Raw genomic sequence first — 57,671 nt, forward strand, 5'->3', positions numbered from 1 at the left:
AAACTGTTCTAAGGCCTTTTTCTTGAGGCCGTCGTAATCAAATTGATCATTCTTGCTCATAAAAAGAAACTTGTGTTAAAGGTCAGGAAATTATTTTAACCTTTGACACAGTTCATTTTACAGTCTCTTGCTCCAGGCCAGGTTACTGCACACAGCGGCAATAACAGCGATCATTCGGGTTATACCCTGATCGTTCATCCAGATTTTTTGTTATCCTATCAACTGGCAGGAAAGATCAAACAATATGGCTTCTTTTCTTATTCGGCTAGCAAAGCCCTACATCTTTCCCACAAGGAAAAGGAAACCATTGTTGCTATTTTTAAGTTAATTGATGACAAGCTACAAGGCAGGATAAATGATTTCAGCCAGGACGTGCTCATTTCACAACCGGAGTCGTTACTGAAGCAGTCCTTTAGTTGTGCATCTCTAATTATTTTTCCAATTCCAGATGCAATATTAAAGTTCCAATAAGGTCACAAGCAATACACAGCTAACATGACTACTATATATGCTGGGAACTGAGAAGCGTATATTTAATTGTCTAATTAGAAAGTTATCGCTACCAACCACCTAAGACTCTCAATAGATATCCCTGAGCAGATCGTCTGCTTGCCTCGTAAAATAATGAATAAGTTTTTTGGCTTTTGTCGTATCATCGAGTATCTGGATGTTGAGAGGCATGTCCTCAAACAGATCAAAATAGACCCACCAGGCGAATTACGAATCCGTCCTTGATGCCCAATTTTTTAGCCAGTGGTGTTGCTGAGTATCCTGCTGTATTCATAGGTATATCAAAAATAGCCAATCGTTATGAACATACATTTAATTACGGTAATGGTTCAAGAGTATCAAAGTTCAAGATATCAAAGACCGAAGCGATCATGAAAGTAACGATCGAAAGCGTTATTTTATCTGATCTGTTCATCGACCAATTTTCTCAGTTCGGCATATTTTTCCTGCCGACCGTCAGTTTTCAGATAAAAGGCCATCAAGAATGCACAGTATCCCTTGCTGTTGTCAACTCAGGGGTAACTGCCAAAAAGCCCCGGACTGCTGACCACACCATTGCCCATGATCCACGCCCCATAACCATACCCTACACCTGTGACTTCCGCGGGCGTATAGGCTACTTTGACATCAGGAGTGATTCTGTTTACTTGCATCTGGTCTATACTTTTTTCCGATAAAATCCTTTTCCCATGGAAGATGCCCTTGTTTAAAATCATGGTTAAAAAGAGGATATAATCTTCGGGGGTGCTGCTGGCCCCGCCTGCGGGTAAGGCTACTGCTTTATATCCAAAATCCGTGTTTTTCATTCCCAGCGGTCTGGCGATGCGCTCGGCAAACAACGTCTCAAAACGCTTGGCGGTGATCTTTTCGAGTACTGCACCGGCGATTTGCAGACCGGTATTGCTATAACGAAAGACTGTTCCCGGAAGTCCCTCTGTGGGATAGGCGCCGATTTGTTTGATCACCTCATCCATATTATTGGCTTGCCGCTTCTCTTTCAGGTCATCTTTTAAATCCGGGGACAGGATTCCTGTCATATGGGACAGGCAATCTCCGATCGTAATGCCGCCTTTCCCGTTTTTTGAAAGTACGGGAAGGAATTTCCCGACCGTATCGTTTAGCCGTATTTTGCCTTCATCTACAAAAGTCATCACCAGCGCTGCACTTAGCCATTTGCTGCAACTGGCTATGGGTTGTTTTGTCGTTTCGGTATAATCGCCTAAATCCGGTTCAGCTCCCTTCCTTTTAGCCATCAGTCTGACCAATGCCTGCTGTCTGCCATTCATTTCATTGACCGCATGGCTATAAATCACCTTCCCATCTTTATAGACCACCAGGATCAGTCTGCCTCCCATTTCACTGGCATGGGCGTCAAGCCAATGATCTACCTGGGAAAATGGTTGTTGAGCATAGGCGGCGCCAAATGGCAACAGAACCATCAGCAGGAAAACTATCTTTTTCATCGTTTTGTTCTTAAACGGTTATTTGCAATAGGCTATTCTTGGATTATATAGCACACTGCTGCATTTAAATTCATATTTATCCTGGCTGTATTTTGGGGCGGGATTATCTGTGACTTCGAGCGGTGCCATAAACTGCCCGTTATATCCAGGCATGGTAACCTGCTCGATTGAACCATTTCCGAGTGCCACATTTTTTCCCGCTGCGCTGTTGTTGAAGCTATAATCAATCAGCGCATCCAGCAAACGGTAAACCCCATAATAGTCATATGCATCGTAGGCGCTACGGGTGTTGGGCAGCATATGGTCCGTAGCATATTTATAGCCGGCCACCGTTGATGGTTTCATGTAATAGTAGTCCTTTTCAGCATTGGAAATATTGATGTTCTTAAAGATATCTATGGCCATTCGATGATCGTTATAAACATCTTCATCATAGACCTGGGTGATCATCTTCGTATTGGCTGGAAAGCTGGCGAGTTGGGCGGGGGTGATCTGGTAACTATACCAGGGCGCCATCGTAAACAGGAAGCGCCCGTCCTGCCCCCAGCCTTTCTCGGTGAAAGCTTTATAGGACAGACCGATCGAAGCGCCCCCACCGAAGGAATGCCCCATAAAGCCTACTTTCCTGGTATCGATAATGTCTGGGTAATCAGCAGCGGCCTTAGTGAAACCGGTCCACAAGGTTAGATAACGATGGTCTATGCTACTGTCATTGGTGGCATAAGGAACGAATACAACCACATAACCTTTTTTGGCAATGAATTCGAACAGGCCCCTGTTATATTCTTTGCTTTCGCCGCCATAGGGATGCGAATAGAAGATGGTTGGTCGGGGTGAGGTAATGCCTGATGGATAAAATACAGTGACTTTGGTGCCTGGATATTCGGTGTTAGAGAAATCGATCTCTGATACTGCGTAAGTACCATCGGAACCATATCCTGAGGAGGGACGGGAAATCGGTCCTGCCAGGTCATCATCGGCCGATTCTGCCGGGGACACAACTGTATTTTTAGAACAGCCGCCTGAGAAGATGAAGGCCAGTATGCATAAGCTGAATAATATCGTTTTCATTTTTCTTTTTTTTGATGCATTAAATCCGATTTCCGGAAAACAAGCTGGTATTTACCGTTCCTTCCTTTTTTCTTTCAGCTGTGCCTTCATCTCATCCTGGAAAGCCTGGTATTGTTTGAACTGCTCGGTGGTGAAAATCTTTTTAAGCTCGGCTTCCTTTTCTTTTTGCGATGACTTGATCTGTTTGAACTTAGAAAACTTACTGTCGCCACTTTTAATGACCGGTTCATTTTTTAGGGCATATTTCAGGTTGATAGCTTCAACCTGGTTTAGCTGTACGGAGTCCAGGTTCAGCTTACTTTTCATCATTTCTGTCTGGAGCTTTGCCCTTTCCTGTGGCGTCTTATCCTGCATTGCGGAACCATGCTGCGCTATAACCAGCTGACCGGACAGTATAAATAACAAGGTCAGTGCTACGGCTATGCCCTTTGTAGTGTTGCTACTTTTCATATTTGTTGAATTTGCTTTTATTGATGATTTAATGTTTCTGCTTTTAGATGGACATATAAATGCCAGCCTCTGGTCAGCGCGCTATGCGGCAGTGTGAATAGGGAAAACCAGCAAAAAAATACGCAAGCTAAACTGGTAAGTGGCAAACAGGTGTTGTCCGTTTTTCATTTTCTGATCTTTTGTTTGTATTGGCCTCATGGATTGATACAAAATTGGTCAAAAATAAGATTTCAGCCCCTGACAAACCCGGTGAAATGGAAAAAACAGGGGGTGAATTGACCTAGCTGTTCATCCATTTTTTAAATTCAACAGACTTAGCTTTACTGATAATAATATGCTCGTCCGGCTGTGGTTTTACTTTGACCAGTAAACGCCCGTTGAAATAAAACTCTGCCTCGATTACAGCGTTACGATTGAGTATAAACTGGCGACTTACCCTCAGAAATAATCTTGGGTCCAGTTGTTGTTCCAACTGCTCCATGGTTGACTCTACAATATATTGCTTGTCATCGGTGGTGCGGAGATAAACCATTTCATTTACTGTATAGAACCAGGCAATTTTAGCTGTTTCCAATGGGATCAGTTTATCCCGGTAATGCACCAGGAAGGATTTTTTATAGGATTTGGTCAGGTTGCCAAGTTGTGCCAATAGCTCGACCAGCGCCGGTCCGTCAGGCCTTTGAGCAGCTCCAGTCCAGTTCTTATATTTGTCTAATGCGCTTTTGATCTCATCGGGGTCAAATGGTTTGAGGATATAGTCGATACCGTTGTTCTTGAAGGCCGTAATCGCGTAATCATTGAAGGCAGTCACGAAAACAACAGGACGGGATATCATTGTCTGCTTGAAAATATCAAACGAAAGGCCATCTGCCAGACGGATATCCATAAAGATCAGGTCATAGAAGTCAGAATGGTCATTGAACCATGTGACCGCATCGGACACGGCCCCCAACGTTTTAACAACAGTGATGTGCTGGTCTGCTTCATTTAAGATATGGATCAGACTGCGGGCGGTAGCTGCTTCATCCTCCACGACCACTATACGGATATTTTTCATTGTTTTAAAGGGAGTTTTACGATAAAGTATGTATCAGACCGGCTGATCTCAATTTCCTGGTGCATCATGATCCTGAAACGTTCATTCAGGTTGGCAAGGCCCATTCCATTGCTCGCTTCCGGTGTTGGTATTTCCCAAAGGCTGTTACTGAAAATAAGTTGATTGTCCTTTGCCTCAATCGCTACCTGCAATGGTCTTTCAGTTGTCGCTGCATTATGTTTGACTGCATTTTCAAGCAGGGGCTGCAACGATAGATGGGGTATTTTAACCGGCAGGTATATATCGGCAATATTGATGGTGAGCTCAAATGCATCCTCCAGCCGCATGGAAATAAGTTTGGCAAATGATCTGAGCATCGTCAGTTCATCGGCAAGGGGGACCAGATCCGTATGAGACCCTACCAATGCATACCGAAAAACAGCAGACATGTCACGGATGTATTTTTGGGCCTGCTTAGGATTCTCACTGACTACCGCTGAAAGGCTGCTCAGGGAATTGAACAGGAAATGCGGGTTCATCTGCTCTTTTAATAATTGCAGCTCCGAGGCCAGATAGGCATTTTTCAATTGCTGATTTTCGGCTGTCATGCTCCTGGAATTACGCATCAGCAATATGATCTTTATGATGATGGCCGTCAGTATAGCACTAAATGACAATCGGAAAAGTGCTCCCGGGAATATTAGTCTTGGCAGTTGAAGGCTGGGGAAAAACAAACGGTGTAATACCGTACTTGTTATTAATAAAACACAAAAAGCAAGGAAATTAAAGGTAACATAGGAGTAATACCTCCTTCTTTCTCTGTAAGATGACAGCCCTTTCCCTTTGCGCAGGTTAATATTAAAAAGAAGGGCGCAAAAAATCAGGTTAAATGTAAACTGGAATAAAAGCTCAAAGGGATTGAAATGCCAGTAACGGGCCATCACTCCATTTTCACGCAAAGCTAAAAGTTTTGGTGAATTTACCATCAGGGAGATCAGCAGGGAACTGTAACCGCAAATGCGGTGCTCATTTTTATCCATCATTAAACTTACTCAAAATTTGATATTCCCGGGAGAGTTCATCCGTCAACTCAATAAATCAGGAGGTGAGATGGAATATTTCAACAGTCAGTTTGACGGCATCTTAAAGTTAAAAGGGGGCTATACTAATTCAACTTTCTACTCTCATTGACAACATATGAGTTGATTGATTCATTAACTTCGGTAAGTTCTTGTCTTGATTGATGGAAACTTTACCATAATAAAAGAACCAAAATATTTGGAAGAAGCAAAACGGATGATTGCTCACTTTAAAGGTGAGCAGCTTGATGAGAACTATTTTGAAATATTGGGATATGATTTTGTTGAATTAAAAGAGGAGTTTTAAGCTCTCACTATGACTGTTATTTTTATACTTATTCATTTTAATAGAAACAGTAATAGTTGCTGCGAAGGCGGGAAGTATTTGGAATGGTTGGTACAATAAATTTACCTGAAAACAGTACTATTAATAGACGGAATTTTTGGCAAATTTAATTTTAAACCGACTGAGATTATTGATTATAGACCATTTGTAATAAGATAAACATGGAATACTAAGCTACAGGATCTGGATTGTCCTCTCAAAAGAGAGTATCACGCCCCAACACGACTCGAACCTTGCTAAGGTTGATAATGAGAATAATATATAAAAGTAATAAAAACAAAAAAGCTCCAAGTCCTTAAACTTGAAGCTTCTAATTTATTGGTGACCCTGTAGGGACTCGAACCCTAGACCCGCTGATTAAGAGTCAGCTGCTCTACCAACTGAGCTACAGAGTCAGTAATGGGTTGCAAATTTAACATCTTACTCCATATTTGACAAAACTTCTTTAACTTAAATAAAAAAACAGGGCATTTTGCCCAAAAAGGAGCGTTAAAGAAATGGAAACAGCATACATTGTAGCCGGATACAGAACCGCCGTAGGTAAGGCCAAACGTGGCGGCTTCCGCTTCTACCGGCCTGACGATCTGGCCGTAGACGTTATAACCGGCCTGTTGAAAAGCGTCCCGCAGCTTGACCCAAAGCGGGTAGACGATCTCATAGTAGGTAATGCCGTACCGGAAGCCGAACAAGGCTTACAGATAGGCAGAATGATCTCGGTGAGGGCACTCGGTATCGAAGTACCAGGCGTGACGGTAAACCGTTACTGTGCCTCCGGACTGGAAACCATTGCCATCGCCACAGCCAAGATACAATCAGGCATGGCTCATTGTATTATAGCCGGGGGAACAGAGAGCATGAGCCTCGTTCCCGTAGCAGGCTGGAAAACAGTACCTAATTACAAAGTAGCCAGCACCACTCCCGAATATTACCTGGGAATGGGGCTCACAGCAGAAGCAGTAGCCAAGGAATATAATATCTCCCGCGAAGACCAGGACGCCTTTGCGCTCAGATCTCACCAGAGAGCCCTGAATGCCATAGAGAACGGGTACTTTAAGAGCGGTATCCTGCCTATCAATGTGGAAGAAGTATATGTGGATGAAAAGGGCAGGAAGCAAACACGCAATTTCACAGTAGACACTGACGAAGGCCCACGTGCTGATACCTCTGCAGAGGCGCTGGCAAAACTGAAGCCTGTTTTTGCTGCCGGCGGCAGTGTTACGGCAGGCAACTCTTCGCAAACCTCAGATGGTGCTGCATTCGTAATAGTAATGAGCGAAACGATGGTGAAAGAGCTGAACTTACAACCCATTGGCCGGTTGGTAGCCTGCGCATCTGCCGGGGTACATCCGCGTATTATGGGTATTGGCCCTGTTGCCGCTATACCCAAGGCATTACAGCAGGTTGGTAAATCCCTGCAGGATATCAGCCTGGTAGAGCTGAATGAAGCCTTTGCCTCACAATCTGTTGCGGTGATCCGTGAACTGGGCATTGATCCCGAGATAGTCAATATCAACGGTGGCGCTATAGCTCTGGGGCACCCGCTGGGTTGCACCGGTGCAAAACTGACCGTACAGATACTGAATGACCTAAAGCGCCTGGATAAGAAATACGGCATTGTGACTGCCTGCGTTGGCGGCGGACAAGGAATTGCCGGTATAATAGAACGTATTTGATCATATGCCGATATAAGCAAAGAGGCTGACTAAAAACATGATAGTCAGCCATTTTTGTGTCAATATGCCCCGTCACCAATAAAATAATCTTATTGAATTAAACTTTTTATTAATTTGGGAGCGAATTTGGATACCTGTGTATTAGCCTATATCAGCAAAAACATTCCCTATTAAATATACAACCATATCATAGTTCTATGGATCGCAGACAATTCCTTACGCTTCCCTCCAGGCGCCAGCAAACAGTGAAAGCGGATGCCAGCATCGCTACCGGCCGCACGGATTCAGGCCTTGCTCCCTATACAGGAGAGTTTGGTACAGCGCAGGTAGTTCACCTGTTGAAACGTACCATGTTCGGAGCCACACCGGAAGACATTACCTGGTGCAAAGGACTCACCATGGACGCTGCAGTAGAAGCGCTGATCAATACCACCAATACTGTTACCACGCAACCTCTGAATACATACGGAGACGATGCAACAGGTATTGCTCCCGGCGCCACCTGGGTGAACTCAGCTCCCCCTCCTGAAGATGGAGACCTGGACAGGAACCGCTGGCCATCCTATAAGGCATGGTGGATGGATGTAATGATCAACCAGGGACGCAGCATCCAGGAAAAAATGGTGCTCTTCTGGCACAACCATTTTCCTACAGAACTGACCATGGTGAACGACGCCCGCTATATATACAAATACAACACCATGTTGCGGGCCAACGCTACAGGCAATTTCAAGACGCTTACCAAAGCCGTGACACTCGATCCGGCCATGCTGAAATACCTCAACGGCTATCTGAACGGAAAAGAAAGCCCTGACGAGAACTATGGCCGCGAACTGCACGAACTGTTCACAGTAGGGAAGGGGCCCGATTCCCACTATACAGAAGAAGATGTAAGGGCTACCGCCCAGGTACTTACCGGCTTCAGAATAGAACCGGTGTCAATGACATCTTACTTTGAATCTACCCAGCACGTTATTACCAACAAGGAATTTTCCAGCTTCTATAATAACCGGAAGATAGCCGGTAAATCAGGTGCAGAAGGCGCTACTGAACTGGATGATCTGCTTGATATCATCTTTGAACAGCACGAAGTATCCAAGTTCATCTGCCGTAAGATCTACCGCTTTTTTGTGTATTACCAGATCGATGCTGCTGTAGAACAGAACGTGATCACCCCGCTGGCACAGATCTTCCGGGATAACCTGTACGACATCAAACCCGTGCTCAAGGCTTTGTTTAAAAGCGAGCATTTCTTTGATCCGTTGAATATGTCTGCGCTGATCAAAAGCCCGGTCGACTTTACCGTAGGTCTGTGCCGTGAATTTGGTGTAGAGTTCCCGACAGATTATATGAGCAGGTTTGAATCGCTGGACAGGCTGCGTGAACATACCGGCAGAATGCTGCAGGACATAGGAGATCCTCCGCTGGTGGCAGGATGGGAAGCCTATCGCCAGGAACCACAGTACCATGAAATGTGGATCAACACTGACACCCTGCCCAAGCGTAATATGATGAGCGATTCAATGATCAGCTCAGGAGGTTTTGGCGGCGTAAAGATAGACGTACTGGCATTTGCAGATAAATTATCAGAACCAGGCAATCCTGTTGTTCTTATCCAGGACTCGCTGGACCTGCTTTACAGGATGCCGTTATCAGACAATTCCAAAGCCAGGCTTAAGAATCTGATCCTGCTCAGCGGCCAGAGCCCTGACAGTGATTATTACTGGACAGAGGCCTGGGATAAATGGAAAACAAACCCGACCTCCGCTAACCGTAATACAGTGGAAAGCCGTCTGCAAACGCTGTATAAGTATCTTATGAACATGTCAGAATATCAACTATCCTGATCTGAAAGACCTAAAACTATGAAACGCAGAAATTTCCTTAAATATTCCGCTCAGGCAGCAGCCCTGCCTACTTTTATAAATGGGTTCTCGGTAAAAGCATTCGGCACGTCCTCGTTGCTGAGTGCGTTAGCGAAATCGGCAGAAGATAATGATCATGTACTGGTAATGATCCAGCTGATTGGTGGTAATGACGGTCTTAACATGGTAGTGCCACTGGATGTGTATGCCGACTACCAGGCTGCCCGTACCAATATCGCCATTCCACAGGGACAGGTATTGCCCCTGGCCAACAATATTAAAACAGGCCTGCATCCTGCTATGACAGGAATACAGCAGCTCTATGAGAACGGTAAGGTATGTATTGTACAGAGTGTAGGATATCCTTCGCCTGACTATTCCCACTTCCGCGCTACAGATATCTGGCTGACCGGTTCTGATGCCAATCAGATACTGGATACAGGCTGGGCGGGCCGTTACCTGGAAACACAATACCCGGACTACCCGGATGCTTATGAAGACAGCGATCCGCTGGCAATACAGATAGGTTCCATCACCTCTCCTGTTTTCCAGGGCGCTGATTCCAACATGGCCATCACTATCTCCAGCTCTACAGATTTCTATAACCTGGTGGAAGATATCATGGACCCCGTTCCTAATACTCATGCTGGTGTGGAACTGGAGTATATCCGGTTGATTGCCAAACAGTCCAACAAGTTTGCCAATGCCATTAAGAAAGCCGCTGCCAGTGTTACTTCACAGAGCCCTTATCCGGACAACAGGCTGGCAGAACAGCTGAAGATCGTGGCCCGTCTCATAGCCGGCGGATTGAAAACCCGTCTCTATATGGTGCAGCATGGTTTCTATGACACTCACGCCAACCAGGCCCAGGCAGGAAGTACCGCTAAAGGTACCCATGCAGAGCTGTTGGGAGATCTGTCTGGCTCCATCAAGGCCTTCATGGATGACCTTACTAAATTGAAAGCTTCCAGGCGCGTTGTGGGAATGACCTTCTCCGAGTTTGGCCGCCGTATAAAATCTAACGGCAGTATGGGTACAGACCATGGCGCAGCTGCTCCTATGATCATTTTTGGTGATTATGTGCTGCAGGGCGTGTTAGGTTCATCCCCCGAAATTCCTACCTCCGCCGCCGTAAATGATAACATGCCTATGCAGTACGATTTCCGCTCTGTATATGCTTCCCTGCTGGAACAATGGTTCTGTGTGGATAATACCACCCTGCAAACTATCCTGTTCAAGGATTACCAGCGACTGCCAATAGTAAGCGGCATTGCCTGTGGTACTATCACTTCTATAGACGATATTAATAACGGCAGTAAAAACCTGATCACCAACTATCCGAATCCTTTTGTCACCACTACCACACTGAAGTATAAGACCAGGGGCGGACATACCCTGATCCAGATCTTTGATACCATGGGCCGCCTGGTGGCTACCCCGGTTAATAAGGTGCAGCCCGGAGGGGAATATACTGTTCAATTTGATAGTGGTAACCTGGCAACGGGGATTTTCTATGCCCGTTTGCAGAATGGGGTGTATCAGCATTTGCGCAGTATGCTGAAAGTGAAGGGGTAAAGAAATTGTTTGACCTGCAACTCTAAGGCTCTGTCTCTTAATGGTAATGCATCAGTTTGGATCTTTATGCCATATTTAACCGGAGGAAACTGTACATGAAATCGCTTTTGCTTCTGGCCGGCTAAGATTTTAAGCTGATGCGCCACCTTCTTAATATTACAAGCAACATTGTTGCATTAATTCCCTACCTTTGCCTTGTCAAACTCATGATTAAGGTAAAGGGTCTATATAAGGTATTGGCGGTCATACTCCTGACGGTGTTTACCATAAACATCACCCCCAGGGCGTTTATCCACCAGTTCTTTCCGCACGAGGATACGGAAGACGTTCCCGTGCACCATACAGATCCTGCCTTTTCCGTTAAGCACCTGCATTGCGGTTTCCTGCAGCAGGTAGATCCTGAACCATACGAACATACCGGCGTATTCTTTTACAGCGCGCTGGTACAGCATATCATCTGGCGGTTTCCCACGCCGGTAATTCCTGTGTTGAGTTATGTGCCTCACAGGATGTTATCTCCACGAGCTCCCCCGGTTATCTCTCTCATTTAATGCGGACATGGATGTCCTTTGTTTTTACTATTGCAGCAGCATATAGCTGAGGCATGTACTATCGTCTACAAATTAAATTTCTATGCACTATTTACGTGTTATCATAACAGGTGTACTCGCTGTGTTACAATCTGCTGCTTTTGCAGCTGTTTTACCGGGGGATGATGCCGGCAATTCCCTGAGCGGTACTATTACAGATAAATCATCCAATAACCCTTTACCCGGAGCTACAGTATACCTTCCGGACCTGCATGTGGGCGCTTCTGCCAATGCCCAGGGACAATATGAAATTAAAAACCTGCCGAAAGGAAAATATCTTGTAGAGGTACATTTTATCGGATATGCCGCCCATACTGAAGTTGTTCAGATCAATGGGGCCACTACTGCCAGCTTTGCCCTCTCAGAAACACTGATAGAAAAGAATGAAGTGGTGATCACAGGTGTGAATCTGGCCACTACACTCAGGAAAACACCTACTCCGGTAAGTGTGATAAGGAGAGATTATCTTGATGCCAACATCTCCACCAATATTATCGATGCTATTGCCAAACTGCCAGGTGTTAGTCAGCTGACTACCGGCCCGGCAATTTCTAAACCCTTTATCCGTGGTCTTGGTTATAACCGTGTTGTAGTGGTAGGTGATGGAGTAAGACAGGAAGGACAGCAATGGGGGGATGAACATGGTATCGAAATAGACGATTATAACGTTGGTAAAGTAGAAGTGCTGAAAGGACCTGCTTCCCTTGTTTATGGATCAGACGCGCTGGCCGGTGTGGTAAACATCGTTCCGCCGGGAGCTGTTGCAGCCGGACATGTGAAAGGAAATGTAGCCGCCAATTACCTGACCAATAACGGACAGATCTCCTATCATGCAGACATTGCAGGTACCACACAGAAAGGCTTCACCTGGAGCGTCTTTGGTACGCAGAAGTTTGCACACGATTATAAAAATAAATATGATGGTTACGTATACAACTCGAAATTCAGGAATACCAACTATGGTGGTAGCATTGGCCTGAATAAACAATGGGGTTCCTCTACACTGCGTTTCACTTCCTTTAACCAGGAACTGGGACTGGTGGAAGGAGACCGTAACGAACAGGGACAGTTCATCAAACCGGTGAACAATAACGGTGTGGCCGATGAAGCAGTAGCTACGGATGATGATTTCAAATCATACAGTATTGGCCTGCCCAAGCAAAAGATCACTCACCAGAAACTGGTATGGGATAATAACGTTTACCTGAGCAATGGTGGCCGGTTGGCGCTGACGCTGGGCTATCAGTGGAATCGCCGTAAAGAGCTGGGCAATGTCCTGGACCCGAACGATCCGGACCTTTTCCTGAAGCTCAACACCTTCAATTACAGCCTCCGTTACTACCTGCCTGAAATGAATGGCTGGCAGACAACTATTGGTGTGAATGGAATGAAACAACAGAACACTATAGGCGGAGAAGAACAACTGATCCCCGCTTATGACCTGTTCGATGCCGGCGTATTTGCCGTGACCAGCAAAACATTTGATAAGCTGACACTGAGCGGCGGATTACGCTTCGACAGCCGTAATATGAAAACCAAACTGCTGGAAACAGGAGGGGAGACGAAATTCGGAGTGGTAGACCGCAATTTCTCCAATGCGTCCGGTAGTGTGGGCGTAAGCTACCTGGCCAGCGATCGTGTTACGCTGAAACTGAACGCTGCACGTGGTTTCAGGGCTCCTAACATTTCAGAACTGGCAGCCAACGGTGTGCATGAAGGCACTATCAAATACGAATATGGCAACCAGGACCTGAAACCGGAAGTGAGCACCCAGGGAGATGTGGGCGTTGAATTTAATTCCATGCACGTGTCAGCAAGCGCCAGCCTGTTCTACAATCATATCAGCAACTTCATCTATGCCCGTAAACTGGTGAATGCTGCCGGTGGTGATTCTATTCCCGCAACAGATAATGATGAAGGATATGCTGCATTCAAATACCAGCAGAGCACAGCTAACCTGTATGGTGGGGAGTTTACGCTGGACATTCATCCGCATCCGATAGACTGGCTGCATTTTGAGAACACGTTCTCTTATGTAAGAGGTGTGATCTCCAGTGCAACAGACTCTACCAAATACCTGCCTAATATTCCTGCTGCCCGCTGGATATCAGAGCTGAAAGGGAGGTTCAAAAAAGTAGGAGGAGTGATGCAGAATGCTTATGCAGGTGTACAGATGGACCTGACATTTGCACAAAACGATGTGTTCTATGCTTACCAGACAGAAACTACTACCAAAGGATATACGTTGCTGAATGCAGGTATAGGGACCGATTTTGTGAATAAGAAGAATAAAGTGTTGTTCTCCCTGCATGTGGCCGCCAATAACATTACTGATGTGGCGTACCAGAATCACCTCAGCAGGCTGAAATATGCTCCTGAAAATGAAGCAACAGGCCGTGTGGGTGTGTATAATATGGGAAGGAATTTCAGTGTGAAAGTAGCTATTCCGATTGATTTTAAATAAAGAAAAAGGGGGATATCACTGATATCCCCCTTTTTTTATTTCTCCGGCAGATCTGCCGTGCTTTCATCATAATAGACAAAGAAGTAAAGGTATATTACCCTGCTTATCCTCATCAGCCAGGGCTGCAATAGCAATAATATCCCGCCGTTAACTCCCAGCCAGATATATACGCTGTTATCTTCCCAGGACAGACCGAAAAATACCCAGTAAGCGATCAGCGTAGCTACAGACAGGGCAACCGCCAGTGCATAGCTGACATAACCCGTACCAAACCAGAAACCTGTTTCCAGTTCATACTTCTGTCCGCATACAGGACAACGCTCATGCATGTGAAAGAGCTTTGAGAGATGCAGGTATGCATTCTTTTCCTTAAACATGTCACCTCTCCTGCAATGAGGGCATTTCATAGATAGGAGGCTCAATAGATAACCAGGTCGCTTTTTACTCATGGCGCAAAGATACTTCTCTCTCTCCAATTTGTTGCCGCCACATTGCATAATAGAGGCCTTTTTCAGCCAGCAATGAAGTGTGCGTACCGGTTTCTGTGATCCTGCCTTTTTCCAGCACATATATCCTGTCGGCATGCATAATAGTGGATAACCTGTGTGCGATCATCACGGTGATATGCTCCCGGGTAGACGTGATATCCCTTACTGTGTTGGTAATAGATTCTTCGGTGATAGAGTCCAGTGCTGAAGTGGCTTCATCAAACACCAGCAGTCTTGGCTGGCGCAGTAATGCCCTGGCAATGGACAAGCGTTGCTTTTCTCCGCCGGAGATCTTCATACCGCCTTCTCCTATCACGGAATCCAGGCCGTTATCTGCTCTTTCCAGCAGGGTATTGGCACTGGCCTGTTTCAATACCTGGATGATGTCTTCATCAGTAGCCCGGGGATTCACGAACAGGAGATTTTCTTTGATAGTACCGGAAAACAGCTGGGTATCCTGTGTTACGAAACCTATCTGGTAACGCAGTTCCTCGATGTCTATCTCCTGGCTGTCCACATTGTTGTACAGGATATTTCCTTCCTGCGGCGAGTACAGGCCTACCAGTAATTTTACCAATGTGGTTTTCCCTGAGCCGGAAGGGCCTACAAAGGCAATGGTTTCACCTACGTTCACGGAGAAGTTGATGTTATCCAATGCCTTGGTAGTGGCGGTCAGATGTTTAAAGCCTACCTGTCTGAAGGTCAGCTTATCGATCCTGTTGATCGGCACCGGTTGTGCAGGGGTTTCTTCTACCGGTGTGTTGAGGATCCTCTCAAAATTGAGCAGGGAAACCTGCGCTTCGCGGTAGGCCAGGATGATGTTACCCAGCTCCTGTAATGGCCCGAAAATAAAGAAAGAGTACAACTGCAGGGTGAACATCTGTCCTACTGATACTGTGTCCCTGTAGATCAGGAACAGCAGGAGGAAGAGGATGACCTGGCGGAGAAAGTTCACAAAGGTACCCTGTACAAAGCTGATACTGCGGATACTGCGTACTTTCTTCAGTTCCAGCATCAGGATGCGGATGGTAGTGGAGTTCAGTCGCCTGATCTCCTGGTGGGTCAGCCCCAGGCTTTTTACCAGTTCAATGTTACGCAGGGATTCTGTAGTGGCTCCTGCCAGCATGGTAGTTTCCTTGACGATGGTCTTCTGTATGGTCTTGATCTTCTTGCTCAGCACATTCATGAGCCATCCCAGCAGCAGGCAGCCGCCAAAGTATACGAATACCAGGCTCCAGTGCACGCGGAATGCGTAGATCATAACAAATACAACTCCCACAAGGGTGACGAACAGTACGTTCACGAACGACGTGATGAATTTTTCACTATCGGTCCTTACTTTCTGCAGGACCGCCAGTGTTTCCCCACTACGTTGATCTTCAAACTGTTGATAAGGAAGGCGCAGCGAATGGCGTAATCCGTCAGTATAAATACGGGCGCCGAATTTCTGGATGATGACGTTGACAAAATAGTCCTGGAACGCTTTGGCAATACGGGACACCATAGCTACGCCGATAGATGCCAGGAGTAATAATATTACGCCATTCGTATAGTCACTTTGCGTACGTGGAACCCCTTTGTCAGTAGTGTGCGGATGTGAAGCAAAAAGGTCTATCATCCTCCCGAATATATACGGGTCCAGTAACGAGAATACCTGGTTAATGGTAGCTAAAAGCAGCGCCAGTGCTATTAACCACTTATAACTCTTCAGATAATGTAAGAACAGTTTCATGATGCAAAAAGACAGTCTAGGTTGCAAAGGTACATCAATATAAGTGTTGCAACACATTTAAAAAATTGTTACTGATACTATAGAATAAGTCTTTCCGTAGGAAGTTGGAATGCAGTCATTTAAAGATAGCCGGCCCCGTTTTTTTAATTGCTTCCGCTCAGGAAAATAAAGTAACTTAATACTCAGAATCGGTCACATAATACTAGCTACGGCTGAAACCACCAAAACGGCAATCCTTTCTTATTTTTCAAAGATCAGCCCGCCCGGGTTGAAAAACCAGTTAATTCTTACGTTATGAAGACCTATGATGAGAAACACATCAGAAACATAGTATTATTGGGCGCCGCCAAGAGCGGAAAGACCACTCTTTGCGAAACAATGCTGTTCGAAGCCGGGATTATTCCCAGACGCGGTACCGTTGAAGAAAGGAACACCGTTTCCGACTATCATGAGGTAGAGCATGACCGCGGCAGCTCGGTTTACGCCACCTGCCTGCATACAGAATGGCGGGACTATAAGATCAATATCATTGATACGCCCGGCCTGGAAGACTTTATAGGAGAGATCATTTCCTCTATCCGGGTATGCGATACCGCCCTGCTACTGCTCAATGCCCAATATGGTGTAGAAGTAGGTACCTCCCAGATATGGGACTATGTGGATAAATATCAGAAACCAACTATTCTGGCAGTTAACCAGCTGGACACTGAACAGGCCAATTTCACCCGTACAGTGGAAGAGGCCCGGAAGGTATTCGGTACAGCGGTGACCATCATGCAATACCCTGTAAACCAGGGGCCGGGTTTTAACAGTGTTATAGACCTGTTGAAAATGACCCTCTACCGTTTCCCGGAAAATGGCGGCAAACCTGAAAAACTGCCTATCCCGGACAGTGAAAAAGAACAGGCAGAACGCCTGCATAATGAACTGGTTGAAAAAGCGGCAGAGAATGACGATACCCTGATGGAGCAGTATTTCGAAAAAGGGAACCTGGATGAGGATGAACTGCGCCAGGGACTGAAAATAGGTATGCTGAAACACCAGGTGTTCCCCGTCTTCTGCTTATCAGCCACCAATAATATGGGTAGCGGCCGGTTGATGGGATTTATTGACAATGTGGCGCCTTCCTCCCTGGAAATGCCGCCCGAACAGGCCGAAGATGGGAGTCCCATTCCCTGCGATCCTGCTGGTCCGCCGGTATTGTTCATCTTTAAGACCCTGCTGGAACCTCATATTGGGCGCCTCTCATTCTTTAAAGTACTCTCCGGTGAGGTAAAGGCAGGGGCTGAATTGTATAATGAAAAAGGCAATACTGCCGAGCGACTGAACCAGCTCTTTATTACCGACGGTAAGAACCGGCAGAATGCAGAGATACTGCGTACAGGAGATATTGGTTGTACGCTTAAATTAAAGAATACACTTACCAATCATACTTTAAGTGATAAGCAATATGGCAAACAGGTACATCCTATAGATTTTCCACGTCCCAAGGTGCGCGTAGCCATAGAGGCCACTAATAAGGGAGACGATGAAAAGCTGGGAGAGGTGTTGAGTGAGATCCATATGGAAGACCCTACATTGGAAATAGAATATAACCGTGAGCTGAAGCAGGTTATTCTTCACGGACAGGGAGACCTGCACCTTGCATTGACCCGTTGGAGGCTGGAGAATATCTACAGGATGCACGTTGAATTTTTACCGGCGAAGATCCCTTACAGAGAAACCATCCGTAAGCCGGCCAATGCTACTTACCGGCATAAAAAGCAATCCGGCGGAGCAGGGCAGTTCGGAGAAGTATTTCTGACCATAGAGCCATATTATGAAGGAATGCCTCCCTATAAAGAACATCCCGTACGTGATACGGAAGAGATAGCATTGACCTGGGGAGGCAAGCTGGTGTTCAATAACTGTATAGTAGGAGGGGCCATAGACAGCCGTTTCCTGCCTTCTATCCTCAAAGGTATTATGGAAAAGATGCAGGAAGGGCCGCTGACGGGTTCTTATGTAAGGGATATCCGTGTCAGTGTATATGATGGTAAGATGCACCCGGTAGACAGTAATGATATTTCTTTTAAGATCGCCGGTATGATGGCTTTCAGGGACGCCTTTCACCAGGCTTCTCCCCAGTTGCTGGAGCCGGTTTTTGACCTTGAGACCACCGCTCCGGATAGTATGATGGGAGATATCATGGGAGAGCTGCAAAGCCGCCGTAGTGTTATAACCGGGATGGATACCCTGAACGGTTACCAGGTTATAAAGGCACGTACGCCGCAGGCGGAGCTGGATAAGCTGTATGCTGCTTTAAGGAATGTTACACAGGGTAAAGCAAAGATCAATGCAGCGTTTGCTGAATATGCACCTGTTCCGCCTGAGATACAGAAGAAGTTATCTGAAGAATATAAAGGTGCAGAACTGGCGCCGAGCTATTGAGGTATTTAAATTTCAGGCTAAGGAGGCTGTATCATACCTTTGATACAGCCTCTTTCAGTTAATTACTTATCCCACCAATTCTCTCTATCCAGGCTCCTGTGCTGAATTGCTTCAATGATATGCGTCGTTTCAACCTGTTCACTTCCTGCAAGATCTGCTGAAGTACGGCTAACTTTCAATATCCTGTCATACGCTCTGGCTGAGAGTTTCAGTCTATGCATAGCATTTCTGAGGAGTGTTTCTGTTTCATTATTCAGTTTACAGAATTTTTTTAATAGCTGGCTATTCATCTGTGCGTTACAATGTATATCATCATATACTTTAAAGCGTTGTATTTGTATTTCTCTCGCCATCACTACTCTGCTTCTGATAGTTTCACTGGATTCTTCTACGGTATCATCCAGAAGAGATTGTATCGGCGCCGGAGTTACTTCTATATGCAGGTCTATCCTGTCCATGAGTGGGCCGGATACTTTATTCAGATATTTCTGTACTGTACCGGGTACGCAGGTACATGGTTTCTCAGGATGGGTGAAGAAACCGCAGGGGCATGGATTCATGGAAGCGATCAGCATAAAACCTGCAGGGAAATCAACCGTCTGTAATGCTCTTGAAATAGAAACCCGCCGGTCTTCAATTGGTTGCCGTAATACTTCCAGGGCGGCCCTGCTGAACTCAGGCAGTTCATCCAGGAACAATACACCATTGTGCGCCAATGATATTTCTCCTGGTTGTGGAAAACGTCCTCCACCTACCAGGGCGGTATCACTTATACTATGGTGTGGAGAGCGGAAGGGTCTTTGTGTGATAAGAGAAATATCAGAAAGCAGTTTACCCGCTACTGAATGGATCTTGGTTGTTTCCAGCGCTTCATTCAGGCTCAGAGGAGGTAAAATGGTACAAAGACGTTTGGCCAGCATGGTTTTACCCGCTCCAGGAGGGCCTATCATCAAGGCGTTATGTCCGCCTGCGGCAGCTAATTCCATAGCCCGTTTCACATTGTATTGTCCTTTAACATCGTTGAAGTCGATGTCAAAGTGATCCCGCCGGGAGAGTATCTTTTGTATGTCCACTTTGACGGGAGGAACAGCATCCGGCGCTTCCAGCAATTTAAGTACTTCTCTGAGATGACCAACAGCGTAAACATCCAACCCATTCACCATTGCAGCTTCCTGTGCATTCCTGGAAGGAACGATCAGACCGCTGAAGCCGTCCTGTTTTGCTTTTATAGCTATTGGTAGGGCTCCCCTGATAGGCAATACAGTACCATCTAAAGACAGTTCTCCCATGATTGTGAACCGGGATAATATTGCCCCGTCTATCTGCCCGGAAGCAGCCAGCAGCCCTAATGCTATGGGCAGATCATAAGCCGAGCCTACCTTCCTGATATCAGCCGGGGCCATGTTAACAACTGTTCTGAAACGGGGGAATTTATATCCAAGATCTGTGATGGCAGATTCAATACGCCGTTCACTTTCTTTGACAGCACTATCAGGTAATCCTACAATGTAAAATTGAGTGCCTTTGGGAGATACGTTAACTTCTATTACAATGGAAATGGCTTCTACGCCTTGTACAGCGCTACCAAAGGTTTTAACAATCATGGATGACTATTTAACTGAAAATGGGCGAATTTAAGAAATCCGCCCATTCCCGTTTTTGTTCATTTTGTTTATTTTATCTGATCAAGCAATTCAAGTACCTTCTCCCTTTTTAGTATCAGGTAACCTATCTTCTCTTTTGCGATCCCTTCTTTCAGCTGATAGGTAAAGTACAGGTTATCATCTATCACTTCAGATTCAAAATACTTGAACATAATATTTGGTGCATTACGCAGCTCGTCTGCAATTTCGTACAGGTGCGTGGATAAGATGAACAGGCAGTTGGTACTTTTCAGTAACCCGTTTATAACCGCCAGAGAACAGTTTTTAGCATCTTCCACATTTGTTCCTTTGAACATCTCATCTATCAGCACCAGCCATTTCCTGTTATCGTTTATTGTAACGATAGTGTTCTTGATCCTTTGTACTTCATTGAAAAAGAAGCTTTCCCCTTTGAAGATATTGTCCTGTACCTGTATGTTACTGAAGATACCGTTAAAGAAGCTCAGCTTCATGCTACCGGCGGGTACGCCCATACCTATATGCGCCATGAATACGGCTACTCCTACAGCTTTGATGAAAGTTGTTTTTCCGGCCATATTGGCGCCTGTAAGGAACAGGAAATGCGACTGTGGTTTCAGCCCGATATCATACGCCACGGGCTTGGGAATGATAAGATGATACAGGTCTTTCAGCTCTACAAAAGGATGGGAGGTATCTTCGAAAGTGGGAAACTGCAGGTTAAAATGCCGTACTGCTTTTGCCATGGCATAATAGGCATCCAGCCTGCGGTAAATGTCTAACAGCTCGGAAATAGTTTTACGGTGTTTCTTGCGGATATAATGATCATATCGTAATATCTGTACGAAAGATACCGGGCCACTTTCGTTGGCGGCAATGATGTCATTAAATTCTTTCTGGTATAGCAGGTGGTGGGCCCTGTCCAGCAGTTGTTTTAAAACCTTTGGCGTCTGGTCTGTATTGAATTTTTCCTCGAGCATGCGGAAACCTTTCAGCAGCGCCAGCAACTGGGTAAAGGAGAATTTAATGAAGCCAAAGTCAGGTGCATAGATGGTTTTGGTCAGCACAGCGCTTACCAGCAATGATAGTCCTTCCGGATTACTGATAGGTTCTATTTGTGCTTCCAGGTAATTCTCCATCACTACAATAGTGCCATTGGAGATATCTGCAGGCCAGCTGTCTTCTTCTTTCAGGATATATTGTAACGTTTGCTGACGTTGTTCTATTGACGTTATATCTTTTAACGGAGTACTGAACAGTTGTCTGAGGTAATCCCTTCCGCCTGATGTAGTAGTGAAATCGAGTTTATGGAACAGGGAATATTCCTCGTCACGGTTGAAGATAGATAGATCGTAGTAGGTTGTTTTGTCCAGTTCCATGCACAGGTATTTTTAGTGAATATAAGAAATGCTGTTGGCTCCTTTATAGATGATATAGCAGAAAAATTCCATAATAAAAAATCCTCCGGAGCGGACCGGAGGATTAAAATGCTTTATGACACAGGATAATTACCTGTTAAACAGCAGTCTCTGGCCTTTGGCAGATTCATTGAACTGTCCGTTCTCATATGCCAGGTGACCATTTACAAAGGTATGTGTCACTGCTGCAGGGAAGGTATGTTCTTCAAAGGGAGACCAGCCGCATTTGTAGTAGACGTTATGTTTATCTACCATAGTAGCCTGTTGCAGGTCTACGATCACGCAATCGGCGAAGTACCCTTCACGGAGATATCCTCTTTCTTTTATCTGGAAGCAGATGGCTGGTGCATGGCTCATTTTCTCCACTACTTTTTCCAGTGTGATATTGCCCAATGCTGCATGTTCCAGCATCATCAGCAGGCTATGCTGTACCAATGGTACGCCGGAGGGCGCCTGCAGGTAAGGTTGCTGTTTTTCTTCCCATGTGTGCGGAGCATGGTCTGTGGCAATAATGTCCAGCCTGTCATCCAGCAATCCTTTCCACAGGCCGTGTTTATTATGTTCTGCTTTGATAGCAGGATTACATTTGATCAGGTTGCCATAACGCGCATAATCATCTGCGGTAAAGTAGAGGTGATGTACACATACTTCAGCTGTGATACGTTTTTCCGCCAGTGGCAGCATGTTACTGAAGAGCTGTAATTCTTTCTCAGTAGAGATATGCAGGATATGTAACCTTGAGTTGAATTTTTTTGCGAACTGGATAGCAACCAGGGACGATTCAAAACAGCCTTCCTCGTTACGGATGAGTGGATGATAAGCCGCTGTAAGGTTTTCTGCGCCTACTTCCTGTTTGTATTTCTCCATATTGGCTTTGATGATCTTTTCATCTTCACAGTGTGTGGCGATGAGCAGTTCACTGCCGGAAAAGATACGCTCCAGAGTAAGGTAATTGTCTACCAGCATATTGCCGGTAGAAGAGCCCATGAAGATCTTTACACCGCAGATCTCGTTCTTCTTTTCATTGGTGCGCAGTACTTCCTCTGCATTATCGTTGGCTACGCCCATGAAGAAAGAGTAGTTGGCCAGAGAGCTGTTGGCCGCGATCTTATATTTATCTTCCAGTAATTCCTGTGTAAGTGCCGCCGGTTGTGTATTGGGCATTTCCATGAAGCTGGTGGTGCCGCCGGCAATAGCTGCCTTTGATTCTGTATAGATGGTAGCTTTATGGGTGAGGCCTGGTTCCCTGAAATGTACCTGGTCATCAATCACCCCGGGCAGAAGATGTTTACCTTCCCCGTTGATCTCTGTGTACTGGCCGCTTATGTTCAGCTGAGGAGCTATCTTTTCAATACGGCCATCTTTTATATATACGTCCTGAACTGTGGTTGTGCCTTCGTTCACCACAGAGATATTGCGGATTAAATATTGCTGCATGCAGCAAAGATAAGAAAGCTGGAGATAGATTATCCTTCCAGGTGTATAGAGAATACGATCATCCTGGATTGCAGCTTATCGATCACATTGGAGTAGCGCAGGTTTTTATCTTTCACATGCACATTTCCGATACCGTTGCTGATCTTGAATTCAGGAGAGAAGATGAAGCTGGGGAAGTAGAATTCGAACCCGGCGCCAAATTCATAGCCATAATCGCTCTTCCTGATCTTCACCAGGTCTTCTGCACGGCGTGCGCGTGCATTGGAGGCCAGGTCATAGTCATACTTCAGGCCGGCAATCGTGTATACGCGCATGTTACCGATACGGTCTGATTTGAACTTTACCTGTACAGGGAAGCTGAGCAGGATGGATTCTATGTTCTTGGTAGTTTCCCGGGTAGGGAAGTTCTCTTTATAGTAAAGGTTTTTGGAAGCAAATAATAACTGCGGATTGAAGCGCAGGTCAAAAAAGTCGCTCAGGCGTACGTTACCCAGCAGACCCAGGTTGAACCCGAAAGTTTTCAACGGTTCTGCTACCATGATAGAGTCCTGTTTCAGGAAGATCTCGTCATGAAACAACTTAAAGTTTGAATTGTTGGCGGCCAGGGTAATACCAAAGTAATAGGGCTTGGCATCATGTTCTTCCATGTGGATAACGTCCTGCGCTTTTACGCCGGAGGTATTCCATAGGATTGCCAGTAATATTACCAGCGGGACGCGCAATAAATAGAGCTGATGCCGAATGTGAGCTTTTTGCATGTTACTGCTTGGAAACCGGTATTAGTTAAAATATTACACATTTCCTGACCTTGAGGAAAAGCCTTTACGGATTCAGGCAGGTAAGTATACGCCGCTTCACTCCTTGCTATCCATTTCCCGATCAGGGGTGTAATATAACGAAAATATAAATTATATATTTGTTTAATAGGAAAAACGGTAGGATTTGAAAACTCAAGAATTACCAGCTTCCCTCCCGGTTTCAGTACACGTAACATTTCAGACAGGCCTTTTTCCAGGTTCTCAAAGTTCCTCACACCATATGCTACCGTTATAGCATCAAACGTCTGGTCAGGAAAACTTATTGTTTCGCTATCACCCAGCTGAAGTGTTATTTTGTCAGACAGACCTAGTTTCTCTATCTTCTCCCGGCCAAAGGAGAGCATACCTTCGGAGATGTCAATACCGGTTATTGTATTGGGATTGAGAAGTTTATTGGCCATGATAGCAAAATCGCCGGTACCGGTGGCCACATCCAGCATCTTTTTAGGCTGCAGGGATTTAAGCTGCTTGAGCGCTTTTTTCCGCCATTGAATATCAATGCCTAAAGACATGAAATGGTTCAGAAAGTCATAGCGGTGCGCAATATCATTGAACATGGTCGCTATTTGTTCCTTCTTGCTTAATTTTGATGTGGCAAACGGTACGATCTTATTATCTGACATAGCCCGCAAAGTTAGGGTGTAAATGTGATAATGTAAGAAAATAGGTTGTCTGACCATTCATTTAAAACATCCGACCAAGCTATGATCATCAAATCAGCAGAATACCTTATCAGCAATGTGGACTGGCAGAAATGTCCTAAACCGGATTTGCCGGAATATGCCTTTATAGGACGCTCCAATGTGGGAAAATCTTCCCTGATCAATATGCTGGCCAACAACGACAAGTTGGCCAAAACTTCCGGAACGCCCGGTAAGACCCAGCTGATCAACCATTTCCTGATCAACCAGGCCTGGTACCTGGTAGACCTGCCAGGGTATGGCTTTGCCAAGGTGAGCCAGTCACAGCGCAGGCAATGGGAACAAATGATAGAGAACTATCTCCGTAAACGGGAGAACCTGGTGAATGTATTTGTGCTGATAGATAGCCGGCATACACCGCAGAAGCTGGATATTGATTTCATTAACCAGCTGGGGGAATGGCAGATACCCTTCAACCTGGTATTTACGAAGGCTGATAAAAGTACCCAGGCTGAAACCAGCCGGAATGTCAAAGCATTCCTGAACAAACTGAGAGAGAACTGGGAATTCCTGCCTGCTCACTTTGTGACAAGTACAGTGAAGAAGTCCGGAAGGGACGCGATATTGAACTTCATTGACGAGATGAATATGCAGTTCCGGGCAATTGCCTAGGAACTGCAGCCTTTTACCGGCCTGACCCGGTTTATTTTACCCTCACATAGATCTTCCCTACCCGGGCACTATTGTGCACGGACAGCAGGGATAATGTGTCTGAACTGATGGTACAGCTGAATATCCTCGGATTCCAGGGATCGCTGTCTGCCACCAGATAAGGCAGTTTATCACTCTTGAAGGCCATGAGGAAACTCTCTTTTGCCAGCAGCGTATCGTGGCTGTAGGTCAGCATTTTATTGCCGTTAAATTGGAGGATACGCATGGAACCCTCGGGCGATAATTCTTTGGGTCCGGCTGCTGTACTGGTATAGAGTAATCTCCAGCTACCCTGTAGCTGTTGAGTGGGATTGTCTGCCAGTTTATCCTTTTTACATTGGGAATGCATAAGCAATACCAGCAGTAGTGTGACAGTTGTGTAGGCGCGCATGTTACAGTTGTTCAGAATCTTGCTATAAGTTAACGTAAATTTTGGGAATTAAGGTATAACAAGGGGGAATTTTTTGGCAGGGAGAGGGGGGAAAATATCCGTTGGGTGTGTACACACCCAAAAGAGAAAGAGAGGTCCAATTGGGTGCCTGTCAGTTCACGACCTTATCGGCGCAGCAACTGCTGGCAAAAGCGTCAGGTTTGGCTTTAAAGGCAAATCCCATACCCAGGATATAACCCATTGCTTCACGCAGCGCCAGGTTACTCTTAAACTGGGGATTTGTGTTGATGTCAGCATGTACTTCCATGTCCACATCGTATTCTGTGAACATATCGCACAGCTCATAAGCAATTTCGATGCTTTTAGCCACTTCAATGAGCATACGCTCCTTGATAGAATAAGAGTCCCGTGTTTTTTCATTGTGGATGAACATGAACCCTCCATGCCCTTCACGCAGGAAAACGATCACGGTGGCAAATTCGGTTTCAACACCTTTTACCTGTGAATCTGTACCAATACATACTTTTAAGTGAAAGCCCTTGCCGGTTTCCCGGATAATAGCCTGGCGCACTTCTTCTTTAATTGGCAAATGAATCGGTTCGCCATTGAATCTTCTCCATTTCATGATGATATATATGATTAGAGTGAATAGGCGTGGTGGTTACAATAAAAGCCGATCTAAAGGTGCAATGCCGGTTTTCAGGAATAGTATAGTCGAATTTACTGAAAAATAACGAATGGCGGACCGCAGTAGCGAATTAATATCGCCCGTTGCGGTCTGCCATTCAATATAAGGGGAATGATCTGTTTTAGTATTGACCTGTGGACAGTAATACCAGTGTACATGCTTCTATCGGCTCAATTCCTTTACTGCTGGCCATTTCGGCCAGTTCGTGGTTCTCTGCGCCAGGATTGAAAATGATACGTTTGGGATGCAGCTGCATAATATAATCATAATATTCTTTCTGGCGGACGGGGTTCATGTATACAGTTACAGTATCTACATCATCATGAACAGGATGGTCTTTTGTAATGGGAATATCTGCTATCTGCGCATCCTTCTTACCGATGGCAAGGACCGGGTGACCATGAGCTGCCAGCCTGGAAACTGCCAGGTAGCTGTATCTGTTGGGGTTTGGAGAGGCGCCCAGGACTACGGTCTTCTTTTTGTTACTCATAACACTCATTTTAAAAGGGTGCCTGCCAGGATATACACCCCGGCAGGTACTTTATACAAAGCAAACATTACACCAATAAGCCCCGGCCTCCGGTTTAACAACAGGGCTCTGCTGTTTTCAGAGCTTTCAATAATTATTGAAATATCCGGGCAAAAAATATTATTTGAATAGCTTCATCAGCGTGCCATAGAACCAGCTTTCCTCCGCTTTCACAAAGGCGCTCATGGTTTTATCTGTCTGATGGGCAAATTTGTTAATATTCTGAATAGATTCCCTGAATGATTTCACATGCTTATCTTTCGCATCTCCCTCTACATCCTGTAGCTGGTTTAAGGTTTTAAGGATAGGGTCCAGCTCCCGGCGCTTACGTTCCCTGGCTATGTAGGTGGCTACTTTCCAGATATCTTTTTCTGCGATGAAGTATTCCTTGCGTTCTCCCGGTATAAGCACCCGCTCTACCAATCCCCAGTTGATCAGCTCACGCACGTTCATATTGGTGTTTCCCCTCGAGATATTCAGTTCTGCCATGATATCGTCTGCACTCAGCGGGTCAGGCATAACTATCAGCAAGGCATGTATCTGGGCCATAGTGCGGTTAATACCCCACTGTGCTCCAAGAGAACCCCATGTTTGAATGAATTGTGCTTTGGCTTCCGCTAACTTCATGTACTGTTATTTCTTCATTCAAAAGTATATAAAGTTATTGAACTTTCAAAAGGTAATGAAAGTGAGAGGTCGATCAGTTTAAATTCTTAGCCGGCCGCAGGCCCAAAAAGCTCGAAGGTAAAAGCATTTTTTTGAGCAGTTTCTTCGCATTTAGTATGATATAAAGCTCCAAACAGGTACACCACCTGAAGATAAGAAGTATGAGAAGAAGTGAACCGGTTTATTTATGCTTTTGAATACAGGGCAACCCTGTTCCCGTCAGTATCAAAAATAATAGCAAAATATCCCAGGTCCTGAAGCTCTGACATAGGGCGTTTATCCAGTTCTATTTTCCCGCCGGCATCTTCTACGCGGTCCAGCACAGTGGTAAGATCATCTCCGGCATACAGGTAGATCAGGCTGCCCCGTTGACTGGGCAGATAATCTGAGCCCTGTACAATGGCGCCTCCAATGCCGCCATTTTCATTGTCACACGGGAAGAATCCCATCCTTTTAAAACCCAGTTGTTGTTCCGGCATCTCATAACTAAAGATCTGGCTGTAAAATTTCCTTGCCCTGTCAAAATCATGTACAGGGATCTCGAACCAGCTTAAAGCGTTCTTAGGAACTTGATGCATTTGATGAAAATTGGGGGGTTACCTAAATTTAGTTAATTAATGTTAAATCTCAAATTCCAGGATTGAATAGCAGTGTGTTAGCATGATAAAATAAGGGTATAAAAAAACAGGTGTTCGCATACGCGAACACCTGTTTTCTATAATGAGGTGATATTGTAATTGTTACACCAGCATGGTTACCGGGTTTTCCAGGTATCCTTTCAGGGTAGCCAGGAAGCGTGCTCCTACGGCGCCGTCTACACTACGATGGTCGCAGCTGAGGGTAAGCTTCATGATATTCACAACTTTGAACTGTCCTTTTTCAGATACTACGGTTTCTTTGATACCACCAACAGCCAGGATAGCAGAATCCGGAGGATTGATGATGGCAGTGAATTCATCAATGCCCATCATACCCAGGTTGGAGATAGTAAAAGTATTGCCGGAGAAATCCTGTGGCTGCAGTTTTTTGTTCTTGGCTTTGTCATACAGATCTTTTGCTTCACCTGCTATCTGGCTGAGTGTTTTCTGATCTGCAAAGCGGATCACAGGAACTATCAGACCGTCTTCAATAGCTACAGCGGAACCGATATGCACATGGTGGTTCTGGCGGATAAAGTCGCCCATCCAGCTGCTATTTACGTCAGGGTGCTGACGCAGTGCAAGGGCAGAAGCTTTGATCACCATATCGTTGAAAGAGATCTTAACAGGAGAAACTTCGTTGATGGCTTTACGTGCTTCCATCGCCTTATCCATGTTGATCTCTACTTTCAGGTAGAAGTGAGGTGCAGAGAATTTACTTTCGCTCAGGCGTTTAGCGATCACTTTACGCATCTGGCTCAGCTGAACATCTGTATGTCCTTCCTGACCTGCAGGTACGAAAGAAGCAGCTTTTGCAGCAGGAGCAGTGCCGGCAGCTTTAGTCTGTGCCGGAGCGGCAGATGGTACGAAGCTATCAACATCTTTTTTCACGATCCTGCCACCGTCGCCGGAGCCGGTTACCTGTTTGATATCGATACCTTTCTCTTCAGCCAGTTTTTTGGCCAGAGGAGAGGCTTTCACACGTCCGTCTTTGCTTTCTGATGCTTCAGGAGTAGCAGAAGGAGCTGAAGATGCAGCCGGAGTGGCGGCAGGAGCATCAGCTTTAGCGGCAGGTTTTGCGCCACCTGAGCCTTCAGCGGCCAGGATAGCATCTACATTAGTGCCCTTCTTACCTACGATGGCAATGATACCATTTACTTTGGCAGCATCACCTTCTTTCACACCGACATATAATAATTCACCGTCAGCGTAGCCGATCACTTCCATGGTAGCTTTATCAGTTTCTACCTCGGCCAGTACATCGTCACTCTTTACGGTATCACCTACTTTTTTGTTCCAGGCTACGATCTTGCCTTCGGTCATAGTATCGCTCAGCAGCGGCATGCGGATCACAGTAGCGTTTTTCAGCGCTTCAGCGGCAGCGGCGCTATCTGCGCTGCTGGCAGCAGGAGCAGGTGCCGGAGCTGCACTAGCCTGGGCCGGTGCAGGTTGAGATGCAGCCTGACCGTTAGTATTTTTTCCTTCCAGTAAAGGCTTATAATCTTCACCAGCCTTACCTACGATAGCTATAATTTCATTTACTTTAGCAGCCTTACCCTTCTCGACACCTATATATAATAGTGTACCCTCTACATAACCCATTACTTCCATGGTGGCTTTATCCGTTTCCACCTCAGCAATTACGTCGTCTGCTTTTACGGTATCACCTACCTTTTTATGCCATTCCGCGATCACCCCTTCAGTCATCGTGTCACTTAAAAGGGGCATTCTGATAACTTCTGCCATAGTATTTTTCCAAATTTTGCCCAAACCTACAAAAGAAATGCGAATTGTGAAAGTCAGATTAAGGAAGTTATTCTTTCCCGGTACTGTGGTTAAAAATCAAGCTCCATGTTCAGCTTGTCTTTCAGCTCTTTCACTAAAGGATATTTTTCCGTCATCAGCTGGAACTGTTCGCGGCTGGATAACGGAGCAGGACCAATGTCCTGTGTCTGCTGGCTTTCATCCAGCTGTAAAGTAAGCACAATAGCCGGATTGTGAAACTTTTCCTTGAAGAAAGCTGAAATAGCCAGCTTTTCTTCTTCCATGAAACGGAATTGTACAATATTCCTGCTTGTAATAGCTATTTCTTCGGTACCCGGCAGGGAAATAGTAGCCAGCTGTAAATTGCTGACAACCGTCATTTTGTTTGCCTGCCGGAACTTATCTATAAATTCCTCCCAGTAGACGTGCAGGGCGCCCAGTGTAATAGGAATGCTTTGCTGTACAGTATGTACCTGCTGTCTGGCTGCCAGCGCCTCTTTCATAGCTGCCAGGCCTGTCAGCTTGGGCTGAGGGCCAGCCGGTTGTGCCGGTTTTGCAGCCGGAGCAGCTGTTGCCGTTGCCGTAACCGGAACCTGTTGTATTGGCTCTGGTTGCGGCTGATACTGAGCCGGTTGCTGAGGCTGTGGTTGGTATTGGGGCTGCTGCTGAACAGGTTGCTGAGGCACTGCAGCCGGTGTTTCTATTGTTAATCGTGCTTCATTAGCGGCTATAGACGCAGTAGTAGCGGGTTGCCCTGCCGGAGATTTGCCGGCTGGAGCAGGCTGCGCGAAGGAAGCCCGTAGTTTCTGAGGGGCCGCCCCGTCAGCTACCAGTTTTTTTTTTACTACCTCTCCGGTCTGATCATCGCTGACAAGTGTAACCGCCTGCTGAAGGTAACAGAGCTTTATCAGCGCCATTTCCACGTGCAGCCTTTTATTGCGCGCCATACGGTAGTTGATCTCCGTTTCATTAAGCAGGTGCAGTGCCGTGATCAGGTAAGAAGGGCTCAGCTTGCTGGACATCTGTTTATACCTGTCCTTCAGATTACCCGATACTTCTACCAGATGCAATACTCTTTCTTCCTTGCACATCAGCAGGTTACGCAGAAACTCTGCCCAGCCGTTCAGGAAGTTATCACCCTCAAATCCTTTTTGTAATATTTCATCGAAGATGAGCAGGGCATTAGCTACATCCTGTTGCAACACCGCGTCCATGACCTTGAAGAAATAGTCATAGTCCAGTATGTTCAGATGTTCAAGCGTATTCTGATAAGTGAGCCGGCCACCGGTAAAACTGACGATCTTATCCAGTGTGCTCAGGGAATCACGCATACAGCCATCCGTTTTCTGAGCTACCAGGTGCAAAGCATCCTGCTCTGCCTGGATATGTTCTTTCTGACAGATCTCCTGCAGGTGATCTACCGTGTCCTGTATGGTGATACGCTTGAAATCAAAGATCTGACAACGGCTCAGGATAGTAGGTAATATCTTGTGTTTTTCTGTTGTAGCCAGGATGAAGATGGCATAGGAGGGCGGTTCTTCCAGCGTTTTCAGAAATGCGTTGAACGCTGAGGAACTGAGCATGTGAACCTCATCTATGATATAGATCTTGTATTTACCTGCCTGCGGAGCAAAACGTACCTGCTCTACCAGCGTACGGATATCGTCTACCGAGTTGTTGGAAGCAGCATCCAGCTCATGAATGTTAAAAGAGCTGCCTTCATTGAAAGACGTACAGGAATGACATTGATTACAGGCTTCACCGTCAGGCTGGAGATTCTCACAATTGATTGTTTTGGCCAGGATACGGGCACAGGTGGTTTTACCTACCCCTCTCGGACCGCAGAACAGAAAGGCGTGAGCCAGCTGATTGTTCCGGATCGCATTTTTAAGAGTAGTCGTAATATGTGATTGTCCTACTACGGTTGAAAAATTCTGTGGACGGTATTTACGGGCTGAAACGATAAAATTCTCCATATAAACAACGCATTCGCGAAGGCCGAAAGTACAGAAAATTGTCCATAGTCTGATGAGCTTCACTCATGCTACTAATATGACAAGTAGTTATATATTATGAATGATTGACCAGTGAATTTATAACATTTGTTGCTCCTTTCACCAGCTATAAACAGTGAAAGTTACCATGTGCGAATACATAAAGTTTTAAATTTCATCTGTTTTGGTTAAATTTATACCATAATCATATCCAATAGAAAGACCAGCTTTGGAACACGTTGAGCGCTGATGTTAAGATTATTACATACGCCAGTTTTTTAATTTTCAGATGCATACACTAGCCCCCGGCACCACATACGTGCTTGTTTCAATGATCTTCGCATCAGGGAATCCTGTACTCTCTGCAATGCCCCTTGCTGTTGTATCCCTTACAGCCAGCCTGGTCCTCCTGGCACTACTGATAGCAGCAGCATATTACATCAGCAGGCTGAAAAGAAAACTGCGCAACCTGGAGCAGGAGATTATACAACAGGCTACAAGCCAGCAGGAACAACTTACCCGTCTCAGTAAACAGGTACGTACCCCATTGACCGCTGTAGTCGGTTTCAGTGAACAATTGCGGCATACGCCACTTTTGAATGATCAGCATGAACTATTAAAAGTTGTGGACGATGCTGCGGTAGAACTGATGAAGATCTTTGACCATGTCTATGCAACGGGGGAAGCGCCTCCCGTTCAGCCACCTGTACCGCAAACCATGATCATTACACAGCGGGAAATAGATAAGATGAACAGTGATTTCATGAAAGGGAAATATGTACTGGTAGCAGATGACCAGGAAATGAACCTCCTGCTCATGGATAAAATACTTACCCGCTGGCAATGCCGTTTTGATAAAGCAACAGATGGTGCAGCAGCATATGAATTGTTCATGGCCAATCATTATGATATGATCCTGCTGGACCTGCAAATGCCACGGATGACAGGCATTGATGTGACAAAAAGGATACGTGCGGATAAGGACCCCCTGAAAGCACGCGTGCCCGTACTGGCATTAACGTCAGATATTACAATGCCGGAGACCGAGGAATTCCGTCTTGCAGGGTTTGATGATTACCTGCTGAAACCATTCAGGGAAAAAGATATCTATCATACAATAGTAAGACATCTTACTACAGAAAATACTCCTGTGAAACGATCTGTGTAAAAAAGTAAAAGAGGCTTTAAGCCTCTTTTTACTTTTTATTAAACTCCAGGATAGGATGTCTTTTAAATTCTTTTGTTCTGTCAAACAGGTAACGGTAAGTGACCAGCTGCCGGCTGCGGGAAGTTCCCAGGCTCTCTGCCACGTTCATCATCTTCGGGTTAAAGTCCCCTATCCATTGTAATTCATATTCTTTATAGTGTGATTTTGGCTGAATGACTTTCGCTCCCTCTACTATCAGGAAGGAATCAGCCCCCTTTCCCTGGAATTCAGGCACCAAGCCGAATACTACTCCTGAAAATTTTGTACACTGTCCGGTTATTTTGAGCCAGAAGAAATGCAATTTCTGCAGCAAGCCAAATTTTCCATTCATATGTTTGAAGAACTGGTTTAACTCGGGAAGGTTCAGCCAGCAACCGATAGGTTCTTCATTGTAATACAGGAACCATACTATTTTAGGGTCCATTACGGCAGACATCTGCTTAAAGATATTTAACGCCTGCTGTTTGGTAATATCTTTTCCACCATCATGTCCTGCCCATGCTTTATTGTAGACGATGGTGAAGTCCTCTGCGTATTTCTCCAGTTTATTCTTTTCAATATACCTGGCTTTATACCCTGGATCTTTCTTCAGCATTGCATGACGTTCAAAGAACTTAGGCTGTAACTGCTGATCTACCCTCATGGCATAACAGTACTGGTTGAAGAAGGGCTGGAAACCGTAGTTCTCCATCAGCTGTTTATAATAGGGCGGGTTGTAGTTCATGCAGTACAATGGCTCGTGAAACCCTTCCACCAATAAGCCCCACCAGCGGTCCCTTTCCCCGAAGTTTATAGGGCCGTCCATTGCTTCCATCCCTTTTTCTTTCAGCCATTGCTGGGCAGTGTCAAATAAAAGATTGGCAGCAGCCTGGTCGTTTATACAATCAAAAAAGCCAACGCCACCGGTAGGCTGGGTATCTCCCTTGGTCCTGTATTTTTTGTTGACAAATGCTGCTATACGACCTATCAATTCTCCTTTATCATTTTTCAGCAGCCAGCGTACACATTCTCCATGCCGGAACGCTTTATTTTTTTCCGGGTCGAATACCTGTTCAATATCCTTATTCAGCGGACGTATCCATTCCGGATACCGTTTATTCAATAAAACGTGTACTTCGATGAATTGACGGGCTGTTTTTTCACTAGTTACGATCACCAGTTCCATAGAGACTATTTTGAATGTGTGCAAAAATAGCTTTTTTCAGTATCCGTACTCTGGCATTATTTTTTCTGTCTCGCTTGCTATGAGGCACAATGCAACATATATTATCATAATTATTTTCCTGCTGGTATTTTTAGTGCTGAGTTATTCCAGGCAGCAGAAGCGTGTAAAGGACGTCCTGAACCAGAATGAACGGTTGATCAACGAGAACCGTGACCTGCGTCACTCCCTGGATATTAATAATCAATCTGTACAGCAGATAGAGAACAGAAGGGAAGTACAACAGCGTACACAGGGAACTTTTGTTGAGCGGCGTACTTATTACCGCCGTAACTGGAAACAGTTCATTGCTGTTACTACAAGCGATTACCGTACCGGGTTCCTGGGAGGGATCAAAGACCTGCAGGTTATTGTAAGGAACCAGACCGAATATCCACTGGATAATGTGGTGGTGTCTGTACAATACATGAGAGGAAATGGAGATGTGTTTAAAACAGAAGAATATACTATCAATGACGTACCCGCCAAGGGCACAAAATCCGTAAAAGCTTCAGGCAGCCGTAAAGGACAGAAAGTGGAACTGAAGCTGTTGAGTATTACCAGCCAGTCTATGAATTTTTGCTGGGCATTCAACAAACCAGCGCCGGCAGGAAATCCTGATCCGTATTTGTGTACGCCGACCGATTAAATTTTCAGCCGGCCCAAAAGAAATTTACTTTTGCCGGGATGTTATCCTTACACAGCCAAACCGGTATTGCTTCCCATGTTGCAAAATTATATGAACAGTCTTTCCCCCCGGAAGAACGCCGGTTGCTGCCTGCACAGCAGCTCCTGCTTGACAGGGGAGCGCTGCAGTTATCAACTATAGAGAAAGATCGCATCTTTGCCGGCTTTATTTTCTACTGGCAGTTAACTGATTTCATTTTTGTAGAACACTTTGCTGTCGATCCCGGCAGCAGAGGTAGCGGCATTGGCGGGAGTGTGATGCAACTGCTGGAGAAGGAATTTCCACAGCTGATACTGGAAGTAGAACCTCCGGATACACCGGATGCTGTCAGAAGGATCCGTTTTTATGAAAAGCTGGGATTCACCGCTTACCCGTACACTTACCTTCAGCCACCGTACCTGGCAGGTGGAGAGCCGCTATCTATGTGGCTAATGCAAAAAGGTATGTCCCCGGAGGAACATACCTTTTCAAAAATAAAAACTGAAATTTATCGTGAAGTCTATGGCTGGTAATGTTTATTACCTGTTACCTCTTGATCCCCTTTCCCCTCTTGATGGTGCCGGGCTGGATGACCGTTCAGGCGCCTGGGGCATTGAGCGTGGCTGTGCCTGAGGCTGAGGTTGAGGTTGAGGACGCATTACAGGCTGCTGCTGAACAGGTCTGCTGGGTGCCGGCATTGTCCTTGGCTGAGCTGCCGGTGCCGGTGCCGGTCTGTCAAACGCCCTGTTGGCTCTTTCTACACCGGAACCCCTGTTATTATCTGGTCTCGGAGTGTAAACCGGTGCAGATGTAGCAGGTGTATTAGGAGTAGATGGCTGGAAGACATTGTTCCTGTTGCGGTCCACCCTGTTATTGTTATTGTCTGGTCTGCTGACGTTGTTATTATTGTTGTTATTATTCCATACAGGCCTGTTGCTATTATTTCTGTTATCCGGTCTGTTAACATTGTTATTGTTATTCCAGTCAGGTCTGTTGTTATTATTGTTGTTATCACGGATCGCTCTTCCCGGAGTATTAGGCCTGTCAAAGGTATTCCTGTCATTATTGCCGTTGCTGAAGGTACTGCCTCTTGAAGACTGACGTAAAGCAGCCGGTTGCGGACGATAGATCCTTACCTGGTCACGTGTAGCTACTGCACGGCCCGGACGGTCGCTGTCAGCTATACGTACCTCACGTACCCTGGCGTTGGTATATCTTTCAACATCCCTGGTGGCAGGGCCACGGTAGTAGGTCCTGTTATTGATAATGGTAGTATTATTAATGATTGTGGTATTGTTATAGATGTTGGTACGGTAGCTTCGGTCCACATAATACCTGTTCACATAAGGGCTGGTAATATACCGGCAGGGCACAAATGACCAGTATGATACAGGTATATTCACACTCACGCCTATTGTCATACCAGGGCCAAGAGGGGCCCATCCGTAATAATCTGCACTATTCCTCCAGCTCACCCAGGCCGGTCCCCATTCGGTACCTGGTATCCACATCCATCCGTAGGCATTGTCAAATGTCCAGCGGCCGTAGTGAAATGGCGCCCATCCCCAGTCATAATCAGACATCCAGGTCCATCCGTAATCGGTATAAACCCAGTGACCTGCTGTTGAATAAGGCTGGAAATCCGGGCCTGCATTCGGTATCCACACCTGACCGTAACTACCATAGCTGATCCACTGTCCATACGGGCTCAGCGCATCGTAGAATCCGTTAACGGATACCTGTCCACCCTGGTAGGCATCATTCTGGTAGTAGCCGTATGGCTGTGCCGTAGCGCAGGACATGCCCGGTATAACCGCAATGGCCGCCATTGCAATGGCAAGGGTGAAATGATTCTTTTTTATATAGTTTTTTATGTTTTTCATATTGCTCGTTTTAAAGGGTATCTGGTTACCTTTTGTAAAATTGTCCATTGTTCCGAAATGAAAATGAAATGTTGCTCAGTGTCTGCTTGGATTACAGAATGATATTAATTTTAATATGTTAATAATGTGTGGTACCTGAATAACGATTGATCAATGTTACCGCTTTAGCTGGCCTGGAGCATCTATAAGATTGGATGTAACGGTGTCAGATGTTAGCTTGCTTCATCTAAAACAAGTATTGTGCCGAATAGATTAATCCCTTTGCTATGGCTATTCTTGAGGTAGTTTGGAAGACTTTTTTTAGCAAAATCTTCACATTTAGGTGTTTAAACACGTAAAATGCAGCGGACTGATGAAGATCATTTGGAAAGTCCTTGTCAGGGAAAATGGATTTATGCATTTTTGTCAGAAGAAATATCCTTATATTAAAATGTTATATATTGCATATTACATTCTTCACCTACTATATAATCGAACTGGTTTGTATCGTCTATGGTGTATAAACTATAGCGTATGACTATTTTTTGATTTTCCCCTATTAACAATTACCTTTGCGGCAAATTTAACAAACCGCTCATTTTAAGCATTTATAAACCTCTTAAAAATATGCCTAACACAGGTAAGATCAAGCAAATTATCGGTCCCGTGGTGGACGTCCACTTTCAAGGGAAGTTGCCCGAAATCTACAACGCACTGGAAATTACCCGCGAAAATGGTCAGAAAGTAGTATTGGAAGTGCAGCAGCATCTGGGTGAAGACAGCGTTAGATGCGTTGCAATGGACTCGACAGATGGTTTCGTGAGGGGAATGGTTGTGGTAGATAAAGGTACTCCAATTAAAATGCCGGTGGGCGATGGCATCAAAGGCCGTTTGTTTAATGTGGTAGGTGAGGCTATCGACGGTTTGGGTGATGTTGACAGCAGCAATGGTTATCCTATTCACCGTAAACCACCAAAATTTGAAGATCTGGCTACCGATACAGAAGTACTGTATACCGGTATTAAAGTAATTGACCTGATCGAGCCATATGCAAAAGGTGGTAAGATTGGTCTGTTTGGTGGTGCTGGTGTGGGTAAAACCGTATTGATCCAGGAGCTGATCAACAACATCGCGAAAGGTTATGAAGGTTTGTCCGTGTTTGCCGGTGTGGGTGAGCGTACCCGTGAAGGTAATGACCTGATGCGTGAAATGATCGAGGCTGGCATCGTTAAATATGGCGAGAAATTCCAGGAGTCCATGGAACATGGCGGATGGGACCTGAAAGCCGTAGATATGGAAGGTCTGAAAAAATCTCAGGCTACCTTTATATTCGGTCAGATGAACGAGCCGCCCGGCGCCCGTGCCCGCGTTGCTCTGTCTGGTCTGACTATCGCTGAATATTTCCGTGATGGCGATGGTACTGCAGGTGGTGGTAAGGATATCCTCTTCTTCGTAGATAACATCTTCCGTTTCACCCAGGCAGGTTCCGAAGTATCCGCGCTGCTAGGCCGTATGCCTTCTGCGGTGGGTTATCAGCCTACACTGGCTACAGAAATGGGGCTGATGCAGGAGCGTATCACCTCTACCAAAAATGGTTCAATCACTTCCGTACAGGCCGTTTACGTACCTGCGGATGACTTGACCGACCCTGCTCCGGCTACAACATTCTCCCACCTGGATGCTACCACTGTACTGGACCGTAAGATCTCCGACCTTGGTATCTATCCGGCTGTGAACCCGCTGGAATCCACTTCACGTATCCTCAGCCCTGCTGTAGTAGGTGAAGCACATTATAACTGCGCCCAGAGAGTGAAAATGATCCTTCAGCGTTATAAAGAGCTGCAGGACATCATCGCGATCCTTGGTATGGACGAGCTGAGCGATGAAGATAAACTCACCGTTTCCCGCGCCCGCCGTGTACAGCGTTTCCTGTCTCAGCCTTTCCACGTAGCAGAACAGTTTACTGGTCTGAAAGGTGTACTGGTTCCGATCGAAGAAACTATCCGTGGTTTTAACATGATCATGGACGGTGAAGTAGATGAGTATCCTGAAGCAGCATTCAACCTGGTAGGTAACATCGAAGCCGCTATCGAGAAAGGTAAGAAACTGCTGGAAGCAGCCAAGAACTAAGATTTTTCACACTCTTAACTTTTAATATGTTATTAGAAGTATTAACACCTGAAAAGAAACTGTACTCCGGCGAAGTTTACGGCGTGCAGCTGCCCGGCATAGACGGTTTGTTTGAAGTGCTGGACAAGCATGCTCCGTTAATTGCCGCCCTGGGTAAAGGCAGAATGAAGGTGCTGAAAGACAAAACAAACAGCGAATTCTATAACATAGAAGGTGGTTTTGTAGAAGTGCTGAGAAATAAAGCCACTGTGCTGGTAGAAGGCGCAAGCGCATTATAAACAACATCCAGGATAGGGTATCAGCATCCAGTTGATACCTTATCTTAAAATAACAGGCCGGGTAGGATTACCCGGCCTTCTTTTTGTCCTAACTATTCCAATCTAATTAATAATAACCCTGTTCAAAGCGCAGCATGATTACTGGCCAGGGCGTTGCACAAATCAGGACCCACACTGCGCCGGAAAAATCCAGCAACAGCCATTGGGCCTGTTCCTATGAAAATGAATATCTTATGGTAGATTATGTTTTTCTCCAAGCCGTTTAAAACAAAGCACAGACCCTGATTAACAAGGTCTCAGTGATTTATTTAAGTTGTTCCAAAAAATTATTTATTTATATCCAGGAAGGAATTAAACGATAATGGTTTGTCCTTCATAGGTATTGTTTACTCGGTTAAATATTCCTTCTCTTCGATGTCTGTAAACAGGGGCACAACAATAGATTGCTCTGACTACATTACTCTTTTGCCCAAGCAAGATATTCGAATTTTTTTAAATATCCTCGGTTGCTGCTACTGTTTTGAGCAGAGGAAATGCAGGCGCAGACGTTAGTCGTTGGCCCTCAGAGGGTAGGCTATCAATATTTTTTCTGCTTTTTTTTCCACAATGGAATATATATATACCATATTCCCGGTACGGTACAGTATACACGTTACTAATTAAGAAGGGGATCTATCGGGAAATTGGCCATGATAGCAAAGTTGCTGCCAAGGTTCTTCAACGCCTGAGGCCAGACGTTCTGGTTTTTTTCTTCAAAAATTATATGAGTATTGCTTTCAGAAAGTATCCATGATTTCTCATTCAGTTCATTTTCAAGCTGTCCGCCACTCCATCCCGAATATCCTATAAAGAACTTGATCTTATTAGGGTCCAGACGGCCGCTGTTTATAAGCTCTACCACCGTGTCGAACTCTCCCCCCCAATAAACGCCTTTCATGATCTCAAAACCGCCTTTAATGAGGTCTGGTTGCTGGTGTATGAAGTGGATGGTATCTATCTGTACCGGACCGCCATAAAAAACCGGGATATTGCCGGGAAGCACGTCCGGAACAAGGTCACTCAATTTCTGGTCAAAAGGTTTGTTGATAACGAAACCAAAACTGCCTTTATTCTCCTGGTGTTCACAGAGTAATACCACCGTACGGGCAAAGTTTTGATCTTTCAGGAACGGGTCAGCTATAAGTAATATACCGGGCGCCAGAGAAACCATACACAATCAATTTTATCACTTACCCAAATTTAACTAATTGAGATCAAGTATTATAGGGGAGAAAAGATTTTTCTGAGAAAAGCAGCAGAAGGAACGTAAAACCCAAAAAACACATAAAAGTAAAAGGAGGCTAGAAAGCCTCCTTACCATTTTATCAACCAAAATCTAAATCGCTTATGGATCGAATCCAATGTCGATGTATGTAGAAAGTTTAAATTACTTTGTTATTCCAATCCAGTACATCAAATTTAGTACCAGTTTGATAAAGCAAATGTACAGAAAGAACTGCAAATACAAGTATTATTTCGCAGTTAAAATTACGTTAAAGTGATGCTTAATTCTTAAAGCCAATGCTGTAAGCACTTTTACAGTATTAATTTTGTATTAATGTTGCTATAGCAAGCAATGGAATTTAACAATTTATGCGCTGGAACCCTTACTGTTTGTAAGTATCTTGTGCTCTTTACTTTAAACGTAGCATGGTACCACTGAAGAAAGTCTTTCCCATCATTGTGGTGTTAATTACACTGTCTCTGCTGGGAATCATTTATATCCAGGTGAACTGGATATATAACGCCTACATCTTACGCCGTGAGCAACAGGAACAACGTGTTGTGGACGTACTGAACGGAGTACGTGAAGAAATGATGGCCCGTAAAAGCCCACCTATGCGTCTGAAGGTGGACGGAGCCAAGATCAGGGCCACTGATAAAGGACTGGCTATTGATAAATACGAGATTGCCAGCATCAACTATGAGATGAACGTAAGCGACCGTTTTACTACAGATGAGGTACAGCGCCTTGTCGCTTCAAGACTGCGCAATCAGCACCTGGACACTACTTTTGAGTTTGCCATCCTCGGAAAAGGTTATTTTGGTAATAACGGAGCCGTCAAGATGCAATCCAACGGGTTTACAAAAATGGTAGAGAATGCAACGAAAGACAGCATGGACTACCTCTACCAGTATGTGCCGCTGCTCAACAGTTTTGAATACGTGACCGGAGATACAGAGACCCTGCTGGTGCTGCAACCAAAGAACAACCTGTCCCTCATACTTTCTCTCGGCAGAATGATGGCCGGTGGCCTGCTTTTCACCGCTGTGATCATCACCGCATTCATCCTCACCATCCGCACCATGCTGAACCAGAAGAAGATCTCTGAGATCAAATCAGACTTCATCAACAACATGACGCATGAGCTGAAAACACCTCTGGCCACTATTTCACTGGCCATAGATATGATAGGCAATGACAGGGTAATGACCAATAAAGATCAGATCCGCCATTTCTCCGGCATCATCAAGGAAGAAAATAAAAGGATGAACAAACAGGTGGAAAGCATTCTGCAATCTGCCCTGCTGGAGAAGAATGAAATAGGGCTCAATCTACAGGTAACGGATGTACATGATGTGATCAGACATACCGTTGAAAACCTGCAGCTGCAGCTGGCGGCAAAGAATGGGCAGGTAGAACTGAGGCTGGATGCCATCAACCCGATCATTAAAGCAGATGACGTACATTTTTCTAATGTGATCTTCAACCTGCTGGACAATGCCATAAAGTATTCCAAACAGAATCTCGAAGTAATAATTTCAACCTACAGCACACGTAAGAGCCTGGTTATAACTATCACCGATAATGGTATAGGCATGAGCCGTGATACGATTTCACGTATCTTTGAAAAATTCTATCGTGCACATACAGGTAATGTGCATAACGTAAAAGGATTTGGATTGGGGCTCAGTTATGTGAAAGCTATTGTAGATGCGCACAAAGGCAAAATAAAAGTAGAAAGCGCAGTAGGTAAAGGCAGCAAATTTACTATGGAGTTCCCGCAGGAATAATTACAATCTCAACTTACTATGGCATTGACAGAAAAAGAACTAGCGCACTTTAAACACGCAATAGCTGTTCCCGGTATGGGAGTAGCCATGCAGGAGAAACTGAAAGAAACAAGAATACTGGTAGTAGGCGCGGGTGGGTTAGGAAGCCCGGTAATACAATATCTCAGCGCCAGCGGAGTAGGAGTGATAGGCATTGCAGACTATGGCGTGATACAGGATGAAGATATGCACAGGCAACCCGTTTACCAGATGCAGGACCTGCGCAAGCACAAGGCAAAAATGGCCGCCAGCCGCCTCTGGGCCTCTAACCCTTTCACAAAACATTACCCCTTACTGCTGCAGGTAAAACCGCAGAATATAGTACAGTTGCTTGAAGGTATGGACCTCGTGATCGACTGTTCTCAACATATTCCCACTCACCTTGTGATCAATGACGCCTGCATTGCCCACGGAAAACCTTTTGTAACAGGAGAAGTACATAACTGGGTATCCTGGTGGGCCGGTTTCAACATTGCACCCGCCAGCGGAGAAGCACCGGCATCCTACCGTTGCAGCACAGACCTGATAGATGAGCACCGTAACTTTGACGCAGGCATCATTGGTGTTACACATGGCGCAACAGGTATGATGATAGTGAATGAAGTACTGAAATATATTGCCGGTGTTCCCGACGGACTGGCCAACAAATTTTATAGCATGAACTATCTGCATAATTCTTATAATGTGCGCGCACTTAGCCCCAACAGGGATATCCTGGCGGAAACGAGAGAAAAAGGCGTACTGACTGCAGAAGATTATGGTATGGAAATACTACCCGATATAGAAGACTGATATGCAATTTTTACGCAAGATCAATATTCGCCGCATACTGGCGTATTTACTGGCCCTTTACTTACTGGCAGGGGCCTCTCTTTACCTGTTCCAGAAGAAGCTGATCTTTCATCCGGTGCCATTGGCGGCCGACTATAAATTCAGCTATGACATTCCTTTTGAGGAGATACATATCCGTATCAACGATAAGGAACTTCTCAGTGCAGTCATGTTCAAAGCTGATAAGCCACGCGGTATAGTGATCTATTTTCATGGCAATGCACGTAACATCTCTAAATATGCAGGCAAAACGAAAGATTTTGTCCGCAATGGATACAGCGTATTGATGATGGATTATCCCACCTACGGGAAAAGCACAGGAAAGCTGACAGAAGAAGCTATGTATGCCAACGGGCTCAGGATGTACCAGGTTGCACGTAAATCATTTTCACCTGATAGCATCATCATCTATGGAAGGTCTCTCGGAACAGCCGTTGCCGCGCAACTGGCCACTGTAAGAGATTGCAGGAGGCTTGTGCTGGAAGCGCCTTACTATAACATGACGGATATGGCTATGCGCCTGGCGCCTATTTTCCCTTACGGGCTCATGCTGGAATATAAATTCCCTACCAACGAATACCTGCCCAGGGTAACGGCGCCCATTACCATCATTCATGGTACTGACGACCATACAATACCGCTGGAATCAGGGAAAAAACTGGAGAAACTGCTGAAAACAGGCGATCAGTTCATTGTTATTAATGGTGCTGATCATAATAACCTGGACGCGTATCCGCAGTTTCACCAGGCATTGGATAAAGCGTTGAACTGATCAGCAGTTATTCATCACGCTGCAATAATTTACACTGCTTTCCTGTAACGTGCAGCTCATGGGTCATTCCCAGTTTCAGCGCATAATTTTCTGCCGTGTGGCCAGATGGAAAACCAAATCCTACAGGATATTTATAGTCCTTCACCATATTGTGGATAATCTCGTATTCTGTCTGGCCAAACGGCGTATCGGTCTCATTACCGTCTGTAAACGAACCTACTATGAGGCCTGCCAGTTTATCCAGCCAGCCGGCGCGTTTCAGGTTATACATCATACGGTCTACATTATACCTGTACTCACCGATGTCCTCCAGCAACAGGATCTTTCCTTTGGTATCCGGCTGGGAGGGAGTGCCCGAGAGGTTGGCCAGCAGGGACAGGTTGCCGCCTAGCAGCTTACCGCTGGTCTTACCGGCCCTGTTCATCTCATGCGGATCAAAGCTGTATTTGGACGTTTTCCCCTTCAGCGCCTGCCTGAGACTGTCAACGTACTTATTATCAGCCGTATCCGGTGTGATCCCGCCACACATCATAGAATGAATGGTAGGAATGCCATAACGCTGGTGAATGTGCGTATGCAGGGTAGTAATATCGCTGTAACCACAAAGCCACTTGGGATGTTTGCGGAAAGTGCTGAAATCCAGTTTGTCCAGTATACATACCATTCCATAACCACCGCGGCCAAAGATGATGGCCTTGATCTCCGGATCGTCCAGCATATCCTGCAGCTCTTCCAGCCGCAGCTCGTCCGGAGCGGAAAAATTATGAAAACTGGTGCCTACCGTAATGCCCATATGCACCCTGAATCCCCAGGAACTGATCACTCCCGCAGCATATTCTGCCGCCTGAAGGTCCATTTTACTGCTGCTGCAGGTGATGCCGATAAGATCACCTTTCTTAAGGTATGGCGGAATTTTCATTGTTGTAGCTTTAATTTACCTTTGCTGACTATTTGGGTGAATAACAAATTGTATTTATACCCCGACAGGGCTAAGTTGATAAATACTTTTCGCTCTTCCAAAAGCAAAAACAGAATTTCGATTATTTAAGCATTCTTTAAGCGAACATGGGAAAATTTAACAGATATCTAATAACAGCGGCACTGCCTTATGCCAACGGACCAGTACATATTGGTCACCTGGCAGGCTGTTATATTCCCGCAGACATTTACGTGCGCTATCTGCGCGCTAAGAAAGCGGATGTAAAGTTCATAGGAGGAACGGACGAACACGGAGTACCCATCACCATCAAGGCTATGAAAGAAAACGTTTCGCCCCAGGATATTGTAGATAAATATCATAAGATCATCTCTGACAGCTTTACAGATATGGGTATCTCTTTTGATATTTTCTCCCGTACCACCAACCAGGTACATCATGAAACCGCCGCCGCTTTCTTTAAAAAGATGTACGACGATGGCCTGTTCGAGGAAAAAGAAAGCGAGCAGTTCTACGATGAAAAGGCCAAAGTGTTCCTGGCAGACCGTTATATTGTAGGTACCTGCCCTAAATGCGGTAATCCCGGTGCCTATGGCGACCAGTGTGAGAAATGCGGTACCTCCCTGAGCCCGGATGAGCTGATCAACCCCCGATCTACCCTCAGCGATGCCACCCCGGTCAAAAAAGTGACCAAACACTGGTACATGCCTCTTCAGAACTATGAACCATTCCTGAAAGAATGGCTGCTGGAAGGTCATAAAGAATGGAAAAACAACGTATACGGACAGTGTAAGAGCTGGCTGGATAACGGCCTGCAAAGCCGCGCCATGACCCGAGACAGCAGCTGGGGCGTAAAAGTACCCCTGCCTGATGCAGAAGGGAAAGTGCTGTATGTATGGTTTGATGCCCCTATAGGCTATATTTCCGCCACTAAAGAACTGACCCCGGACTGGGCTGATTACTGGTGTAAAGACGATACCAAACTGGTACACTTTATCGGTAAGGACAATATCGTGTTCCATTGCGTGATCTTCCCGGCAATGCTGAAAGCGCATGGCGGGTTTGTTCTGCCTGAAAACGTTCCGGCAAACGAATTTCTGAATATAGAAGGCGAAAAGGTGTCCACTTCCCGCAACTGGGCAGTATGGGTGCACGACTATGTGAAGGATTTCCCTGATCAGCAGGACGTATTGCGGTATGTGCTGTGCAGCACCGCCCCCGAAACAAAGGATAACGACTTTACCTGGAAAGATTTCCAGCAACGTAATAACAGTGAGCTGGTAGATATCTTCAGCAACTTTGTTCACCGTACTATGGTACTGATGCACAAGTTGTGCGGCGGTAAAGTACCTGCTTTCCACCAGGAGCTGAAAGACGAAAAAGATGATGCCCTGCTGGCAAATCTCCTTGCTTCCAGACAGAAAATAGAAGATTCCCTTGAAAACTTCCGCCAGCGTGAAGCATTGGCAGAAGTGATCAATGTAGCGCGTGAGGGTAACAAATACCTGCAGGAAAAAGGCCCCTGGCTGCTGGCTAAAACACCGGAACTGCAGGCGCAGCACCAGAAAGAGATTGATAACTGTCTGCACCTCTGCTTACAGCTGACCGCCAACCTGGCTATCCTTATCAATCCTTTCCTGCCTTTCACCGCTAAGAAGATCTGCCATATGCTGAAAGTGGTGGACCGTATGCTGGAATGGGAAAATGCAGGCAGCCTGAAGCTGGTAAGCGTTGGTTATTCCCTGCGCCCGCCTGAATATCTTTTCACCAAGATAGATGACGCCAAAATAAAAGAACAGGTAGATAAATTACACGCAGGTCTGATTAAACCCACTGCTCCTGCTGCTACACCTGCAGCAGCTCCGAAAGAAGAGAAGGCGGAAATTCAGTACGACGACTTCGCAAAACTGGACCTGCGGGTAGGTACTATCCTTTCTGCCGAAAAAGTAGAGAAAGCAGATAAACTGCTGAAGCTCCAGGTAGATATCGGCACAGAAAAGCGGACAGTTGTATCGGGCATTGCAGCACATTTTAAACCGGAAGAGATCATTGGCAGACAGGTGACACTGGTAGCTAATTTAGCGCCCCGTAAAATGCGCGGTATTGAAAGCCAGGGCATGATACTGATGGCTGAAGATGCCACCGGCAAACTGGTGTTCGTGAACCCGGATGCAGCAGTAGCGCCGGGCAGTGAAGTGAGATAGGCTAATTTGAATAAACATAACTTAACCGGCCGGAGGCTGGTTAAGCTTCACTCAAAAAAAATGCTTTTGCTGAATGGCAAAAGCATTTTTTTTAAGTACTATTAACATTTCCGAAACAAGGTTATTTCTTATATTCGCTATAACATGCTGGTATGCATTACATATCATTCAAACAACAATCCGCGTAAAGATTCGCTTTACGCCGGTCAACCCCCGCATGCCATTGCATTTCCTGTTATACACCGCTCCTTCGCAAAACAGTATTTCTATTCAACTTTTAAAGACTTCAGTACTTTTTCCCCGGACATCAGATAGAAGAATTTATTGCTGTTCGGGGTTATAAGACTATTCCTTTTGTATATGCTCTTCAGCATGTGCGCGTATATTTTTCAACAAAAAACCTATTAAAATGAGAACAAATGTTAAGAACCCGGTTATTCTCTGTGAAGAAGATTATAAACTCCTGAAACAGTTTGCAGGAACAAGTGTGGACGATACAAACACCATGTCACTTGCTTATGAATTAAACAGGGCCATTGTTGTGGATAAAGATGCTTTACCCCCCTATACTATCCGCCTTAATTCCCTTGTAAGTGTAAAAGAAGCCTCATCCGGCAAAGTATCTGATTTCCGGATAGTAATGCCGGTAGATGCTGATATTAAACAAAAGAAGATCTCAATACTGGCTCCGCTTGGAGCTGCGCTGATAGGGTTCAGGAAAGGTGATGAGGTAGAATGGAAGATGCCTGCCGGTATGAGAAAGTTTACAGTGCTGAATGTGGTGCAGGCATAAATATACCCGAAGCTCTCCCTGGCAAACGTTAAGGAGAGCTTTTTCTCTGTCACTATTTCCGCCTGTTCTGTCACATTTAATCCCCGCACTTTTCCTTCTTTGGTAGTATTGCATTCAAAATAGACGCTGCCATGAGAAGGCTTGTTTTCCTTGTATTGATCATACTTCCCGCTATCCGTATTGCTGCCCAGCACAGGCTTGAAAAGCTGAATATTTATTTCAATGAAGTGGCTTTGAAAGAAACTATTAACGGAAATGTTTTACTCGCAGAAAGAGGCAGGATCATTTATAACAGATCTTTTGGTTATGCAGATTTCCGTTCGGGAAGAGAGAACCATGCAGATACACATTTTAACCTTGCATCTATCTCCAAAGTCTTTACTTCTACAGCTGTTCTTCAACTGAAAGAAAAAGGCAGATTAAAGCTGGATGATGCATTCAAAAAGTATTTTAAAGATTTCCCTTATCCGCAGATAACTGTCCGGCATTTGCTTACACATACTTCCGGCCTGCCAGATCTTGAACTTTATGAAAATCTCATTAAACAGTTCCCGGATACCGTGGTACATAACGATATCATTATACCTACGCTTATAAAGGAGAATATGCCATTGTATTTTAACCCGGGAGATAAGTTTTCATACTGTAATACTAATTACAGCCTGTTGGCCCTGCTGGTGGAAAAGCTAAGCGGACAAAGCTTCGGCAATTACCTGGCAGATCACATATTCCGTCCCGCAAAGATGTCCGATACCTATCTCCCCACCACATCATATCGTCTTGCAGATAGCGCCATTGCAGTTTCCCATACCAGGGTCAGGTTATTTGATACTGCATATGTCCCTGCTTATGAGGTGGAAAGGTACCGTTATACTGAGTATAATAACAGCGCAGCTGCCGGAGCGTCAGATATTATCACTACCACAACAGATCTTTTGAAGTTTGATGACGCATTCTTTTCAGGCCGGCTGCTGAATAAGGCTTCTGTAGAGGAAGCATTAACGCCGGTGAAGCTCAACGATGGTCAGTCCCTGGACGAGCGTATGGATACGATGGAAGGAGAGGGCAGGGGAAGTTATGGCCTGGGATGGGAATTATTTGAACAACCGGGAATAGGGAAATCTGCCGGACATGGTGGCTTTAAAAGAGGATTAGCTACTTTTTATTGCCGGGACCTGGAATCAGGAAAGACTGTTATAGCGTTCGACAATACTGCCGGAAAGGCTTTTGGAAAAGTAGTAACGTCTTCTTTCAACCTGTTACATGATTATCCCGCTATTGCCGGTGATGCAAAAATATCGCTGACAGAGGTCTATGCACAGGCTATGATACATGGAGGAGCTGAAAATGCAGCCACCTGTTTTAATACACTTAAGGATGATACTACGCATTATTATTTCAGTGAGCAGGAAATGAACAGGCTGGGATATGAGTTCCTCTATTTTTCCACATTTAAGGATTGTAAAACGTATGCCATAGAAACGTTTAAGATCAATACACTTTTATTCCCACATAGTTATAATACCTATGACAGCTATGCTGAAGCATTGGCAGACACTGGCCGGAAACGGGAGGCCTTGCTGATGTACCAGAAATCGCTTGATCTTAATCCTGAAAATAAAGAAGGCAGGATGGCGATGGAAAAAATAATGACGCAATTAAAATAAAAAAAACTGGTAATAAATATTTGTTTCAGCATTATTGCATAATATTGTGATCTGACGATCAATTCTTGTCGTACATCAGACAATTCAGGTCTGTATAATTCTGTTTTTATTCCCTTTTTAAATTTATTGATTGGTTAAGCAAACCCTGAACGGACGGCTTTTAAGCTGTTCAGACCAGGTATTGATACTATTTGTTAATCCTGAAAAAAAATAATTGTTACGTGTTACGTAACATGGTATATTCGTATGATAGAGGGAATTCATCACAAAGGGTTGAAATTATTCTGGACCGGTGGAGATACTTCGAAACTGCCTTCCGATCAGATCAGGAAAATAAAGTTTATACTGGAAGCATTAAACAGGGCAGAAAAAATAAGTGATATGAATTTTCCGGGTTTAGACCTTCATCCGCAAAAAGGGAATTTAAGAGAACATTGGGCGGTCACTGTTAAGAATAACTGTAGGATCACATTCTATTTTAAAGAAGGGAATGCCCGCCTGATCGATTATATTGATTATCATTAAAAAATTGTTATCATGATAAAGAGAGGATTACCCCCCAGCCATCCCGGGGAGATTTTAAAAGGATTATATGTAGAGCCTACAGGCTTGACGGTAGGAGCCATAGCAGAAAAACTTGGTGTTAGCCGGAAAACGCTCTCATTATTGCTGAATGGCCGTCAGGGGATCAGTGGCGAGATGGCATTGCGCCTGGGAAAGCTTTTGGGTACTACTCCGGAAATGTGGATGAACCTTCAGCTTGACTATGATCTGTGGCAGGCCCGCCAGAATGTTGATTTGTCCACGATCAGGAAAATCAGAAGTTCAAAAGTGAAGTCTGAAGAGTTGTGATTTGCTGCTGATTTTTCCGTAGCTTAGATAATTCACTATCTAACACAGACTCACTACAATGCCTCAGCGCTTGTAGCACAATAAAACGCGTTCTATGAAAAGACACATCAACAAGGTGGCCGTTTTAGGTTCAGGAGTAATGGGTTCCCGTATAGCAACCCATTTTGCAGGGATTGGCGTACAGGTATTGTTGCTGGATATTGCCCCTAAAGAGTTAACTGATGCAGAAAAGGCCCGCGGCCTTTCTTTAGACAGTAAAGCGGTTAAAAACCGTATCGTAAACGACGCACTTCAGTCCACACTGAAGTCTAACCCCTCCCCCGTATACAATAAGGATGTAGTAAAACTGGTCCGTACAGGAAACTTTACGGACGACATGTCTCAGATTGCAGGGTATGACTGGATCATTGAAGTAGTGGTAGAAAACCTGGATGTCAAAAAGACTGTGTTTGAGCAGGTGGAGAAATACCGTAAACCCGGTACGCTCATTACCTCCAATACATCCGGTATCCCAATTCACCTGATGACAGACGGCCGCAGTGATGACTTTAAAAAACATTTCTGTGGTACGCACTTCTTCAACCCTCCCCGCTACCTGCGCTTGCTGGAGATCATTCCAACCCCGTATACTGACCCGGAGGTGATCAGCTTCCTGATGGAATATGGAGATCTGTACCTGGGTAAAACAACAGTGCTCTGTAAGGACACTCCTGCATTTATTGCCAATAGGGTAGGAGTGTTCTCTATCATGGCCATTTTCCACATAATGGAGGAACTGGACCTGAATATTGATGAAATAGACGCGTTGACAGGCCCCGTAATAGGCAGGCCTAAATCTGCCACTTTCCGTACGGCTGACGTAGTAGGTATAGATACCCTGGTAAAAGTAGCTAAAGGAGTAGCTGAAAACTGCCCTGAAGATGAAGCGAAAAATGTCTTTGTGATCCCACCATTTCTCCAGAAAGTTGTTGAGAATAAATGGCTGGGAGATAAAACCGGGCAGGGATTCTATAAAAAGACGAAAGGCGAAGGCGGCAAGGAAATACTCACACTGAACCTGAAAACAATGGAGTATGGTCCCCGCCAGAAAGCGAAATTTGGCAGCATCGAAGCCGCTAAACCAATAGAAGACCTGAAACAACGTCTTAAAGCACTGGCAACATCTTCTGATAAGGCAGGACAGTTTTACCAGCAATTCCACGCATATCTCTTTTCATATATCTCTCACCGTATTCCTGAAATAGCTGACGACCTGTATAAAATGGACGATGCCATGAAAGCCGGCTTTGGCTGGGAAATAGGAGCTTTTGAAACCTGGGATGTGCTGGGAGTGGAAGCAGGCATCAGTGTGCTGGAATCCAAAGGGTTAACAGTAGCGCCCTGGGTGAAGGAAATGCTGGGAAAAGGTATTAAGCGCTTCTATAAAATAGAAAACGGTAAGAAGTACTATTACGATATCACCTCAAAAGACTATAAGGTACTGCCCGGAGCAGATACCTTTGTTATACTGGAGAACCTTTCCGGTAATGTTGTATGGAAAAACAGCGCCTGTAACCTTTACGACGTTGGCGACGGTGTGGTAGCGATTGACTGGAAAACCAAGATGAATACCATTGGCGGTGAGGTGCTGGAAGGGGTGAATAAAGCGATAGACCGTGCAGAAAAAGATTTTCGCGGACTGATAATAGCCAATGAGGGCGCTAACTTCTCTGCCGGCGCCAACGTAGGCATGATCTTCATGCTGGCGGCAGAACAGGAGTATGATGAACTGGACATGGCAGTACGCCTTTTCCAGAAAACCACCATGCGCCTCCGTTATTCTTCCATCCCGGTAATTGTTGCTCCGCATGCCCTCACACTGGGAGGCGGTTGCGAAATGTGCCTGCATGCAGATAAAGTACAGGCTGCAGCAGAATCCTATATAGGCCTGGTAGAACTGGGAGTAGGTCTGATCCCCGGTGGCGGCGGTACCAAAGAAATGGCCCTCCGCGCCAGTGATGAGTTTAAAGAAGGCCGTATTGAAGAAGAACCGCTGAAAGACAGATTTATGACCGTTGCCATGGCTAAGGTCAGCACTTCTGCTCATGAAGCGTTTGACCTCGGTATTCTGCGCGCCGGTCACGACGAAATTTCCATCAACCAGAGCCGCGTTATTGCCGACGCCAAACGAAGTGTACTGCAAATGGCGGAAGAAGGATATACCCGTCCTGTAGAAAGAAAAGACGTAAAAGTGCTGGGCCGCACAGCCCTGGGCACCTTACTGACCGGTATCCATAGCATGCGCTTTGCTAATTATATTTCTGAACACGATGCCAAAATTGCCGGTAAACTGGCCTATGTTATGAGTGGTGGCGACCTCTCAGAAGCTACTCTGGTAAGCGAGCAGTACCTGCTGGACCTGGAAAGGGAAGCCTTCCTCAGCCTGGCCGGAGAACGTAAGACACTGGAAAGGTTGCAAAGCGTGCTGAAAACCGGAAAACCAATAAGAAACTGATGTCTATTATCCTTTCCCTGAATAGCATCTCCAAAAGATATGGTGCCATACAGGCCCTTGGAGGTGTGTCCTTCAGCATTCCTGAAGGAAGTGTGTTCGGAATACTGGGCCCCAACGGCAGTGGTAAAACCACGCTGCTGGGTATAGTGACCGACGTGTTAAAAGCAGACAGCGGCAGCTTTACCCTTTTTGGACAGGCGCCTTCTGCTGTACAGCGGCAAAAGATAGGTACCCTGCTGGAAACACCTAACTTTTATCACTACCTCTCCGCCAGGAACAACCTGAAAGTTGTAGCCGCCATTAAACGGCAAAGCGAAGCAGATATTCCCAGGGTGCTGGACCTGGTAGGTCTTGCCGCCAGGCAGCACTCTGCCTTTAAAACCTACTCCCTGGGCATGAAACAACGGTTGGCCATTGCAGCCGCCCTGCTGGGAGACCCACAGGTACTCATCCTTGATGAACCTACCAACGGCCTGGACCCTGAAGGCATTGCTGAGATCCGCACACTTATCCGCACCCTGGCCACACAGGGTAAGACCATCATTATGGCCAGCCACCTGCTGGATGAAGTGGAGAAAGTATGTACGCATGTAGCTATTCTCCGGAAAGGAGAACTGCTCAGCTCAGGCCCTGTCAATACAGTGATGGCCCGGGAAGATTTTATCGAAATAGGCAGCGCCGATGTGCAGGCCCTTACCCGGCTTATACAGCAACATCCCGCCTTTGAGAAAGTACTGCCCAATGGCAACAACCTCCTGCACGTTACTTTCAACCACGCAATAGACCCGGCTGCGCTGAATACCTGGTGCGCAGAACAGGGAGTATGGCTGAGCCACCTGCAGATACGCCGGAAGAGTCTTGAAACCGCCTTCCTTGAACTCACTAACAATTGACCCTATGCTCAACATTATAAAGATAGAATGGCTGAAAGTGAAGTATTACCGTACTTTCTGGATCTTTCTCGGGCTGGCAGTGCTCATCATTCCCGCCGTCAACGCCATCGTACAGGACGTGAACAGCCGCATTCCAAAACAGATACAGCAGGCGCTGGGAAGATCTATCTATGACTTCCCTATTGTCTGGCAGACGGTAGCATACGTAAGCTCATTCACGACGGTTATCTTCGGATTCCTCTTACTGACCCTGGTTACCAACGAGTTCTCTTTCAAAACACACAGGCAGCATGTAATAGATGGGTGGGAACGCCGCGAACTGGTACTCTCCAAACTTTTCTGGGTGGTAGCCTTTTCAGTGATCGCCCTCCTGGTATCTGCTTTAACAGCTGCATACTTTGGTGCTGTATATGGTAAGGAATCTTTCAGCCTGGAAGGGTTCAGGTTCCTCTTCTATTATTTTCTGCAGGTAATGCTGTCCTTATGCCTGGCCCTGCTGCTGGGAGTACTGGTAAAACGCACCGGTCTGGCCATAGTACTCTACCTGGCCTATGTTATGGTACTGGAACAATTGGTGGTAATGACCCTGAAGCGCTTTGTAGGAGATATTGGAGGTCTTATGCCTTTACAGACAGCAGATGAACTGTTGCCTTTGCCGGTTGTTGATAAACTGGTACCGCTTGCCGGTCCGCTGGATACTTATGTATACCTGACCGCCTTACTGGCCTATATAGGGCTATCATTATGGTGGGTGTTTCATAAGATGCTCCGGACAGACCTGTAAATACTATTAAATTAATTTAACATTCTTTCTCAGCATAATATATTATGGAATATTATTTTTGTTGGGAAATGTAAACCAAATTATACCGTGAAGGGAAAAGCGCAGGAAAAGATCATACTGGTTACCAATGACGATGGTGTAACAGCTCCCGGCATACGTGCCCTCATAGAAGCAGTAAGCCCTTTGGGCAAGGTGGTGGTGGTAGCGCCGGATAGCCCGCAATCAGGAAAAGGGCATGCCATTACAATTGGAGTGCCGTTACGCCTGGACCCTGTGGATATCTTTGAGGGAATAGAAGCCTGGCAATGCTCCGGTACCCCGGTAGATTGTGTGAAGCTGGCCCGCGATAAGATACTGCACCGGCTACCGGACATTTGTGTGAGCGGTATTAACCATGGCGCTAACCATTCTATCAACGTGATCTACTCCGGTACAATGTCTGCAGCTATGGAGGCAGCTATAGAAGGAGTGCCTTCTGTAGGGTTCTCTTACCTGGATTACAGCTTCGGGGCTGACTTCAGCCTGCCTCAGGAAGTTGCATATACAGTTACCAAAAAGATGCTGGAATCAGATCTGCCGGAAGGTACATTGTTCAATGTCAACATCCCTATTATTAAAAAAGAAGACTTTAAAGGAATCAAAATATGCCGGCAGGCCAATGCAAAATGGGTAGAAGCGTTTGATGAACGTCGTGATCCGCGTGGTAAAAAATACTACTGGCTCACAGGAGAATTCATCAACCGCGATAACGGAGAAGATACCGATGTTTATGCGCTGGCCAATAATTATGCTTCACTGGTGCCTGTACAGTTTGATCTGACCGATTACAAGCTAAAGAAAAAGATAGAAACCGACTGGAAACTCTGATGTGTATAAAGGCACATTATCAACAAACACTATGTTAAAAAAAGACAATCTCCCCTTAGGTATTGTACTGGGACTATTCACTCCCGTAGTTGCATTCTTTTTGTATTATCTGCTCGTGTTTATGCCAAAGCATGTGGAACTGACAGAGTTCATCAACATTCTGAAGGGAAACAGGCAGATGCTCCCTAAACTCATTAGTATTTGTCTTTTACTGAATGGTGTGGTATTCTATCTCTATACCCGTACAAGGAAAGATGTTACCGCCAAAGGGATCTTCCTGGTTACCATGCTTTATGCCATCACTATACTTTTCCTGAAATTACTGCACGGATAGAATCCTGTACTATATTTGCCGCATGAAGTATTACATCATCGCCGGAGAAGCATCCGGCGACCTCCATGGCAGCAATCTTATCAAACAGCTGAAACAACTTGACAACAGTGCGGACATCCGCTGCTGGGGTGGAGACATGATGCAGCAGGCCGGTGGCACGCTGGTGAAACATTACAAGGAACTTGCTTTCATGGGGTTCATTGAAGTGGTGATGAACCTGCGTACCGTATTGCGCAATATGGAATGGTGCAAAAAAGATATACAGGCATATCAGCCTGACGTGCTTGTACTGATAGATTATGCCGGCTTTAATCTCCGTATTGCCGAATGGGCCAAACCGTTAGGATATAAGATCGTATTTTATATTTCTCCCCAGGTATGGGCCTGGAAAGAAAGCCGCGTGAAGAAGATCCGTAGAAGTGTGGATAAGATGCTTTGCATCCTGCCTTTCGAAAAGGATTTCTATAAAAAATGGGACTATGAGGTGGAGTATGTTGGTCACCCGCTGGTAGAAGTGATCAAAGCCAGCAAGAACAGTCCTGCAGATCCGCCGTTATCAGATAAACCTGTTATTGCCATCCTTCCCGGCAGCCGCCGGCAGGAGGTGAGCGTTAAACTGCCTATCATGCTTACCATGGCCAGGCATTTCCCGGACTATCAGTTTATAGTAGCGCAGGCGCCCAGCCTTGACGATGCCTTTATGCACGGACTGACCGGCGCCCATCCCAACGTATCTACTGTAAAAGGAAAAACCTATGACCTGTTGCGGCAGGCAGAAGCGGCCCTGGTCACCTCAGGTACAGCTACGCTCGAAACCGCTCTTTTTGGTGTACCGGAAGTGGTATGTTATAAAGGAAGTGCTATCTCTTATTTTCTTGCAAAAAGACTGATCAAGGTAAAATATATCTCACTCGTCAACCTGGTAATGGACAAGCCGGTTGTAAAAGAGCTTATTCAGCATGACCTGAATGAAGAGAACCTGCTGAAAGAACTGACCTTGCTGCTGAAAGATACTGCTGTACGCAGCCGTATCAAAGCAGATTATGCAGCATTGTGGACAAAACTGGGAGAAAAAGATGCCAGCAGCAGGGCTGCAAAAGTAATCTATGAGGAAGCAGTGAAATAGCTGTCGGCCATCAGTGTTCCTTCAAAAGGAAAGGTCTATCTTCACTAATGATGCCGGGTAAAGATCCTGACCAGCATGATGATAAGTGCTATCAGGAACACAATGATGGAAATACGGTTCATACCATGCATCATTGCTACATAACGACCTTTCGGGGCCGATGGGTCCTTCCTGCCAATATACAGGTAACGCAGAAACTGCTGCCAGATACTTTTCATACCACAAAGATATAAATAATCAATAGGCCTGGAACATGAACAATAAGCTACGTTATACATTCCTGCTATGCGGCAGCCTTATGGCAAATATGCTGCAAGCGCAGTCTGTAATGGAAACAGAACTGAACAGCAACTGGGAATTTGCCCGCCGGGACGATACTACCTGGCGCACGGCCACAGTACCGGGTACTGTACATACCGACCTGATGACGCATCATCTTATTCCCGATCCGTTTATCGGGATGAATGAAAAAGCAGTCCAGTGGGTGGACAAAAAAGACTGGTTATACCGTACCCGCTTTGAAGTAACAGAGACCATGCTGCAACAGGATGTGGTAGAACTGGATTTCCGCGGACTTGACACCTATGCTG

At 45.5% G+C, this 57,671-nt stretch carries 52 protein-coding genes and 1 tRNA gene (1 of these 53 running past the window's edge); 28 read left to right on the forward strand and 25 right to left on the reverse strand.

Features of this window, described 5'->3' with window-relative positions:
• The first annotated feature begins 102 nt into the window (after window positions 1-102).
• The gene (locus GO493_RS30915; RefSeq protein WP_198315840.1) at window positions 103-471 is read left to right on the forward strand and encodes a hypothetical protein; all 369 of its coding nucleotides are present in this window, start codon (window positions 103-105) and stop codon (window positions 469-471) included.
• Between the two features lie 551 nt (window positions 472-1,022).
• Here GO493_RS30915 and GO493_RS26675 read toward each other — a convergent pair.
• From GO493_RS26675 to GO493_RS26705, 6 genes are all read right to left on the reverse strand, one after another.
• Window positions 1,023-1,973, reverse strand: coding sequence for a serine hydrolase domain-containing protein (locus tag GO493_RS26675; RefSeq protein ID WP_198315841.1), 951 nt, complete (start codon window positions 1,971-1,973; stop codon window positions 1,023-1,025).
• 18 nt (window positions 1,974-1,991) lie between these two features.
• The gene (locus GO493_RS26680; RefSeq protein WP_157309295.1) at window positions 1,992-3,044 is read right to left on the reverse strand and encodes an alpha/beta hydrolase; all 1,053 of its coding nucleotides are present in this window, start codon (window positions 3,042-3,044) and stop codon (window positions 1,992-1,994) included.
• A 51-nt stretch (window positions 3,045-3,095) separates the two neighbouring features.
• Window positions 3,096-3,494 (reverse strand): hypothetical protein, encoded by a 399-nt coding sequence (locus tag GO493_RS26685; protein WP_157309296.1) that lies wholly within the window; start codon window positions 3,492-3,494, stop codon window positions 3,096-3,098.
• Window positions 3,495-3,774: 280 nt separating this feature from the next.
• Window positions 3,775-4,551, reverse strand: a complete 777-nt coding sequence (locus GO493_RS26690) for a LytR/AlgR family response regulator transcription factor (protein WP_157309297.1) — start codon at window positions 4,549-4,551, stop codon at window positions 3,775-3,777.
• Window positions 4,548-5,138 carry a sensor histidine kinase gene (locus GO493_RS26695; protein WP_157309298.1) on the reverse strand — a complete coding sequence of 197 codons (591 nt, stop codon included), beginning with the start codon at window positions 5,136-5,138 and terminating at the stop codon, window positions 4,548-4,550. Before GO493_RS26695 ends, GO493_RS26690 begins: the two co-directional genes overlap by 4 nt.
• A 1,136-nt stretch (window positions 5,139-6,274) precedes the next feature.
• Window positions 6,275-6,350, reverse strand: a tRNA-Lys gene (locus GO493_RS26705).
• Window positions 6,351-6,452: 102 nt separating this feature from the next.
• Between GO493_RS26705 and GO493_RS26710 the strand changes: the two genes are divergently transcribed.
• From GO493_RS26710 to GO493_RS26730, 5 genes are all read left to right on the forward strand, one after another.
• Window positions 6,453-7,628, forward strand: coding sequence for a thiolase family protein (locus GO493_RS26710; RefSeq protein WP_157309300.1), 1,176 nt, complete (start codon window positions 6,453-6,455; stop codon window positions 7,626-7,628).
• Between the two features lie 197 nt (window positions 7,629-7,825).
• Window positions 7,826-9,475: a DUF1800 domain-containing protein gene (locus GO493_RS26715; RefSeq protein WP_157309301.1), complete on the forward strand. Its 1,650-nt coding sequence runs from the start codon at window positions 7,826-7,828 to the stop codon at window positions 9,473-9,475.
• An 18-nt stretch (window positions 9,476-9,493) separates the two neighbouring features.
• Window positions 9,494-11,068, forward strand: a complete 1,575-nt coding sequence (locus tag GO493_RS26720) for a DUF1501 domain-containing protein (protein ID WP_157309302.1) — start codon at window positions 9,494-9,496, stop codon at window positions 11,066-11,068.
• A gap of 206 nt (window positions 11,069-11,274) precedes the next feature.
• Window positions 11,275-11,619, forward strand: coding sequence for a hypothetical protein (locus GO493_RS30920; protein ID WP_198315842.1), 345 nt, complete (start codon window positions 11,275-11,277; stop codon window positions 11,617-11,619).
• Window positions 11,620-11,701: 82 nt separating this feature from the next.
• Complete coding sequence (locus GO493_RS26730; RefSeq protein ID WP_157309304.1) at window positions 11,702-14,122, forward strand: TonB-dependent receptor; 2,421 nt, start codon at window positions 11,702-11,704, stop codon at window positions 14,120-14,122.
• A 35-nt stretch (window positions 14,123-14,157) separates the two neighbouring features.
• Here the strand turns inward: GO493_RS26730 and GO493_RS26735 are convergent, their stop codons facing one another.
• Both GO493_RS26735 and GO493_RS26740 read right to left on the reverse strand, forming a co-directional pair.
• Entirely contained in the window at window positions 14,158-14,451 is a 294-nt protein-coding gene (locus tag GO493_RS26735; RefSeq protein WP_232539123.1) for a DUF983 domain-containing protein, read from the reverse strand.
• Window positions 14,452-14,563: 112 nt separating this feature from the next.
• Window positions 14,564-16,342, reverse strand: a complete 1,779-nt coding sequence (locus tag GO493_RS26740) for an ABC transporter ATP-binding protein (protein WP_157309306.1) — start codon at window positions 16,340-16,342, stop codon at window positions 14,564-14,566.
• Between the two features lie 294 nt (window positions 16,343-16,636).
• Between GO493_RS26740 and GO493_RS26745 the strand changes: the two genes are divergently transcribed.
• Window positions 16,637-18,772 (forward strand): elongation factor G, encoded by a 2,136-nt coding sequence (locus GO493_RS26745; RefSeq protein ID WP_157309307.1) that lies wholly within the window; start codon window positions 16,637-16,639, stop codon window positions 18,770-18,772.
• 62 nt (window positions 18,773-18,834) lie between these two features.
• On the opposite strand, the gene GO493_RS26750 is transcribed toward GO493_RS26745, so the two are convergent.
• From GO493_RS26750 to ubiE, 5 genes are all read right to left on the reverse strand, one after another.
• Window positions 18,835-20,376: a YifB family Mg chelatase-like AAA ATPase gene (locus GO493_RS26750; protein WP_157309308.1), complete on the reverse strand. Its 1,542-nt coding sequence runs from the start codon at window positions 20,374-20,376 to the stop codon at window positions 18,835-18,837.
• A gap of 68 nt (window positions 20,377-20,444) precedes the next feature.
• Entirely contained in the window at window positions 20,445-21,773 is a 1,329-nt protein-coding gene (locus GO493_RS26755; protein WP_157309309.1) for a MutS-related protein, read from the reverse strand.
• 129 nt (window positions 21,774-21,902) lie between these two features.
• Window positions 21,903-23,249 (reverse strand): dihydroorotase, encoded by a 1,347-nt coding sequence (locus GO493_RS26760; RefSeq protein WP_157309310.1) that lies wholly within the window; start codon window positions 23,247-23,249, stop codon window positions 21,903-21,905.
• Between the two features lie 29 nt (window positions 23,250-23,278).
• Window positions 23,279-24,007: a type IX secretion/gliding motility protein PorT/SprT gene (gene porT / locus GO493_RS26765; protein WP_232539125.1), complete on the reverse strand. Its 729-nt coding sequence runs from the start codon at window positions 24,005-24,007 to the stop codon at window positions 23,279-23,281.
• On the reverse strand, window positions 23,953-24,690 hold the full coding sequence (gene ubiE / locus GO493_RS26770; protein WP_157309311.1) for a bifunctional demethylmenaquinone methyltransferase/2-methoxy-6-polyprenyl-1,4-benzoquinol methylase UbiE: 738 nt from the start codon (window positions 24,688-24,690) through the stop codon (window positions 23,953-23,955). Before ubiE ends, porT begins: the two co-directional genes overlap by 55 nt.
• Window positions 24,691-24,771: 81 nt before the next feature.
• On the opposite strand from ubiE, the gene yihA reads away from it, so the two are divergent.
• Window positions 24,772-25,380 (forward strand): ribosome biogenesis GTP-binding protein YihA/YsxC, encoded by a 609-nt coding sequence (gene yihA / locus GO493_RS26775; RefSeq protein WP_157309312.1) that lies wholly within the window; start codon window positions 24,772-24,774, stop codon window positions 25,378-25,380.
• A gap of 31 nt (window positions 25,381-25,411) precedes the next feature.
• On the opposite strand, the gene GO493_RS26780 is transcribed toward yihA, so the two are convergent.
• The 7 genes from GO493_RS26780 to GO493_RS26810 all read right to left on the reverse strand — a co-directional run bounded on the left by GO493_RS26780 (window position 25,412) and on the right by GO493_RS26810 (window position 32,071).
• Window positions 25,412-25,810: a hypothetical protein gene (locus GO493_RS26780; RefSeq protein WP_157309313.1), complete on the reverse strand. Its 399-nt coding sequence runs from the start codon at window positions 25,808-25,810 to the stop codon at window positions 25,412-25,414.
• Window positions 25,811-25,961: 151 nt separating this feature from the next.
• Window positions 25,962-26,435: a ribonuclease H-like YkuK family protein gene (locus tag GO493_RS26785; RefSeq protein ID WP_157309314.1), complete on the reverse strand. Its 474-nt coding sequence runs from the start codon at window positions 26,433-26,435 to the stop codon at window positions 25,962-25,964.
• A 184-nt stretch (window positions 26,436-26,619) separates the two neighbouring features.
• Window positions 26,620-26,988 (reverse strand): CoA-binding protein, encoded by a 369-nt coding sequence (locus GO493_RS26790; protein WP_157309315.1) that lies wholly within the window; start codon window positions 26,986-26,988, stop codon window positions 26,620-26,622.
• A 159-nt stretch (window positions 26,989-27,147) separates the two neighbouring features.
• Entirely contained in the window at window positions 27,148-27,654 is a 507-nt protein-coding gene (locus tag GO493_RS26795; RefSeq protein ID WP_157309316.1) for a GbsR/MarR family transcriptional regulator, read from the reverse strand.
• 224 nt (window positions 27,655-27,878) lie between these two features.
• The gene (locus GO493_RS26800; protein ID WP_157309317.1) at window positions 27,879-28,271 is read right to left on the reverse strand and encodes a VOC family protein; all 393 of its coding nucleotides are present in this window, start codon (window positions 28,269-28,271) and stop codon (window positions 27,879-27,881) included.
• 162 nt (window positions 28,272-28,433) lie between these two features.
• Complete coding sequence (locus GO493_RS26805) at window positions 28,434-30,077, reverse strand: pyruvate dehydrogenase complex dihydrolipoamide acetyltransferase (RefSeq protein ID WP_157309318.1); 1,644 nt, start codon at window positions 30,075-30,077, stop codon at window positions 28,434-28,436.
• Between the two features lie 89 nt (window positions 30,078-30,166).
• Window positions 30,167-32,071 carry a DNA polymerase III subunit gamma/tau gene (locus GO493_RS26810; RefSeq protein ID WP_157309319.1) on the reverse strand — a complete coding sequence of 635 codons (1,905 nt, stop codon included), beginning with the start codon at window positions 32,069-32,071 and terminating at the stop codon, window positions 30,167-30,169.
• A gap of 307 nt (window positions 32,072-32,378) precedes the next feature.
• On the opposite strand from GO493_RS26810, the gene GO493_RS26815 reads away from it, so the two are divergent.
• Window positions 32,379-33,257 (forward strand): response regulator, encoded by an 879-nt coding sequence (locus GO493_RS26815; protein ID WP_157309320.1) that lies wholly within the window; start codon window positions 32,379-32,381, stop codon window positions 33,255-33,257.
• A 28-nt stretch (window positions 33,258-33,285) separates the two neighbouring features.
• On the opposite strand, the gene GO493_RS26820 is transcribed toward GO493_RS26815, so the two are convergent.
• Complete coding sequence (locus GO493_RS26820; RefSeq protein ID WP_232539126.1) at window positions 33,286-34,485, reverse strand: hypothetical protein; 1,200 nt, start codon at window positions 34,483-34,485, stop codon at window positions 33,286-33,288.
• Between the two features lie 55 nt (window positions 34,486-34,540).
• On the opposite strand from GO493_RS26820, the gene GO493_RS26825 reads away from it, so the two are divergent.
• Window positions 34,541-35,146, forward strand: a complete 606-nt coding sequence (locus GO493_RS26825) for a hypothetical protein (protein WP_157309321.1) — start codon at window positions 34,541-34,543, stop codon at window positions 35,144-35,146.
• A 38-nt stretch (window positions 35,147-35,184) separates the two neighbouring features.
• A complete protein-coding gene (locus tag GO493_RS26830) occupies window positions 35,185-35,697 on the forward strand; it encodes a GNAT family N-acetyltransferase (protein WP_157309322.1) in 513 nt (170 codons plus the stop codon).
• Window positions 35,698-35,703: 6 nt separating this feature from the next.
• Here GO493_RS26830 and GO493_RS26835 read toward each other — a convergent pair whose 3' ends face one another.
• Window positions 35,704-37,047 (reverse strand): DUF6600 domain-containing protein, encoded by a 1,344-nt coding sequence (locus GO493_RS26835; protein WP_157309323.1) that lies wholly within the window; start codon window positions 37,045-37,047, stop codon window positions 35,704-35,706.
• Window positions 37,048-37,653: 606 nt separating this feature from the next.
• Between GO493_RS26835 and atpD the strand changes: the two genes are divergently transcribed.
• Entirely contained in the window at window positions 37,654-39,156 is a 1,503-nt protein-coding gene (gene atpD / locus GO493_RS26840) for a F0F1 ATP synthase subunit beta (protein WP_157309324.1), read from the forward strand.
• A gap of 26 nt (window positions 39,157-39,182) precedes the next feature.
• The gene (gene atpC / locus GO493_RS26845; RefSeq protein WP_157309325.1) at window positions 39,183-39,434 is read left to right on the forward strand and encodes an ATP synthase F1 subunit epsilon; all 252 of its coding nucleotides are present in this window, start codon (window positions 39,183-39,185) and stop codon (window positions 39,432-39,434) included.
• Between the two features lie 655 nt (window positions 39,435-40,089).
• On the opposite strand, the gene GO493_RS26850 is transcribed toward atpC, so the two are convergent.
• Window positions 40,090-40,644: a YqgE/AlgH family protein gene (locus GO493_RS26850; RefSeq protein WP_157309326.1), complete on the reverse strand. Its 555-nt coding sequence runs from the start codon at window positions 40,642-40,644 to the stop codon at window positions 40,090-40,092.
• Between the two features lie 479 nt (window positions 40,645-41,123).
• On the opposite strand from GO493_RS26850, the gene GO493_RS26855 reads away from it, so the two are divergent.
• The 3 genes from GO493_RS26855 to GO493_RS26865 are packed head-to-tail and all read left to right on the forward strand — an operon-like array spanning window position 41,124 to window position 44,130.
• Complete coding sequence (locus GO493_RS26855; protein WP_157309327.1) at window positions 41,124-42,488, forward strand: sensor histidine kinase; 1,365 nt, start codon at window positions 41,124-41,126, stop codon at window positions 42,486-42,488.
• An 18-nt stretch (window positions 42,489-42,506) separates the two neighbouring features.
• On the forward strand, window positions 42,507-43,319 hold the full coding sequence (locus GO493_RS26860; protein ID WP_157309328.1) for a HesA/MoeB/ThiF family protein: 813 nt from the start codon (window positions 42,507-42,509) through the stop codon (window positions 43,317-43,319).
• Window position 43,320: 1 nt separating this feature from the next.
• The gene (locus GO493_RS26865; RefSeq protein ID WP_157309329.1) at window positions 43,321-44,130 is read left to right on the forward strand and encodes an alpha/beta hydrolase; all 810 of its coding nucleotides are present in this window, start codon (window positions 43,321-43,323) and stop codon (window positions 44,128-44,130) included.
• A 7-nt stretch (window positions 44,131-44,137) separates the two neighbouring features.
• Here the strand turns inward: GO493_RS26865 and GO493_RS26870 are convergent, their stop codons facing one another.
• The gene (locus tag GO493_RS26870; protein WP_157309330.1) at window positions 44,138-45,049 is read right to left on the reverse strand and encodes a S66 peptidase family protein; all 912 of its coding nucleotides are present in this window, start codon (window positions 45,047-45,049) and stop codon (window positions 44,138-44,140) included.
• Window positions 45,050-45,195: 146 nt separating this feature from the next.
• Here GO493_RS26870 and metG point away from each other — a divergent pair, with 146 nt between their 5' ends.
• The 11 genes from metG to lpxB all read left to right on the forward strand — a co-directional run bounded on the left by metG (window position 45,196) and on the right by lpxB (window position 57,081).
• Window positions 45,196-47,271: a methionine--tRNA ligase gene (gene metG / locus GO493_RS26875; protein WP_157309331.1), complete on the forward strand. Its 2,076-nt coding sequence runs from the start codon at window positions 45,196-45,198 to the stop codon at window positions 47,269-47,271.
• Window positions 47,272-47,680: 409 nt separating this feature from the next.
• Entirely contained in the window at window positions 47,681-48,064 is a 384-nt protein-coding gene (locus tag GO493_RS26880; protein ID WP_157309332.1) for a GreA/GreB family elongation factor, read from the forward strand.
• Window positions 48,065-48,195: 131 nt separating this feature from the next.
• Window positions 48,196-49,731, forward strand: a complete 1,536-nt coding sequence (locus tag GO493_RS26885; RefSeq protein ID WP_157309333.1) for a serine hydrolase domain-containing protein — start codon at window positions 48,196-48,198, stop codon at window positions 49,729-49,731.
• Between the two features lie 246 nt (window positions 49,732-49,977).
• Window positions 49,978-50,256 (forward strand): type II toxin-antitoxin system RelE/ParE family toxin, encoded by a 279-nt coding sequence (locus GO493_RS26890; protein ID WP_157309334.1) that lies wholly within the window; start codon window positions 49,978-49,980, stop codon window positions 50,254-50,256.
• A 12-nt stretch (window positions 50,257-50,268) separates the two neighbouring features.
• Window positions 50,269-50,583 carry a HigA family addiction module antitoxin gene (locus GO493_RS26895; protein WP_157309335.1) on the forward strand — a complete coding sequence of 105 codons (315 nt, stop codon included), beginning with the start codon at window positions 50,269-50,271 and terminating at the stop codon, window positions 50,581-50,583.
• Between the two features lie 94 nt (window positions 50,584-50,677).
• On the forward strand, window positions 50,678-53,077 hold the full coding sequence (locus GO493_RS26900) for a 3-hydroxyacyl-CoA dehydrogenase/enoyl-CoA hydratase family protein (protein ID WP_157309336.1): 2,400 nt from the start codon (window positions 50,678-50,680) through the stop codon (window positions 53,075-53,077).
• Entirely contained in the window at window positions 53,077-53,970 is an 894-nt protein-coding gene (locus tag GO493_RS26905; RefSeq protein WP_157309337.1) for an ABC transporter ATP-binding protein, read from the forward strand. Before GO493_RS26900 ends, GO493_RS26905 begins: the two co-directional genes overlap by 1 nt.
• Before the next feature lie 4 nt (window positions 53,971-53,974).
• Window positions 53,975-54,754 (forward strand): ABC transporter permease, encoded by a 780-nt coding sequence (locus GO493_RS26910; RefSeq protein WP_157309338.1) that lies wholly within the window; start codon window positions 53,975-53,977, stop codon window positions 54,752-54,754.
• Window positions 54,755-54,841: 87 nt separating this feature from the next.
• The gene (surE, locus tag GO493_RS26915; RefSeq protein WP_317165471.1) at window positions 54,842-55,621 is read left to right on the forward strand and encodes a 5'/3'-nucleotidase SurE; all 780 of its coding nucleotides are present in this window, start codon (window positions 54,842-54,844) and stop codon (window positions 55,619-55,621) included.
• 31 nt (window positions 55,622-55,652) lie between these two features.
• Window positions 55,653-55,955 (forward strand): hypothetical protein, encoded by a 303-nt coding sequence (locus GO493_RS26920; protein WP_157309339.1) that lies wholly within the window; start codon window positions 55,653-55,655, stop codon window positions 55,953-55,955.
• A gap of 22 nt (window positions 55,956-55,977) precedes the next feature.
• Window positions 55,978-57,081 carry a lipid-A-disaccharide synthase gene (gene lpxB / locus GO493_RS26925; protein ID WP_157309340.1) on the forward strand — a complete coding sequence of 368 codons (1,104 nt, stop codon included), beginning with the start codon at window positions 55,978-55,980 and terminating at the stop codon, window positions 57,079-57,081.
• A 44-nt stretch (window positions 57,082-57,125) separates the two neighbouring features.
• Here the strand turns inward: lpxB and GO493_RS30925 are convergent, their stop codons facing one another.
• Window positions 57,126-57,299: a DUF6728 family protein gene (locus GO493_RS30925; RefSeq protein WP_198315843.1), complete on the reverse strand. Its 174-nt coding sequence runs from the start codon at window positions 57,297-57,299 to the stop codon at window positions 57,126-57,128.
• A 35-nt stretch (window positions 57,300-57,334) separates the two neighbouring features.
• Between GO493_RS30925 and GO493_RS26930 the strand changes: the two genes are divergently transcribed.
• A protein-coding gene (locus tag GO493_RS26930) for a beta-mannosidase (protein WP_232539127.1) crosses the window boundary here: on the forward strand, window positions 57,335-57,671 show its 5' end (the start). 2,234 nt of this gene lie beyond the right edge of the window; 337 of the gene's 2,571 nt are visible here — the first part of the coding sequence; it begins with the start codon at window positions 57,335-57,337; its stop codon lies off the right edge, out of view.

The organism is Chitinophaga tropicalis (assembly GCF_009758205.1).
Taxonomy (GTDB): Bacteria; Bacteroidota; Bacteroidia; order Chitinophagales; family Chitinophagaceae; genus Chitinophaga; species Chitinophaga tropicalis.

Coding starts and splice junctions, on each gene's coding strand:
- GO493_RS26675 (WP_198315841.1), bottom strand. CDS start 1,973: ATGAAAAAGATAGTTTTCCTGCTGATGGTTCTGTTGCCATTTGGCGCC.
- GO493_RS26680 (WP_157309295.1), bottom strand. CDS start 3,044: ATGAAAACGATATTATTCAGCTTATGCATACTGGCCTTCATCTTCTCA.
- GO493_RS26685 (WP_157309296.1), bottom strand. CDS start 3,494: ATGAAAAGTAGCAACACTACAAAGGGCATAGCCGTAGCACTGACCTTG.
- GO493_RS26690 (WP_157309297.1), bottom strand. CDS start 4,551: ATGAAAAATATCCGTATAGTGGTCGTGGAGGATGAAGCAGCTACCGCC.
- GO493_RS26695 (WP_157309298.1), bottom strand. CDS start 5,138: ATGACAGCCGAAAATCAGCAATTGAAAAATGCCTATCTGGCCTCGGAG.
- GO493_RS26710 (WP_157309300.1), top strand. CDS start 6,453: ATGGAAACAGCATACATTGTAGCCGGATACAGAACCGCCGTAGGTAAG.
- GO493_RS26715 (WP_157309301.1), top strand. CDS start 7,826: ATGGATCGCAGACAATTCCTTACGCTTCCCTCCAGGCGCCAGCAAACA.
- GO493_RS26720 (WP_157309302.1), top strand. CDS start 9,494: ATGAAACGCAGAAATTTCCTTAAATATTCCGCTCAGGCAGCAGCCCTG.
- GO493_RS30920 (WP_198315842.1), top strand. CDS start 11,275: ATGATTAAGGTAAAGGGTCTATATAAGGTATTGGCGGTCATACTCCTG.
- GO493_RS26730 (WP_157309304.1), top strand. CDS start 11,702: ATGCACTATTTACGTGTTATCATAACAGGTGTACTCGCTGTGTTACAA.
- GO493_RS26735 (WP_232539123.1), bottom strand. CDS start 14,451: ATGCATGAGCGTTGTCCTGTATGCGGACAGAAGTATGAACTGGAAACA.
- GO493_RS26740 (WP_157309306.1), bottom strand. CDS start 16,342: ATGAAACTGTTCTTACATTATCTGAAGAGTTATAAGTGGTTAATAGCA.
- GO493_RS26745 (WP_157309307.1), top strand. CDS start 16,637: ATGAAGACCTATGATGAGAAACACATCAGAAACATAGTATTATTGGGC.
- GO493_RS26750 (WP_157309308.1), bottom strand. CDS start 20,376: ATGATTGTTAAAACCTTTGGTAGCGCTGTACAAGGCGTAGAAGCCATT.
- GO493_RS26755 (WP_157309309.1), bottom strand. CDS start 21,773: ATGGAACTGGACAAAACAACCTACTACGATCTATCTATCTTCAACCGT.
- GO493_RS26760 (WP_157309310.1), bottom strand. CDS start 23,249: ATGCAGCAATATTTAATCCGCAATATCTCTGTGGTGAACGAAGGCACA.
- porT (WP_232539125.1), bottom strand. CDS start 24,007: ATGCAAAAAGCTCACATTCGGCATCAGCTCTATTTATTGCGCGTCCCG.
- ubiE (WP_157309311.1), bottom strand. CDS start 24,690: ATGTCAGATAATAAGATCGTACCGTTTGCCACATCAAAATTAAGCAAG.
- yihA (WP_157309312.1), top strand. CDS start 24,772: ATGATCATCAAATCAGCAGAATACCTTATCAGCAATGTGGACTGGCAG.
- GO493_RS26780 (WP_157309313.1), bottom strand. CDS start 25,810: ATGCGCGCCTACACAACTGTCACACTACTGCTGGTATTGCTTATGCAT.
- GO493_RS26785 (WP_157309314.1), bottom strand. CDS start 26,435: ATGAAATGGAGAAGATTCAATGGCGAACCGATTCATTTGCCAATTAAA.
- GO493_RS26790 (WP_157309315.1), bottom strand. CDS start 26,988: ATGAGTAACAAAAAGAAGACCGTAGTCCTGGGCGCCTCTCCAAACCCC.
- GO493_RS26795 (WP_157309316.1), bottom strand. CDS start 27,654: ATGAAGTTAGCGGAAGCCAAAGCACAATTCATTCAAACATGGGGTTCT.
- GO493_RS26800 (WP_157309317.1), bottom strand. CDS start 28,271: ATGCATCAAGTTCCTAAGAACGCTTTAAGCTGGTTCGAGATCCCTGTA.
- GO493_RS26805 (WP_157309318.1), bottom strand. CDS start 30,077: ATGGCAGAAGTTATCAGAATGCCCCTTTTAAGTGACACGATGACTGAA.
- GO493_RS26810 (WP_157309319.1), bottom strand. CDS start 32,071: ATGGAGAATTTTATCGTTTCAGCCCGTAAATACCGTCCACAGAATTTT.
- GO493_RS26815 (WP_157309320.1), top strand. CDS start 32,379: ATGCATACACTAGCCCCCGGCACCACATACGTGCTTGTTTCAATGATC.
- GO493_RS26825 (WP_157309321.1), top strand. CDS start 34,541: ATGAGGCACAATGCAACATATATTATCATAATTATTTTCCTGCTGGTA.
- GO493_RS26830 (WP_157309322.1), top strand. CDS start 35,185: ATGTTATCCTTACACAGCCAAACCGGTATTGCTTCCCATGTTGCAAAA.
- GO493_RS26835 (WP_157309323.1), bottom strand. CDS start 37,047: ATGAAAAACATAAAAAACTATATAAAAAAGAATCATTTCACCCTTGCC.
- atpD (WP_157309324.1), top strand. CDS start 37,654: ATGCCTAACACAGGTAAGATCAAGCAAATTATCGGTCCCGTGGTGGAC.
- atpC (WP_157309325.1), top strand. CDS start 39,183: ATGTTATTAGAAGTATTAACACCTGAAAAGAAACTGTACTCCGGCGAA.
- GO493_RS26850 (WP_157309326.1), bottom strand. CDS start 40,644: ATGGTTTCTCTGGCGCCCGGTATATTACTTATAGCTGACCCGTTCCTG.
- GO493_RS26855 (WP_157309327.1), top strand. CDS start 41,124: ATGGTACCACTGAAGAAAGTCTTTCCCATCATTGTGGTGTTAATTACA.
- GO493_RS26860 (WP_157309328.1), top strand. CDS start 42,507: ATGGCATTGACAGAAAAAGAACTAGCGCACTTTAAACACGCAATAGCT.
- GO493_RS26865 (WP_157309329.1), top strand. CDS start 43,321: ATGCAATTTTTACGCAAGATCAATATTCGCCGCATACTGGCGTATTTA.
- GO493_RS26870 (WP_157309330.1), bottom strand. CDS start 45,049: ATGAAAATTCCGCCATACCTTAAGAAAGGTGATCTTATCGGCATCACC.
- metG (WP_157309331.1), top strand. CDS start 45,196: ATGGGAAAATTTAACAGATATCTAATAACAGCGGCACTGCCTTATGCC.
- GO493_RS26880 (WP_157309332.1), top strand. CDS start 47,681: ATGAGAACAAATGTTAAGAACCCGGTTATTCTCTGTGAAGAAGATTAT.
- GO493_RS26885 (WP_157309333.1), top strand. CDS start 48,196: ATGAGAAGGCTTGTTTTCCTTGTATTGATCATACTTCCCGCTATCCGT.
- GO493_RS26890 (WP_157309334.1), top strand. CDS start 49,978: ATGATAGAGGGAATTCATCACAAAGGGTTGAAATTATTCTGGACCGGT.
- GO493_RS26895 (WP_157309335.1), top strand. CDS start 50,269: ATGATAAAGAGAGGATTACCCCCCAGCCATCCCGGGGAGATTTTAAAA.
- GO493_RS26900 (WP_157309336.1), top strand. CDS start 50,678: ATGAAAAGACACATCAACAAGGTGGCCGTTTTAGGTTCAGGAGTAATG.
- GO493_RS26905 (WP_157309337.1), top strand. CDS start 53,077: ATGTCTATTATCCTTTCCCTGAATAGCATCTCCAAAAGATATGGTGCC.
- GO493_RS26910 (WP_157309338.1), top strand. CDS start 53,975: ATGCTCAACATTATAAAGATAGAATGGCTGAAAGTGAAGTATTACCGT.
- GO493_RS26920 (WP_157309339.1), top strand. CDS start 55,653: ATGTTAAAAAAAGACAATCTCCCCTTAGGTATTGTACTGGGACTATTC.
- lpxB (WP_157309340.1), top strand. CDS start 55,978: ATGAAGTATTACATCATCGCCGGAGAAGCATCCGGCGACCTCCATGGC.
- GO493_RS30925 (WP_198315843.1), bottom strand. CDS start 57,299: ATGAAAAGTATCTGGCAGCAGTTTCTGCGTTACCTGTATATTGGCAGG.